General features: G+C 48.6%; 44 protein-coding genes (2 of these 44 cut by a window edge). 19 read left to right on the top strand and 25 right to left on the bottom strand.

The window, feature by feature from the left end:
* The 11 genes from PPA03S_RS07615 to PPA03S_RS07560 all read right to left on the bottom strand — a co-directional run.
* Positions 1–299, bottom strand: partial view of an ABC transporter permease gene (locus PPA03S_RS07615; RefSeq protein ID WP_062321457.1) — the beginning only. Its footprint begins 493 nt before the window's first position; the window shows 299 of its 792 coding nt (coding positions 1–299); it begins with the start codon at positions 297–299; its stop codon lies off the left edge, out of view.
* A 4-nt stretch (positions 300–303) separates the two neighbouring features.
* Positions 304–1,125: an ABC transporter permease gene (locus PPA03S_RS07610; protein WP_062321455.1), complete on the bottom strand. Its 822-nt coding sequence runs from the start codon at positions 1,123–1,125 to the stop codon at positions 304–306.
* A gap of 320 nt (positions 1,126–1,445) precedes the next feature.
* The gene (locus tag PPA03S_RS07605) at positions 1,446–2,384 is read right to left on the bottom strand and encodes a nucleoside hydrolase (protein ID WP_062321454.1); all 939 of its coding nucleotides are present in this window, start codon (positions 2,382–2,384) and stop codon (positions 1,446–1,448) included.
* A gap of 111 nt (positions 2,385–2,495) precedes the next feature.
* On the bottom strand, positions 2,496–3,566 hold the full coding sequence (locus tag PPA03S_RS07600) for an ABC transporter substrate-binding protein (RefSeq protein ID WP_062321791.1): 1,071 nt from the start codon (positions 3,564–3,566) through the stop codon (positions 2,496–2,498).
* A gap of 337 nt (positions 3,567–3,903) precedes the next feature.
* Entirely contained in the window at positions 3,904–4,248 is a 345-nt protein-coding gene (locus PPA03S_RS07590) for a Na-translocating system protein MpsC family protein (protein WP_024632855.1), read from the bottom strand.
* 202 nt (positions 4,249–4,450) lie between these two features.
* Positions 4,451–8,284: a GH32 C-terminal domain-containing protein gene (locus PPA03S_RS07585; RefSeq protein WP_062321450.1), complete on the bottom strand. Its 3,834-nt coding sequence runs from the start codon at positions 8,282–8,284 to the stop codon at positions 4,451–4,453.
* Between the two features lie 116 nt (positions 8,285–8,400).
* On the bottom strand, positions 8,401–9,291 hold the full coding sequence (locus tag PPA03S_RS07580) for an ROK family protein (protein ID WP_062321447.1): 891 nt from the start codon (positions 9,289–9,291) through the stop codon (positions 8,401–8,403).
* 19 nt (positions 9,292–9,310) lie between these two features.
* Entirely contained in the window at positions 9,311–10,792 is a 1,482-nt protein-coding gene (locus tag PPA03S_RS07575; RefSeq protein ID WP_062321445.1) for a glycoside hydrolase family 32 protein, read from the bottom strand.
* 98 nt (positions 10,793–10,890) lie between these two features.
* Positions 10,891–12,510 carry an ABC transporter substrate-binding protein gene (locus PPA03S_RS07570; protein WP_062321443.1) on the bottom strand — a complete coding sequence of 540 codons (1,620 nt, stop codon included), beginning with the start codon at positions 12,508–12,510 and terminating at the stop codon, positions 10,891–10,893.
* A 74-nt stretch (positions 12,511–12,584) separates the two neighbouring features.
* Positions 12,585–13,466 (bottom strand): carbohydrate ABC transporter permease, encoded by an 882-nt coding sequence (locus PPA03S_RS07565; protein WP_062321441.1) that lies wholly within the window; start codon positions 13,464–13,466, stop codon positions 12,585–12,587.
* Positions 13,467–13,482: 16 nt separating this feature from the next.
* Entirely contained in the window at positions 13,483–14,376 is an 894-nt protein-coding gene (locus PPA03S_RS07560) for an ABC transporter permease (RefSeq protein WP_245683551.1), read from the bottom strand.
* 503 nt (positions 14,377–14,879) lie between these two features.
* On the opposite strand from PPA03S_RS07560, the gene PPA03S_RS07555 reads away from it, so the two are divergent.
* On the top strand, positions 14,880–15,941 hold the full coding sequence (locus tag PPA03S_RS07555; RefSeq protein ID WP_062321439.1) for a LacI family DNA-binding transcriptional regulator: 1,062 nt from the start codon (positions 14,880–14,882) through the stop codon (positions 15,939–15,941).
* A 171-nt stretch (positions 15,942–16,112) separates the two neighbouring features.
* Here the strand turns inward: PPA03S_RS07555 and PPA03S_RS07550 are convergent, their stop codons facing one another.
* The 3 genes from PPA03S_RS07550 to efeO form a co-directional block, all read right to left on the bottom strand.
* Positions 16,113–17,885 carry an FTR1 family iron permease gene (locus PPA03S_RS07550; RefSeq protein WP_411835335.1) on the bottom strand — a complete coding sequence of 591 codons (1,773 nt, stop codon included), beginning with the start codon at positions 17,883–17,885 and terminating at the stop codon, positions 16,113–16,115.
* 173 nt (positions 17,886–18,058) lie between these two features.
* Entirely contained in the window at positions 18,059–19,333 is a 1,275-nt protein-coding gene (gene efeB, locus PPA03S_RS07545) for an iron uptake transporter deferrochelatase/peroxidase subunit (RefSeq protein ID WP_281189027.1), read from the bottom strand.
* A gap of 4 nt (positions 19,334–19,337) precedes the next feature.
* On the bottom strand, positions 19,338–20,231 hold the full coding sequence (gene efeO / locus PPA03S_RS07540) for an iron uptake system protein EfeO (protein ID WP_062321434.1): 894 nt from the start codon (positions 20,229–20,231) through the stop codon (positions 19,338–19,340).
* A gap of 300 nt (positions 20,232–20,531) precedes the next feature.
* On the opposite strand from efeO, the gene PPA03S_RS07535 reads away from it, so the two are divergent.
* The 3 genes from PPA03S_RS07535 to PPA03S_RS07525 all read left to right on the top strand — a co-directional run bounded on the left by PPA03S_RS07535 (position 20,532) and on the right by PPA03S_RS07525 (position 24,449).
* A complete protein-coding gene (locus PPA03S_RS07535) occupies positions 20,532–21,446 on the top strand; it encodes a zinc ribbon domain-containing protein (RefSeq protein ID WP_062321432.1) in 915 nt (304 codons plus the stop codon).
* Between the two features lie 262 nt (positions 21,447–21,708).
* A complete protein-coding gene (locus PPA03S_RS07530) occupies positions 21,709–22,446 on the top strand; it encodes a DUF3105 domain-containing protein (protein ID WP_167665997.1) in 738 nt (245 codons plus the stop codon).
* A 284-nt stretch (positions 22,447–22,730) separates the two neighbouring features.
* Positions 22,731–24,449: a methyl-accepting chemotaxis protein gene (locus PPA03S_RS07525; protein WP_062321428.1), complete on the top strand. Its 1,719-nt coding sequence runs from the start codon at positions 22,731–22,733 to the stop codon at positions 24,447–24,449.
* 160 nt (positions 24,450–24,609) lie between these two features.
* On the opposite strand, the gene PPA03S_RS07520 is transcribed toward PPA03S_RS07525, so the two are convergent.
* Both PPA03S_RS07520 and PPA03S_RS07515 read right to left on the bottom strand, forming a co-directional pair.
* The gene (locus tag PPA03S_RS07520; protein ID WP_439955828.1) at positions 24,610–25,575 is read right to left on the bottom strand and encodes a nucleoside hydrolase; all 966 of its coding nucleotides are present in this window, start codon (positions 25,573–25,575) and stop codon (positions 24,610–24,612) included.
* A 264-nt stretch (positions 25,576–25,839) separates the two neighbouring features.
* Positions 25,840–28,071 carry an MMPL family transporter gene (locus PPA03S_RS07515; protein WP_062321426.1) on the bottom strand — a complete coding sequence of 744 codons (2,232 nt, stop codon included), beginning with the start codon at positions 28,069–28,071 and terminating at the stop codon, positions 25,840–25,842.
* A 177-nt stretch (positions 28,072–28,248) separates the two neighbouring features.
* Between PPA03S_RS07515 and PPA03S_RS07510 the strand changes: the two genes are divergently transcribed.
* Complete coding sequence (locus tag PPA03S_RS07510; RefSeq protein ID WP_062321424.1) at positions 28,249–28,872, top strand: TetR/AcrR family transcriptional regulator; 624 nt, start codon at positions 28,249–28,251, stop codon at positions 28,870–28,872.
* Here the strand turns inward: PPA03S_RS07510 and pdxR are convergent.
* The gene (gene pdxR, locus PPA03S_RS07505; protein ID WP_062321423.1) at positions 28,869–30,350 is read right to left on the bottom strand and encodes a MocR-like pyridoxine biosynthesis transcription factor PdxR; all 1,482 of its coding nucleotides are present in this window, start codon (positions 30,348–30,350) and stop codon (positions 28,869–28,871) included. The two genes, PPA03S_RS07510 and pdxR, sit on opposite strands and share 4 nt — an antisense overlap.
* A gap of 110 nt (positions 30,351–30,460) precedes the next feature.
* Between pdxR and PPA03S_RS07500 the strand changes: the two genes are divergently transcribed.
* On the top strand, positions 30,461–31,060 hold the full coding sequence (locus tag PPA03S_RS07500) for a GNAT family N-acetyltransferase (RefSeq protein WP_062321421.1): 600 nt from the start codon (positions 30,461–30,463) through the stop codon (positions 31,058–31,060).
* 151 nt (positions 31,061–31,211) lie between these two features.
* Here the strand turns inward: PPA03S_RS07500 and PPA03S_RS07495 are convergent, their stop codons facing one another.
* Complete coding sequence (locus tag PPA03S_RS07495; RefSeq protein ID WP_062321420.1) at positions 31,212–32,423, bottom strand: serpin family protein; 1,212 nt, start codon at positions 32,421–32,423, stop codon at positions 31,212–31,214.
* A 289-nt stretch (positions 32,424–32,712) separates the two neighbouring features.
* Between PPA03S_RS07495 and PPA03S_RS07490 the strand changes: the two genes are divergently transcribed.
* The gene (locus PPA03S_RS07490; RefSeq protein ID WP_062321417.1) at positions 32,713–33,312 is read left to right on the top strand and encodes a hypothetical protein; all 600 of its coding nucleotides are present in this window, start codon (positions 32,713–32,715) and stop codon (positions 33,310–33,312) included.
* Between the two features lie 181 nt (positions 33,313–33,493).
* On the opposite strand, the gene PPA03S_RS07485 is transcribed toward PPA03S_RS07490, so the two are convergent.
* From PPA03S_RS07485 to uxaC, 4 genes are all read right to left on the bottom strand, one after another.
* A complete protein-coding gene (locus tag PPA03S_RS07485) occupies positions 33,494–35,374 on the bottom strand; it encodes an ABC transporter ATP-binding protein (protein WP_062321415.1) in 1,881 nt (626 codons plus the stop codon).
* Positions 35,371–37,098, bottom strand: coding sequence for an ABC transporter ATP-binding protein (locus PPA03S_RS07480; protein ID WP_062321414.1), 1,728 nt, complete (start codon positions 37,096–37,098; stop codon positions 35,371–35,373). Before PPA03S_RS07480 ends, PPA03S_RS07485 begins: the two co-directional genes overlap by 4 nt.
* A complete protein-coding gene (locus tag PPA03S_RS07475) occupies positions 37,095–37,637 on the bottom strand; it encodes a MarR family winged helix-turn-helix transcriptional regulator (protein WP_062321412.1) in 543 nt (180 codons plus the stop codon). Before PPA03S_RS07475 ends, PPA03S_RS07480 begins: the two co-directional genes overlap by 4 nt.
* A 343-nt stretch (positions 37,638–37,980) precedes the next feature.
* Positions 37,981–39,423 (bottom strand): glucuronate isomerase, encoded by a 1,443-nt coding sequence (gene uxaC / locus PPA03S_RS07470; protein ID WP_062321410.1) that lies wholly within the window; start codon positions 39,421–39,423, stop codon positions 37,981–37,983.
* A 204-nt stretch (positions 39,424–39,627) separates the two neighbouring features.
* Here uxaC and PPA03S_RS07465 point away from each other — a divergent pair, with 204 nt between their 5' ends.
* On the top strand, positions 39,628–40,374 hold the full coding sequence (locus PPA03S_RS07465; RefSeq protein ID WP_062321408.1) for an MBL fold metallo-hydrolase: 747 nt from the start codon (positions 39,628–39,630) through the stop codon (positions 40,372–40,374).
* A gap of 87 nt (positions 40,375–40,461) precedes the next feature.
* Here the strand turns inward: PPA03S_RS07465 and PPA03S_RS07460 are convergent, their stop codons facing one another.
* The 3 genes from PPA03S_RS07460 to PPA03S_RS07450 all read right to left on the bottom strand — a co-directional run bounded on the left by PPA03S_RS07460 (position 40,462) and on the right by PPA03S_RS07450 (position 45,278).
* The gene (locus tag PPA03S_RS07460) at positions 40,462–41,076 is read right to left on the bottom strand and encodes a hypothetical protein (RefSeq protein WP_157284003.1); all 615 of its coding nucleotides are present in this window, start codon (positions 41,074–41,076) and stop codon (positions 40,462–40,464) included.
* A 189-nt stretch (positions 41,077–41,265) separates the two neighbouring features.
* On the bottom strand, positions 41,266–42,747 hold the full coding sequence (locus tag PPA03S_RS07455; protein ID WP_062321404.1) for an alpha-amylase: 1,482 nt from the start codon (positions 42,745–42,747) through the stop codon (positions 41,266–41,268).
* Positions 42,748–42,947: 200 nt separating this feature from the next.
* Entirely contained in the window at positions 42,948–45,278 is a 2,331-nt protein-coding gene (locus PPA03S_RS07450; protein ID WP_062321402.1) for a helicase C-terminal domain-containing protein, read from the bottom strand.
* Positions 45,279–45,447: 169 nt separating this feature from the next.
* On the opposite strand from PPA03S_RS07450, the gene PPA03S_RS07445 reads away from it, so the two are divergent.
* The 11 genes from PPA03S_RS07445 to ebgA all read left to right on the top strand — a co-directional run.
* Positions 45,448–45,660 (top strand): helix-turn-helix transcriptional regulator, encoded by a 213-nt coding sequence (locus PPA03S_RS07445; RefSeq protein ID WP_062321400.1) that lies wholly within the window; start codon positions 45,448–45,450, stop codon positions 45,658–45,660.
* Complete coding sequence (locus PPA03S_RS07440; protein ID WP_062321398.1) at positions 45,650–45,964, top strand: hypothetical protein; 315 nt, start codon at positions 45,650–45,652, stop codon at positions 45,962–45,964. The genes PPA03S_RS07445 and PPA03S_RS07440 overlap by 11 nt, the downstream gene beginning before the upstream one ends.
* 92 nt (positions 45,965–46,056) lie before the next feature.
* Positions 46,057–46,554: an antibiotic biosynthesis monooxygenase family protein gene (locus PPA03S_RS34200; protein WP_062321395.1), complete on the top strand. Its 498-nt coding sequence runs from the start codon at positions 46,057–46,059 to the stop codon at positions 46,552–46,554.
* Between the two features lie 353 nt (positions 46,555–46,907).
* Positions 46,908–48,830 carry an LTA synthase family protein gene (locus tag PPA03S_RS07430; protein ID WP_068964018.1) on the top strand — a complete coding sequence of 641 codons (1,923 nt, stop codon included), beginning with the start codon at positions 46,908–46,910 and terminating at the stop codon, positions 48,828–48,830.
* Positions 48,831–49,104: 274 nt separating this feature from the next.
* Positions 49,105–50,811 carry an amylo-alpha-1,6-glucosidase gene (locus PPA03S_RS07425; RefSeq protein WP_062321391.1) on the top strand — a complete coding sequence of 569 codons (1,707 nt, stop codon included), beginning with the start codon at positions 49,105–49,107 and terminating at the stop codon, positions 50,809–50,811.
* A gap of 193 nt (positions 50,812–51,004) precedes the next feature.
* The gene (locus PPA03S_RS07420; protein WP_062321389.1) at positions 51,005–52,753 is read left to right on the top strand and encodes a sensor histidine kinase; all 1,749 of its coding nucleotides are present in this window, start codon (positions 51,005–51,007) and stop codon (positions 52,751–52,753) included.
* On the top strand, positions 52,731–53,915 hold the full coding sequence (locus tag PPA03S_RS07415; protein ID WP_062321387.1) for a response regulator transcription factor: 1,185 nt from the start codon (positions 52,731–52,733) through the stop codon (positions 53,913–53,915). Before PPA03S_RS07420 ends, PPA03S_RS07415 begins: the two co-directional genes overlap by 23 nt.
* A 129-nt stretch (positions 53,916–54,044) precedes the next feature.
* Positions 54,045–55,307, top strand: coding sequence for an ABC transporter substrate-binding protein (locus tag PPA03S_RS07410; RefSeq protein WP_062321385.1), 1,263 nt, complete (start codon positions 54,045–54,047; stop codon positions 55,305–55,307).
* 24 nt (positions 55,308–55,331) lie between these two features.
* Positions 55,332–56,318 (top strand): carbohydrate ABC transporter permease, encoded by a 987-nt coding sequence (locus PPA03S_RS07405; protein ID WP_062321383.1) that lies wholly within the window; start codon positions 55,332–55,334, stop codon positions 56,316–56,318.
* On the top strand, positions 56,318–57,130 hold the full coding sequence (locus tag PPA03S_RS07400) for a carbohydrate ABC transporter permease (RefSeq protein ID WP_062321381.1): 813 nt from the start codon (positions 56,318–56,320) through the stop codon (positions 57,128–57,130). The genes PPA03S_RS07405 and PPA03S_RS07400 overlap by 1 nt, the downstream gene beginning before the upstream one ends.
* Positions 57,131–57,161: 31 nt before the next feature.
* Positions 57,162–57,671, top strand: the 5' portion of a protein-coding gene (gene ebgA / locus PPA03S_RS07395; protein WP_082704051.1) for a beta-galactosidase subunit alpha. It continues 2,616 nt past the right edge of the window; the window shows 510 of its 3,126 coding nt (coding positions 1–510); it begins with the start codon at positions 57,162–57,164; its stop codon lies beyond the right edge, outside the window.

The following is a 57,671-nucleotide window of genomic DNA, read 5'->3' as shown; positions in this document are numbered from 1 at the left end:
GCATTCAGCACGGACTTACCTTTGAAATCGTAACGACTAAGTGCATACGCAGCCGGAACCCCGAGCAACAACGCCAGCAAATTCCCCAGCAGGGAAATGATGATGGACGTCTGGAACGTACGAAGGAAACCGCCTGTGTTGAAAATATTCTCGTACCAGCGGAGGGAAAAGCCCTCCGGCGGAAATTTGAGTACTGTCCCCGGTTCAAACGAAGTCACCGAGATGATCAGAAGCGGGCCCAGCAGAAAGATAAAGACCAGCAGACTGAACAGGCCCAGCCCGATATGTTTCTCCCGCATATGTCTACCCCTTCGGATTTAAAGTTTTGGCCATTTTGTTCATGAAACCGACCACGACAAACGTAATGACAATCATAATCGCGGCAACGACCGAGGCCAGATACCAGTCGTTCAGGGTCATGGCGTTCTGATAGAGGAACGTCGCAATTACGCGCTGTTTGCCTCCCAAGAGTGCAGGCGTTGTATAAGCCGTCAGGCTTCCGACAAAAACAAGTACGGCTCCGATCACAAGCCCTGGCACAGCCAGCGGGAATACCACCCGGCGGAATGCCGTGAAGCGGGATGCACCCAGGCTCTGTGCTGCCTTGAGCAGATCACCATCAATGTTCTCAAGCACGCCGACCAGAGAAATAATCATGAGCGGCAGAAACAGATGGGTCAAACCGATCATCATGGCTGCCGGTGTATACAAAATATCCAGCGGCTTGTCCACGATACCAAGCCCAACGAGGGCGTTGTTGATCAGCCCTTTGCGTCCGAGGATAATCATCCAGCTAAACGAGCGTACGACAGGGCTCGTTAGCAGCGGAAAGATTGCCAGTGCCAGCAGAATGCCTTTGCGGCGCGGCGCTTTCCGTGAAATATAATAAGCTGTCGGGAATCCGAGCACCACGCAGACGATGGTGGTGACCACGCTGACCTGCAGCGTCGTAAGCAATATTTTCAAAAAGTAAGGGTCTCTGAAAAAATGCATGTATCCTTCAAATGTGAAGGAGTTTTCCTGAAAGAACGTCGATCCGATCGTCAGGACAATCGGAATGATCATAAATGCCGCCAAAAACACAAATCCCGGCAGCAATAGCCAGTAGATTACTGATTTCTTCATCGCGATACTCCTGACTTGTAAAATGGTTTTTATTCACACGTTTCACTGGCGCACATTTCAAAATAATCACTCCACGTTAATCACACCAGCCGTTTCGGTTACGAATCGTTCTTACGATCGCTGTTATCCTTGGATTTTCTTGATCTCCTTCCTTATAGAAGGAAAATCCAAGGATAGCGTATGCTTCCGAAGCAGCTTTCTTTCAGAAAGCTTTTAGGCGAACCCTTCGCTTCTTCAGAATCGATTTCGTCCCCTACACTACCAGCGAAATACGTAAGGACTAAATTTTAGACTGAATCCCAGTGCCGTAAAGATCATAGCTACGCATTTAACGCGTTGATAAACAATTCAAGGAAGCTTTTCGCATCTACGGTTTCGCAGACAAGCGTGTTGGGCTGCTGGCCCAAACGATTTTGGAAGTCGCAGACCATCTGGCCATCGCATAAACGGCTGGCCGTCTCTACATCGACGTAATACAATTGGCGTCCAACGAGTTCCGGGGCGAGTGCAACCCCCACTGCCAGTGGGTCATGGAGGGCACAGGCGCGTATCCCGTTCATTTCTTCATACCGCTTGATGTAAATCTCTGTGCTCTGTGCCACGTAATCGCGCAATACCGGGTCCGTTAACCGTCCGATGGCTTCTTCATTCAGCAGTGTTTGACGGGTAACATCCAAGCCCACCTGCGTAAGCTTCTCGAAACCTGCATGCAGCACAATCCGTGCGGCTTCGGGATCGGCGAACGTGTTGTATTCCGCAGTAGGTGTAATATTGCCATGCCCACGAACGACGCCACCCATGAAGATGACTTCCTTCAATAATGTAGGCAGCTCAGGACACTTCATTAACGCCAGCGCCAGATTTGTTAACGGTGCGGTCATAATCAGTGTCAGTTCGCCTGGATACAGCTTCGCTTGTTCAACGATAAAGTCCGGGGCAAAACCTTCATCTGCTCGTTTGGACACCGCCGGATCAGGCAGCGCACCGCCCAATCCGTCTTGTCCATGTACCCGGTGCTCATAGTGAGACTTGCGCGTAAGTGGCCCAGCTGCTCCGGCAATGACCGGAATGGAGGGCGCTCCCGCCAGTTCGAGAATTTTGCATGTATTATCCGTTGCCTGCTGGAGTGATACGTTCCCACAGACTGTGGTGATTCCGAGAAGGTCCAGCTTCCGACTTTTGACGGCCAGCAAAATTGCCAGGGCGTCATCAATACCGGTATCCACATCCAGAATGATGCGATTTCCTGTTTCACTCATACATTCCCAACTCCTCTGCCGTTAAGTGGTTGCTTGCTGCAAAATTTGGTTTGTCGAGCACGATCAATATCTCTACTGCGATTAACCCTGTCGTTCTATCACTGATTAAGCTTATTGGGCAATCTCGCGGTTCCAGCGATCTGTCCATGCTTTGGCTTGTTGATTCACAAATTCCATATCCAGCTTGTTCAATTTGCCAACCACATCTGCACCATACGTTACGCCTTCAGCTTCTTCAGCAGTCAATTCAACCTTCGTATTTACCGGGGAATCCACTTTGGCTTTGGCAGATTTGGCCTGTACATCCTGGCTCAGCTGCCAGTTGATGAATTCTTCAGCGAGTTCTTTGTTCTTGCTGCCTTTAACGACATTGATCGTATTCATAACTGCATATGCACCTTCGCTTGGTGTAACAAACTTCGCATTCGGCACGGCTGCTTTCAGATCTTTGAAGTACATTTCCATAATCGGTCCACCAGCAATCTCTTCCTGGGAGAACATGTTCACGAATTCGGAAGTTTGAGTGTAAAATTTAACAACGTTGCCGCTTAATTTTTTCAGTTCCGCGAATGCTGCATCTTCATTAAATGTTTCGTTTCCGGCTACACGGGAAGCTGCATCCAATACCATTGGGCCTGCTGTTGCCGTTATGTTCGGAATGGTCAGGTTATTAGCAAACGCCGGGTCCCACAGATCAGCCCATGAAGTGACTTCTTTGTTAACGAGGTCCGGGTTATAAGCGATTCCGAGCTGTCCAACCGTGTAGGCCGGGCCGTAATCTTCACCAAGCGGTGCTTTGGCAATATCATAAATATCATTCACATTCGGAATTTTGGAGCGGTCGATTTTCTCAAACAAACCTTCGTCAATGCCTTGCTGTGCATAGTAATCGGACAAATAAATCACATCGACATTGGATGTACCTTGGCGGATTTTGTTCAAACGCTCAGCGTTGTTACCCACTTCAAGCACGATGTCTACATTATGTTCTTTTTCAAATGGACCAAATACTTCTTCATTAAAGAAATCCTCCGAGAATCCCCAAGTGGAGATGACCAGCTTGTTTGGCGCCGTGCTTCCGCTGCCTGATCCGCCTGTTGCGTTCTCTGTACTGCTGCCGCATCCTGCAAGTAATACCGATGTCATTGCCACTGCCGCCAAACCGCTAATCCACTTTTTCATCATGATCCTGATTCCCCCTGATATGTGTGATTTAACAACCCAAACCATTAAGTTGAACTAGCTTGATAACGCATTTCACGTAGAGGTCTTCTGATTTTCGAAGGGTACATGCGTTATTTAGGGCTAGTTCAACTTAAAAAACAAAAAGAAAAGCATTCTTGTATAAACAAGAACACTTTTCTTCGTAAACAAAGGAAAGCGACACCCGCTGCCGGTACATCATCGGTTTCTGCTTCAGAATCAATCCGAAGACAGACGCCATCATATGAAATTGTTCGGAATTAGAATCATGAATTAGAACTTTGTGCGATGCATGCATCGAACCTGTCGATTCATCCTATGCTTGTTCCAATATCACATTCGTAATGGCCCACTGCGTGGACGCATCGTAATCCCGTAATACAGCTTCGATTGGCAAACCCATGTGCTGCTCCAACTTCTCCCTGAATTTCTTCTTATACAAGACAGACATACGGAAGTCCACTTCCAGCTTCAAGCCGGGGGCCTCCCCTTCCAGGGCGTCAGAGCGCGGTGAACGGCGGTGCTTCGCGTAGAAGGTCACGATGTTCTGATCAATGGTCACTCTCAGGAGAGTGGTGCCAAAGCCGAACAGTTCCTTCGAAATTTCGTTATAATACTGGCACATCTTCTTCTTGCTCTCATTGCTGTCCAGCAGTTCCATGAACTCACCCACATCATTTACTACCGTACGTTCGACGTGTTAACACGATTGATTATACATATATCTACGATTTTAGGCAACCCAAAAGATATAGTTAACATGAAAATAACACACAAAAGCGAACGATGGGATAAACTAACGAAAACTATTCGTAAATGTTTACCGTGAGCGTGCTTGGAGATAACTGCACCCCTTTTCGCTATTATTGTTGCTTAATAACCCACTTTTGATACTCGTTTTCTTGACGAAACTCATCCATTACCAGTTCTGGCCCACTCGCAGATATACCAAGTGCGTGCCCGTTATGTGCACTTGTGATGCGCATCGTTCCATCCTCATTCTTCGAAAGGTTCCAGCGTTGATTCGCATAACCAAGATACGAATAGAGCTGAATGCGATTCTGTCCTACATCCCAATCAAGAGACATGCCGCTCAAGGTCCGAATGGAGTAAGAGCCGGAATCATCCCCTGTCGGTACAAGTACCCAGTTGAAGCCTTCACTTGCATTCTCTGCCTCGTCAGCAACCTTTATCATTTCTCCTGCTTCAGATGGAACAGCCTGCATTGCAACAGGACTTCCTGCGTTACGAATAATGATCTGGTCCAATTCTGCCTTCTTCGTATGGATTGCATTCACATTCTGGAAGGAAGCACTCCCGCCAAACACATGGATACCGAAATGTCCTTCAGCAAACGTCCCATCCTGAAGATCTATTATTCGCTCACCGTCCACACCAACCTGGATTCGAGGACCGTTCGCCTGAATTTGAATGTGATACATATGATCCTTACGAATGAATCTAGGGATTTGAGCGAGCACCTGCCGATTCTCGAATTTTCCATTTACTTTATAAAACAGTCGAATGGACTTCAGGTTAGGATCGATATTCAAGTAGTAGCCGCTTCGTCCATCCTCGCTGGCACGGAATACAATAGACCCCGCTCCCCCCTGTGCTCCCAGCGTCAGGTCAGCATCATATTGAAAATCCCCTGCCGTAGTATCCTGTGCGATATACTGTGTATCTCCACTATACCCCCCCTGTATGCCTTGTTCGGAAACAAGCCATTGGGCAGATGATTTATCTGCCTTCCAGCCAGATAAGTTGGTGTGGAATACCCCGCTGGATACCTTCATCGGTATTTGGGCAGAAGCTTTGCCGTCTGTCGTCGATACGGTTACTACAGCTTCGCCTCCACCCACGGCACGAACGGTTGCTTTCGTTTTATCAGAATGAACGATTTGCGCCACTTTAGGATTGCTTACCTTCCATTTAACCGGTTGAGCGGCACCTTTACCTGATCTGCCTTCCACCGTGGCGTACAGCGTTTGCGTCTGCCCCATATTCACTATTCTTCTTTGCATATCTGCAAAAACCTGCATCTTGGAGTCCGTGCTCTTTCTCCAGATATTGTCCAAGGCGTACACCTTCATGGAGCTGACCTTCACTTCCCCACCAAGGCTATAGAATGCCATCGCCCTGCCCGCCGGATCGGGAAAAATGACATCCGAGAAAACAACCTTGCCATCATTGCCAAAGACCTCAACAGAGGATTCATCGACAAATATGCGCAGTTTCACCTTTTGATTTTCAGGTTTTAACGAGGCTTCATGGACCTTGGTGAATAAGTCGGAGAAGCTTACGTCACCTGAGGTGGTGCGATCCACGAACATGTTCTGCGTATCCACTCTGTATGCTACAGTGGTTTTCTGCCCCTCTCTCTGACGCAGTTGAAAACCAAACTCGGTTACAGAACTGTTAGCCGGAATTTCCACTTCAGCTTCAATCTCATACGCTCCCGCCGTTAGGCCCTCCAGCGGATTTTTTGATTTTGGGCCAACCGTCATTTGTTGTGCACTGTATAGGTTATGCCGCAGTTTCTGAAGCTCAGTGATTGGTGTTTGCACCAAACGCACGCCTTCATCCGTGGTTCGAAGAGAGACTTCTCTCGGTATGGTCAGTTGTCCTTTCCATGAGGAGGTTGGGAATTCAAACGGATAATCCCAGTTCGTCATCCACGCAAGCATAACTTTCCGCTGGTTCGGCATATTCGCAAAGGACATTGATGCGTAGAACTCCTTACCGTAGTCCGTTCTCAACACCTGCCCAGCCGGATGATCGTTCAGGAATTTCCCATCAGCAGTTAGCTGACCTACAAAATATTCCGCATCAGATCCCTGAGTTTTCGGATTGGCCCCTGTACTGATCAGAAGCACCCACTTACGTTGACCCGTTCCATCTACAGGCAGTTGAATCAGATCGGGACACTCCCACACCCCGCCACGAACGTAATCGCCATATCCGAAGTTATCGGTTAAGGTCCAATCGAGCAGATTGGTGGAAGTAAAGAACCGGATGTGATCCCCGCCGGACACCACCATCACCCAGCGGTTATGGTCTTCATCGCGGACGACCTTCGGATCACGAAAATCCCAGCTTCCCGGGTCGTCACCGTTCTTGCCAGGGTTATCAATGACAATCGGACGTTCTTTAGCATACTGCCAATTCCGGCCTTGATCGGTACTATAGGCAAGGCCGATGCGCTGATTTCCACCAGGTTTATCCGGATGATAGGAAGTGTAGTACGCAATCAGACCTTTTCCGCCCGAATCCGTGAACAGACCAGAGGCATTATTCAGATCTGCAATTGCTGATCCTGACCATACATGACCCTGATCATTCCAGGGCAAAGCAATAGGTAAACGCTTCCAATTTATAAGATCCGAACTGACTGCATGAGCCCAGGTGCCTCCATCCTGATGAAACAGATGATATTCTCCTTCATAATAGACCAGCCCGTTCGGATCACTTGCCGATCCCCGAAGCGGAGAATAATGGTACTGAGGACGGTAGTTCTCTTTGTAGTACATCGACTCTTCTGTCATATAAATATCCTGAAAATAAGCCATGCCTTGTTGAACGACAAGTCCAGCATTTCCTTTAGCGTAGCTTTTATCTGTGACCTCAACAGCCGCAGGCGTGTACCCATCCACATAGACCTGAATCAAGCTGCCCGAGGCAATAACTTCGATGTGATGCCTCGCTCCCGGTTGGCTTGGAACCTTACGATTCGAGCTTGCGAGCACAGTACCGTCCGCTTTTCGAAGTTGTACCCGAACTTCTTCTCCTTCCCGGATCAGGGCTGCTTCATATCCCTTCGTCCCGTCTGTGCTCGCTCTGAACAGCAACGCCGCTGAGGTACTCGCATCGGCCAGATATAGATTCCCTTCATACACAAAATCGGAAGCCGCCTTTTCGTAAACGATCTGTCCTTTTCCCTGAGCGTTTCCTTTCCCTTTATACCCTTTCAAATCCGGCTGCCATTCACCTACGCTGCTAATCGGTTTGCCGATATTGCCATTCATGATACTGACCTGCACATTCTGGAACAAAGCCGACCCATCCCACACATGGAGCCCCAGCCTCCCTGACGAGTAGGCACTATCTTTCACATCAATCACCGGGTCGTATCGATTATCCCAATATACCTGAAGGCTCTCTCCGTCCGCTTTCACTTTCAGATGATAGATACCTCCAGATTCCAGGTTTGCTTTATGTTCTACATTTAACGTTCCCGGCTGTCCACTGGCATCTCTTAGACGTATCACACCAGCCTGGGGAACCACTTGCAGCATATATGAAGACCAGCCTGTATCATTGGATCGAAAAACAAGACTTGTATCCGCTTTCATATCCTGAATCATCAAATCAGCTTCATAGATAAAATTATCAGCTCGTGTAGCTGATAGGGCCATCACATTCTCCCTGGCTTCCGAAGCGAGATGGAGTCCTTCATCCGTATCTTCCAGACTGCCTCTACCCTGCAAAGTCCAATCCGACAAATTCGTAACTGCCTTCGACACTTTGGTTAACATTCGAACCGCCTCTCCCTGTTTTGCTGATTCCTTGGAGGTTTGCTCCATCCTTTGCGATTCATTTGTCTCCATAACAGATGCTGTGGAATAGGCTCCAGCAGCAGAAGACCCTAGGACACATGATAATAGAACACAACCGATGGATCGGAAAATGAATTTCATGAGCTTCCCCTCTTTTCGTATAGTAGATGAGACAAAAATCCCACAAAGGACGGCGCAGTCTCATAGATAAGTGAACCTGCATCCGCCCCTTCTGGGACGTCCATACATATCAAACGCTATGAAGCATAGGTTTCATGCTGCAATGCCTCTAAACCCAATGCGAGGGCACCGCGTAGTCCTGCTTGCTGGCCCAATCCGGGAGGTACAATGTATTGGTCGATATGTTGCGTTATAAGAGCCGCATTCACATAACCATTCAGATTCCGTACAACCCGCTCCCGGATCATGGGAAACAGATGACTTTGCTGCATCACCCCTCCACCCAAGATGACCTTTTGCGGGGAATGAAGCAAGATGGCCGTCGTAATGGACTCTGCAATGTAAAAGGATTCGATCTCCCAGGCCGGGTGGTCTGCCGGTAGTTCGCTGCCAGGGCTCTGCCAGCGGGCTTGAATAGCTGGCCCCGCAGCCATGCCCTCCAGACAATCGCCATGGTACGGACATAATCCGGCAAAATGATCCTCCGGGTGCCGCCTCGTCTGGATGTGTCCACCCTCTGGGTGCAACAGTCCATGCACACGTTTGCCTCCCGCCACAAGTCCAATCCCCACACCTGTACCGATCGTATAATATACACAGTTATCCAGCCCTTGCGCTGCTCCCCACGTGACTTCTCCAAGGGCCGCTGCATTCACATCCGTATCCCATCCGAAGGGAATCGGGAATTCGCGCTTCAGTCTTCCAATAACATTACAGTTTTCCCACCCTGGCTTGGGTGTTGTCGTAATGTAACCATAGGTAGGGCTATCCGGTTGCAGATCAATCGGACCAAAGGAGCCGATCCCGATAGCTTCCACTTCCTTATCCCTGAAATAGTCGATGACCTTCGCAAGTGTGGTCTCGGGATGTTCCGTTGGAAAGCTGCACCAATCCTCGATTCTCCCTTGTTCGTTACCTATGCCACACACAAACTTTGTTCCGCCCGCTTCAATGGCTCCTATGCGCATCGTCCTGCCCCCCTTTCGCTCATTTCGACTGACCTTGGGCTTGGATGGGGGATAGTTCGTAGATATGAAGCGAATTGAATATCATATCATTCTGCTCAGCTTGAACAGAAATTGCCTTCGAGGTCATATCCGGATAAATGAGATCAGTAATCACTGCCTGACCGTCGTTGGCGAATACCTCTACGGATGAATGATCTACGAAGATACGCAAACGTTGGTTGCCATCCACGGCTTTCAGTTCAGCTGCATGCCGCCCCAGGAAATGTTCATGGAAATCACCAACACCTGATCGACTGCGATCGACGTATACTTCACCCTGTGCAGCGTCCACGCCTACGAGCGTTTCATGGTCCGAGCCACTTCGTAATGCAAATTGAACGGAGGATGCAGAAGGCCATTCGGCATCAATCTCATAGTTCACAAGCTGCAGTGCATTCAACTGCTCGCTCACTTGTCTGATGGAAACATTCTGTAGAGACAATACAGGCTTGCGGGCTTGCTCCAGCTCACTTGCAGGATGCTGAACCAGCATAACTTCTCCGTCCCTTGTCTCCAATGTCAACTCCCTCGCAATCGTCATTGCGCCGCGGTAAGCTTCGGTTGGCGTCTGGTTGGCGTACATCCAGTTGCTCATCCAGCCCATAAACAGACGTCTGCCGTCTTCTGCTGGAATGTCCGACCAACTGACCCCTGCGTAGTTATCCCTGCCATAATCCAACCACCGAATCGTATGTGAGGCCTCATCAGGAACAAATGTAATGCCATTAAATTCACCAGTGAAGTACTGAGTTCTGGAGCCTTCCTTGAAGGCAGGATCTGCACCAATGCTGACAAGCATCACCCATTTTTCCTGACTCGAATCTCCGTCCACGGTCAGTGGGAACAGATCGGGACACTCCCAGACGCCGTCATGCGAACCAATCCCTTCGCCGAATTCACTGCCAAGTGTCCACGCCTTCAGATCAGGAGAATGGTACAGACATACCGTTTGACCACAGGCGATAATCATAATCCATTCTTTGGTCTGCTCATGCCAGAACACTTTGGGATCACGGAAATCTACGAACGAACTATCCTCCAGTACCGGATTGCCCTCATATTTAATCCACGTTCTCCCGCTGTCCTTGCTATATGCGAGGCTCTGTCGCTGAATGGGATGATTGTTCTCCACCTCCAGATGGTGGGTAAAAATAGCGACCAATCCTGGCTCATCATCAAAGAATCCCGAAGTATTGTTCCAATCCACTACAGCACTGCCGGAGAATATGGTGCCATGTTCATCCGGCGCCAAAGCTACAGGAAGCTCTTCCCAGTTAACCAGATCCTTGGTTACCGCGTGTCCCCAATGCATCGGTCCCCATGTTGTGCCAAACGGATGATGCTGATAGAACAAGTGATACTCTCCTTTGAAAAATACCATACCGTTCGGATCGTTCATCCACTTCTCTTTGGGTGAGAAATGATAGACGCCCCGGTAATCAGATGTTGAAATGGTAGACATTATGGTGTACTCCTTTGGATCAAACAGCTGATGGGAGACTCTGTTTCACTCGTGCAACCTGCTGCTATGTTATACCAGAGTCTCCTCATCCCGTTTGTTTATTTATTATTGCGGTCATATCCCGCTTGTTTAATTTGAAGCCATTCTTGCAGACCAAGACGATCCAGCTCTTTCAGATAAGCATCCCATTCCTGATCGATCTTTCCATTCTGATACCATTCCGTGCGCATACGCAGCACATAGGCGAACAGATCCGTTTCAATGGTAGAGAGTCGGTCCAGTTCATCAATGGAGAAAAAGACGCTTGGATAGACGTTTTCTGCTTTCATATGTGGAACCATGTATTTATCGAGCAGTTCCATACGCCATGCAGCATCTTCCGGTTTGGTTGTGTATTTGTCATAGTAACTGTCGAGAATGGCCAGCGGTCCTGCAATACTCGTTTTCTGTCTGAGCTCTACAGGTGCAGCGCCTTCCAACGGAAGATGCTTCAGCATGCCTTTGGCTTCATCCAATTCAAAAATATTCTGCTGTGTCTCATCGCCGTAAGTCCCCCAGTTGTTCTGCACAGATTGAAGCGGATCGTACAATTGGTCCACCCACTTCGCTGTGGATTCCAGGTTTTTGTTGCTGCTCGTAATCACCATGCGTCCACGGTCAAGCCCGATGCCGTTTGTACGTGTGACATTAATTTCTCCATTGGGTCCGGCAAGGGGAGGCATAATATCATAGGTATCATTCAAGCCTGTAATGTTGGCCTTATCCCAAGTGAAGTACAACCCGTACTTGTTGTCCTTGCCTTTGGCCAGATACGTATTCCAATCCTGCTGATATGCTTCCACATCCACTAGACCTTCCTGAACCAGTTCGTGGACGTATTTGATCGCTTCCTTGTAGCCTTCATCAGCTGCCGTGAAGACCACTTTTCCATCGTTGGTCACCACGGTGTGGTCCCAGTTCTCCCCGAGTCCAAATGACGCAAATAGAAATGCCAGATCTTCTCCACCCGGCTTGTTAATGAAGGACAACGGAATTTCGTCAGCCTTGCCATTGCCATTCGGGTCCTGGGTTTTGAACGCAATCAGCACTTTTTTCAGTTCTTCGGTAGTCGTTGGCATCTTCAGTCCAAGCTTGTTCAGCCACTCCACGTTGATCCAGGGCAAGTCGTCCACCGCCTGAATGCGCTGCTTGCCACTGCCGAGCTCCTCAATCCAGGGAAAGGAATAAATATGTCCGTCTGGAGCTGTAATCATGCTCTTGTATTCGGGAGCTTCCTCCAGTACCTTTTTCAGATTGGGCATATGTTGCTCAATCAGGTCCTCCAATGGAATGATGGCCCCGTCCTTCGCCAGTTTCAGGAGATCATAATCCCCATAACCTGCGTCAAAAATGGCATCCGGCAAATCACCGCTGGCTACCGCCAGGTTTCTTTTTTCCGCAAACACATCACTCGTGTAGTTCTTCCAGTTGATATGCACGTTGGTTTTCTCTTCGAGTCGCTTGTTAATCAGTTTTTCGTTCGGATCAGCGGGGGCCAGCGGAGAGCTCTGTGTTATAAAATTCAATGTCACTTTGCCATCTGGCGACTGGGCTTCGCTCGCTGCACCGCCTCCGCCTCCACCCCCTCCACAGGCCGAGAGCAGCAGCATGGCAGACAGCATGGAGATGGATGCCGTTGTAACGGATTTTCTGGACTTTTTCACTTTTTTCATGATCATGACCTCCGTGGATTGTATTGGGTCAAACTTTTCCATTTATAGTGGGTCAAACGTGCTGTATCTCAGGCTGCTCACTATTTGAGTGAACCTACCATGACACCTTTTTCGAAATATTTCTGAAAGAATGGATACATGATGATGAGTGGCAGACTCGAAATGACAATGGCTGAATATTTGATCATTTCCGAGAGCCGCTTCAGTTCCGCCATGGCAAGTTGATCACTGATCATCCCCGGAGCAGCCTGATTCTGAATCAGAATGGAACGCAGTACAAGCTGAAGCGGATGCAAGTTAGGATTATCCAGATAGATCATGGCGTCAAAATAGGAATTCCACTGCCCTACAAACGCGTACAACGCAAGTACAAAAATGATGGGTTTCGATAGCGGAATGACGATCTGGAAGAAAATCTTCATCTCGGAGGCGCCATCCACATTGGCGGCTTCTTTCAATTCTCGCGGTACCCCTTTGAAAAAGGTTCTGGAGAGAATGATGTTCCAGACGTTGACTGCGCCAGGGATGATAATAGCCCACACGGTGTCCAGCATGCCGAGATTGCGGACAAGCAGATACGTGGGGATCAATCCGCCACCGAAGAACATCGTAATGATAAATATAATCATAAAGAATCCTCGCCCTGCCAGCCTTTCATCAGACAAGGCATAACCTGCAAATATCGAGACGGTCACCGTCACAAGTGCAAAAGAAACCGAGTACAGCACCGCATTCGCAAACCCTCGAATCATGGCCGGATTGGATAAAATCATCTGATATCCATCCAGACTCCAGTCGGATACATTGAAAGACAGTCCGCGGTTCAGCAGCACCGTCGGATCCATGAATGAGGCTACAACGATGTAAATCAAGGGGACGACTACCACCAATACAGCACAGGTGAGGAAGATCGCATTCAGTGTGAGGATCAGACGATCCAGCCCCGTATGTTTGACTACCATGGATGACACTCCTTTCCTAATAGAGGCCTTCGCCTTCATTCAATTTCTTCACAATCAGATTCACAGTAACCAGCAAAATGACATTGATGACTGAGTTGAACAATCCCACTGCCGCAGAATAAGCGTAATCCCCGGACTGCAAGCCTACCTTATAGACATACGTGGCGATAATCTCGGACGAAGGCAGGTTCATGGACGTCTGCATCAGATAAGCCTTCTCAAATCCAATGGACATGATCCCGCCCGCGGCAAGAATAAATACGATAGCCATAATCGGACGAATCGTCGGAAGGTCGATGTGGCGAATACGTTGAATTAGATTCGCTCCATCCAGATTGGCTGCATTGTGCAGTTCCGGATCAACATTGGCCAAAGCAGCCACATAGATAATGGAGGCCCAACCCGCTCCGGTCCAGATATCCGACAAAATGTAGATCCAGCGGAAATATTCCGGTTCGGACATGAACATAATGGGATGCCCAGTAATTGCTGTGGCTATCTGATTGATCGGCCCTGTTGGGGATAGAAAGATAAACAGCATACCCACAACGACAACCACCGAGATAAAGTTGGGTGCATACAGAAACAATTGGATGTTTTTCTTCACTCCGGCTTTACGTACCTGATTGAGCATGAGAGCAAGCAAAATCGGTACCGGAAAGCTGAATATCAATCCAAAAAAACTGAGTTTAAGCGTATTCATAAAAATGACGTCAAAATTGGGCGAAGCCAAAAACTTCTCAAAATGCTTCAAGCCGACCCACTCACTGCCCATAATGCCTTTGATTGGACTAAAATCCTTAAATGCGATAATGGCCCCGTACATCGGGATGTATTTGAAGACAAGGGTCAGGATCAGAGCTGGTGCGAGTAACAAATACAAAAAATAATTCTTTTTGAGCTGCTGCATCTTGTAACCGGTTGATGTCCTCTCTTTCAATGCCCTTCCTGTACCCTTTTTGGTATCCATCGTGTTATCCAACACATGACCTCCGTTCATTCCTGAAGTTGACAATTGTTTGTAGTAAGGGCTTTCAATGTTTACAATTGCTCATTTGATAATTTACAATTTAGCAGGTTATGTAGGCGTTCGTCAATACATTTTGTCAAAAATAATTGTGCATTTGATAATATTTATTGTATTCTCCGAGTTCTACATGTGCAGTTCAAATGTATATATAACGTTTATTTACTTCCCCTCAGTCTGTCATCCCCTTTATCATCAGTGGGATATTTCGACTAATTATCATTTGTAACGAAACATCTGAAAACATATAAGCACGCATTACGAATTGAAATGTAAACAAATTTGTGCATATGTAAAATCGAGATTGCTATTTGCTCCGATCTATTATACATTTGACTAAGATAATACTATGGACGACCATATGATCATTAGAGGTGAATCACTAGATGGCAAAAGAAAAAGTCACGATCCAGGACATCGCGGACGCTCTCGGCATCTCCCGGAATACGGCTTCCAAAGCACTGAATGACAGTGGAAATATTCCAGAGGAAACACGTAATCGTGTTATTAAGAAAGCAATTGAACTTAAATATAAACAGTTCGCCTTTATGGAAAGTGAACATGTTCTAACCAAGACCTCACGCAATATCGCTCTGTTAACGGAAAACCTGCCTAATACGTCCCATTTTGGTTCGTTGTTGATTAGTGGCCTGGAGAAACGAATCAGTGCAGAGGGGTACAATCTCTCCATCCATATCGTGCGTGAGATTGATCAGGATTCACTTACACTTCCTAACAATTTTGATATTTCCAATGTGGACGGTATCATTTGCATTGAATTATTCGATCTGAACTACACTCAGCTCATTACGGATCTGGGCATTCCCACGATCTTTATCGATTGCGCTTCCAACGTATGTTACCCGGACTTTCATGCAGACTTGCTGCTGATGGAGAATGAGCACAGCACATACCAGTTAACCAAAAAATTGATTGAGAGCGGCTACAACCATATTGGATTTGCCGGGGATTACAATCATTGCAAAAGCTTCAATGAACGTTGGGTAGGATATCACCGGGCCATGCTGGAATCGGGGTTGCAGGTCGATCTATCCCAGTGCATTGTGGATGATGACCGCCTCTTCTTCTCGAAGCCCGGCTGGTTAAAGGAACGCGTGGCCGAGTTGGAATCTTTGCCTGATGCGTATGTATGTGCCAACGACTTTATCGCTGTTGAGCTGATCCGGGCGTTGAAAGCGAGGAATGTTACGGTACCTCAGGATATTGTCGTGTGCGGATTCGATAACGCGCCTGAATCCCGGATTATTGAGCCACCATTAACAACTGTTCATATCTATAGCAATGAAATGGGCATCAGGGCTGCGGAAATGCTGTTATCCCGGATTGATCATCCGTCACAGCCTTATCAGATCTCGCATATCGTGACCAAACCGATTATACGGGAGTCCACGCCCACGCTTATGAAGGCCAATCCACAGACCGTTTAACCTATCTCAATTCATGGATCTCCAAAAAAAGTAAATAGCCGTATCTTCCACGTCGAATGAATCGTGAAGGATACGGCTTTTTTTATAGGGACTTACAGATGCCCTTTATTGATATGGTGATAATAAGATGTGAACAGGGGGCATCCTCTAATGGGGACTGCAACCCACGCGCTACACGGATGCTTTGGATGCTCCTTTGGCCGAACGTACCTCTGTACGAATCAGATTGAAGATCATAAAGACCAGCACAACAAGTTGTGGAATAAAGGTCTCCCATGTCGGATACATGCCAAGCCAGCCAATCGTCGGCAGATTCGGTGCGACATGAGCCCCAAGCGTCGCTGAGACTTGAAGGGAGTGAATGCTCTCGCCAAGGAAACGAAATACCAGATAATAAATCAGCAGCGTAGCTGTCAGGAAAAACCATCGTACAGGCAATCGTACACTGAACTGAATAATCGCCACAGCCAAAACCACCAGAATAAGCAGCGCCGCACCCATCCCGATCAACAGTTGCGATGTCTCAATCGCAGGCGCCATGCCGATATAAAAGATCGCAGTCTCCGCACCTTCCCGCAATATGGCGAGACCTGCCACAGCGAAGAGTGACCACAGACTTCCCCGGGCCAGTGCACCGCCTACCTGTCGCTGTACATAGCTATTCCAGGAGCGGGTATTCGATTTGCTATGCATCCATTGCCCAACCGTCAACATCAGTACAACCGCGGCAAGCCCCGTATACCCCTCAATCATCTCCCTTGTGCTGCCCGAAGACGCCACAGCAAGAGTCAGCGTCAGCACGACTGCCAGAACCCCACTGAGCAGCAGACCACTGCCGGCTCCAGCCCAGATCCAGCGCCGGGCCGCAGTCTCTCCACTCTTTTTGGCGTACGCCAGCAACGCAGCCAGAACGAGAATGGCCTCCAGTCCTTCGCGGAGCAGAATCAATGCCGCATCCCATGCAGTATACGAGGTGGTAGCTGTTAATGGCTCCAGCCGGTCGATCATTCGGGATACAACCTCGGCAGCCTTCGCCGTATTTGGCGGATTGGAGACGACATATCCGGATGCTTCCGCCATTTCGTTCTCAATGGCCGTATACGAAGCCGGAGAGGATATCTGTACCTGTCCTTCGACCAAAGGCCAGGCCACGATAAATTGTTCCAATCCCGTTGCGGCAGAAGTGGTATCCCCCGCCTGAATCTGCTGCTCTATCTGCTCCAGTAATTTCAGCAGGTCGGACAATGAAGATTCCCCAGAGGATGCTGCCGCATCCTCGATTCCCCCTTCCTTGAGCGTCCCTGCACTATAGTCTGTGAGCAGCGTGACCAGCTCCTGCATGCGCTCTGCTGCCTGTTCTTCCTTGCGGGGCTCAGCCTGCATTGAAATGCGAACCAGGCTGATGTCTTTCTCCAACTGGCTGTATACGCCAAAATGATCCTGACGGATGGGAGCTTCGGTGCCTTTCCAGGCCGTAACGATCCGTTTATAAGCAAGCTCTGCCTCGGTCCAATTGCCCTGTTCCATTGCATTCAAACTTTTACGTGCATCGGGCAATAACCTTTCGGCCGCTTTATGGCCTGCATCGCTGCTCTCTTCCGCCCCCTGATACGCCTCAATATACTGATTGGTCGCACGGGCCAGATCAGCCAGTGCTGCCTTGGCTGCATCAGCATCATGGCCAGTTAGGGCCTGTTCCGCTTTGGACAAGGCATCAGCTACAACGCTGGCAGTCGTCGCAACCTGATCTGCGTTCTGCTCCGGCACCAGCTTACTGGCATCATCCCACAGTTGCCGGAATTCGGCGACGTCCTCCGTGGCTTCTGTCAGCTTGCCCTGTCCCGCTTCAACCAGAGCGCTGCCCACAGGCGGCAATAGACCGTCCAGTTGTTTTTGCACAGACTGATTATTGTTTTGGAGCCCCTCAGCAGAAGCGTGTGGCATACCCGGTAAACCAATTACCCCGGGCCCCGCCATCAGGAACACCAGCAGCATCAGCACGGACCGCATCAACCTTCCAATATACCGCGACTTCTGCGCTCTCTGTTCTGCGATCCTGCCCATCTCTGTCATCCTCCTCATTCCTCTGAAACCATTTAGTGCCATCTAACTTGCTATTAGATCAAGGTGTCCCCAATATATCCGCCATTCGTAATCCCGGGGAAACAGGCAAATACAGCACTGCCTGTATGCACGGTATATTCGTTCAACTTATCATTCTTTGCCAGTCGTTCCTGGATCGGAATAAATTGCTTCTCCAGATCCCGCTGATAGCTAATGAACAGTAAGCCTGCATCCAGCTGTCCGGTCTTGGCGTCGAGCCCACTCGAATACGAGTAGGAGCGGCGTAAAATCTGCTGACTGCCGTCCCCCTTGGCGAGACGCAGATGAGACGTTGCCGGGATGACAGGCTGTCCATCGGACGACTTGGCCTTCAGATCGACCGGATCGAACTCGCCGCGGCTGCCAAGCGGCGCTCCGCTGTCCCGGTGGCGGCCAAATGTCGCCTCCTGGTCTTTCAGTGTGGAGCGATCCCACACCTCCACTCGCATGCGAACCCGGCGGACGGCCATATAGCTTCCGCCGGCCATCCACCCCGGACCGTCCGCTGGCTGCGCCCAGACGGTCTGGTCCATCAGCACCGCATCCGTTGTATCCGGATTGCCGGTGCCATCCTTGAAGCCGAGCAAGTTGCGCGGTGTCCCACCCGCAGGGTCAGCTCGGCCCGTGCGCTGGAAACCTTCCTGCGTCCAGCGCAATACCGCATGCCCGCGTGCGATGCGCGCGAGATTGCGGATGGCATGGAAGGCGACCTGCATATCGTCTGCGCAGACTTGCACGCACAGGTCGCCGCCACACCACTGCGGGTCCAGCGCATCTCCGGCGAAGGCCGGCAGATCGCGCAGGCCCTTGGGCTTCCGGCTCTGCAGCCCGAAGCGCCCGTCAAACAAAGAGGGCCCCACACCAAACGTCAACGTGGTTCGTGACGGTGTCAGGCCTGCCGCTTCGCCCGTATCGGTAGGAGGCGTATTCAGCGTTGTATTATGTTCGCCGATCATCTCTCCGGCGGCCATGGCAGCGGATGCCGCCGTCCAGTTTTGGAACAGACGGCGGAGCTCATCCGCACTCCCCGCCGTCACATCAAAGGCGGCAAAGCAGATGAAATCCTGAGAAGGAGTAATAATGCCCGCCTGGTGCTTGCCATAGAAAGGCAGTGCTTTGTCCGGCGTGCTCTCGGCCATCGCCGCCGGACTGCTTTTACGGCCCAGTGCCATCAGACCACTGGCACCGCCTCCGCCCAAGAGCAGACCCAGTCCGGCCACGCCGGTCAGCTTCAGCATTTCACGACGTGACAACGGCTTTTTCAGCGAATCCTTTTTCTGCTCGGTCACGGTTTTATACCCCCAGTACCTGTCCCATGTTCGACAGCGGCTCGGCCAGGGCATCCAGGTTCTGGCTCAGCTTGCGCACGTCCTCATCCTTCAGCTTCTCATAAGAAACGTACCCGTCACCATCCTTGAATGGAGCAAGCTCTTTCTCCAGTGCATCGAATCGGTCTGCAATCTGCTGATTCAGATCCTTGTCTTTGGCAGCCAGGTCATCCTTAAGCAGGTTATAGATCTCGCGTGCCCCCTCTACATTCGCCGCAAAATCATACAGATCCGTATGAGAATAACGCTCCTCTTCCCCGGTTACCTTGCTGGAGGAAACCTCATTCAGCAGTTCTACTGCACCCGTTACCATCAGGCTCGCATCAATATCCATCGTCTCGACTTTGGCCCGCAGCAGCTTGGCATCACTTAACAAGGTATCCGCAAATTCAGTCATGCCTTCGGTCGTCTTGTCTTCCCAAAGTGCCTTCTCAATCCGGTGGAATCCACGCCAGTCGGCAGCCTCCACATCTCCGTCACGTGCATCGATATTCGGGTCCAGATCCCCAAGTGCCTCGGCCACCGGTTCAATGCGTTCATAATACATACGAGCTGGTGCATATAATGATTGGGCAGTCTCCAAATCACCGGCTTTTACGGCATCCGTGAACTTCTCCGTTTGCTTCACGAATTCATCAATCTGCTCGATTGCAAATTCGCGATAGCCGTCCACCGCTGTTGTATAATCGTTCGCCGTTTCCTGACCTGCTGCATCTGGAGTTTCAGTGGAAGTTTGAGTTTCGGTTTGCGCAGCAGGGGTCCCTGCCTGCTTGTCCGAAACAGTCTCATTATTGCCGCAAGCGGCGAGTAAAACCGAAGTTGCCAGCACAACGGCCGGTAATGCCAATACTTTTTTCAACACGATACACTCCCTAATTGTATAAGCTAACTTGCCTGTAAGCCTGCACATCTTATGTTGAAGATTACAAGCCCCTGAAATAACGTCCATTTAATGATAATGATTATCAATTTCGATATTGACATCATAATTCCGCCACATACTTATGTCAATATGAAAATAAGAGGACCACTCACCCCTAACTCGTTAGGAGATACCGGGTTTTCGTTCCCTTGAAATCATGGACAAACTTCGCCATCAACCGTTAAAATGAGACAAAATGTCTATATCATTAATTTTTTGTAATTGGAGGCTCATGTCATGAAATGCCCAGTATGTAATCATGAAAATGGAAATGCCAGTTTTTGCGAGAGGTGTGGCTCTAAACTTGCCCCTTCCTCCCCTACTTCAGATGCTGTCCAGAATCAACAATCTGCGGCTGCCGAGCCTGAATATACCCGTTGGTCCAGCACACAGGCGACACCTTCCCATGTTCCCGGTTCATCCAACACGCATTCCGCTGCCAGACCTGTAGAGCACGTATCCGACTCATCAAGCACAGATAGCCATTCATCTGCAGGAGACAATAACGCTAATCAGTGGAATAATATCGTACAAAATGAGAAAGTTCAGCAAGCCAAAGAAGTAAGCAAACAGTATCTGTCCTATTTCCTTAGCGTACTCACCCGTCCTTATCAAACCATGAAAACCGTTGGCGAACAGCATTCACTTAACGGCTGGATCACGATGGCTCTGATTGCGGTTCTAACCTCTACATACTTTTTGATTACATTTAGCCGGATGGATGTGGACGGACTGTTTATCGGCGGGTTTATCCGACCGCTGTTGTTCACCGCCATTTCCTTGATCGCTGCGATCGCATTAATGTATGCCCTATTGAAGATTGAAAAAATAACGTTCCGTCCCAAAACGCTGGTTGCCCAGTTCGGTACATTGCTTGTGCCCGCTGTAACGTCACTCGTACTGGCGAATCTGTTTATTGTTATCTCGTATTCCATCGCTATCTTCTTCCTCGTTGTCTCGTATTTGATTATCTTTGTATCTCTTAACACGGTGCTGTTCCAGTATCCGCTGAATCGTACGAAGGCAGCTATCGATAGCATGTATAGTGTGCTGATTGCCAATGTTGTATTGTTTTATATTCTGTATCGCTTGCTGGGCGCTACGATCATTGGATTGATTGGCCTGATGTTCTCTCCATATGGGCGTCTGTAAATCATATCAACTGCTCTTACGAAGTCTCTCCCTGCTTATGCAAGGAGGGTCTTCTTTGGTTTTCACCGTCAGAGATTGCACTCGTTGCGTTCCATACACTATAATGTGTAGTGTAAAAGGTATGTTCTTTTTTACGTAAGATTTTGAGGAAAAAAACATACCCTGCATACAGAGTACTTTTACCCTTGTTATTAACACTACATTGCGTAGTGTAATAGTCATCCATTTTATATGAAGAAAGGCTGAGGAGATCAATATGGACATGAATATGAATCATATGCAAATGGAGCATGACGCAGGAACATCTTACCTTTGTCTTATCGTTGGTGCAGTGGTTCTGTTACTCTCCATCGCAGCTTATATCTGGTCTTCACGCACCCGGAGGTCTGTACTGGCGCATATGAAGAAGAATGAACGGGCCGCGATCAAAAAGAAAACCCGATCCATCGCTTGGGCTGCGCATACACTGCTGGGGGTGTCGATCATTGCGTTTGTTCTTTTCTTCATGCAGGGCGCACTTGCCAAGTATGATGTTGCGGATCTGAATGCTGGTGCTGCGATCGACGTGACCGACGACAAATACTACGGAGCCGATCATACGGAAGAACCGATCCAATATGAGATGACCATCCCGACGTCGGGGCCTCATAACCCGCATGATATCAAGTTTGGATTTTACACCGATTTCCCCGGCTATCCATACCTAGTACATAATCTGGAGCATGGGGATATCATCATTTATTATCGCGAGAACGCAAGTGATGAGCTGAAAGAGCATTTAAAGTATCTTGCCAAATTCCGCCAAGCTGGAGCAGGTATTCTTGCTGTACCGAACAAGGACATCCCCGAGGGCAGTGAGGTCGTTGTGACGGCGTGGACCAAAACCATGAAGCTGGACCAATTTGATGATGCCAAAGTAGGCACTTTTATTAATAAATATATTAACCAAGGGCCTGAAAAGATCCCTGCCTCCATTCGTCAGGGTGGCGGAACGATGTAAATCCCTCTCTGTAGCCATAACCACAAATGACTTCTCCAATCATATGATAGTACATGGGGTTTCTTCCATTTATATATTTAAAAAACAATAAGCTCCTGGATTAAATTGATCCAGGGGCTTATTCTTTATCCTCCAGATGCCGATATCTCAAGTAGAAATAGAACTACATAAATGGAATACATATATGTACATAACCAAGGAAGAAAACGCAGTTCCAATACGACGATTCATCCCGACTAACAAGTATTTACAGTCTTACATATCAAGGAGGAGCATTTCTACTAATGAACAGTTTGTTTATGCGTATCTTTTTATTTTTTTCCTGTCTGATGCTGGCAGCAGGAGCCGTTCTTGGCGTGACCATGTACCGCTCATCTGCACAGCTGGTTGAACAATCGATGGGCATGCAGGCACAGGCCGTAGCTGAACGGGCAGCAGAGTCCATCGACACCACCCTGTATGCGCCACTAAGTACAGGACAGGATCAAACCGAGTATTATGACACATTGCGCGAACAACTCAGCCAGCTTCGTCAGGCCAATGGGTTGAAGTATCTCTACACACTTGGTAAGCGTGATGAGAACGGGACTGCATCGTATTATTACGTGGTGGATGGCGCTGCTCAAGATGTGGCAGAGGATGATTTCTCTCCCTACGGATCCCCTGAAGAGAACCACTATGCAGGAATGCTGCAAGCCTTTGATCAAAATGAACCTTTTCGGGGTGATCTGACCCAGGACGAATACGGCGCAACGATTACAGCGTATGTACCGATTCACGGAGCCAATGGGGAACTGCTTGGTCTGGTTGGCGCCGACCTGGACTCCACCGCCGTCTACGAGCTGATGACACGCAATCGGATGACCATGATCTGGACTGCCCTTGCCATCGTATTGCTCAGCGTGCTGCTGGTCTATGGATTTGCTCATTATTTGACCCGTCCTCTGGTGAAACTGAAGAAGATCATTGCTGAGGTGGGCAAAGGTGATCTGACCGTCGATGTCGATCTTGGACGGAAGGATGAGGTTGGGCAGCTGGCGTCGGAGTTCAAACATCTGGTCACGGATACACGGGATGTCATGACAGGCATCCGCAAGAGCTCCGATTCCCTGCTGCAAGCAGCCGAAGGAGTATCCAGACACTCACAGGCAACAGTAAAAGCCAGTCAGCGGATTGCCGAGCATACAGATCATACGGCCAAAGGCGCTGCAGAGCAGGTTGCACGCGCAGGAGAAGTCACTATAGCTATGGAGGAAATTACACGCAGCATGCAGCATATTGCCAATTCATCTTCCTTGGTTGCTGATGTATCCGAGGAGACAACCCATAACGCGATACAGGGTCAGGCCAACATCAACACAGCGATCGACCGCATGGACAAAATTCATCAGGCCAATGCCCAGATGGAAGCATCCACCTCCCAGCTTGCGCAATACTCCAGCAAAATTGAATCGGTAGCCCACATGATGAAGGGCATCGCTTCCCAGACCAGTCTGCTGGCATTGAATGCAAGCATTGAAGCTGCTCGTGCCGGGGAACATGGCAGCGGCTTCGCTGTTGTGGCTTCCGAGGTTCGAAAGCTTGCAGGGGAATCGGAGCAATCGTCCCAGCATGTGACTGAACTGATCGCCGAGATTACACGCCAGACTGCCGTTTTATCTTCGCATATGTCGGCCAGTACCTCAGAAGTTCAGGCCGGACTTGCGGTTGTTCAGGAAGCAGGGCGTTCGTTTACGTCCATTCATACAGGTATTGAGACGATGAATGAACGTCTGCATGAAGTGTCCGCCGCTTCCGAGCAGCTCTCCGCCAGCGCAGAAGAAGTATCCGCTTCCGTTGAGGATATGGAACATATCTCGCGCAAGTCTTCTTCCAGCATTCAGGAGGTTTCCGCTGCAACTGACGGGCAGCTGCAATCAATGGATGAGATGAGCACGTCCGCGGAATCCCTTCGTGTGTTGTCCAGTGAATTGAACGGATTGATCAGCCGATTCAAAATATAAATCGGGTTGCAGGGCGGGCAGTCAATGAGCCCACTAGATGAATACAAAAATGCCGCACGGCAAGGAACGGATACATGGGGATTCCCCCATTCCTGTTCACTCTGCCTGCGGCTTTTTATAATTGTACCTTTAATGGAGGCTGGCCGTGCGGCTGCCTGAATTAATAGCGCTGCGGAGCAGCTTTTTTGCCCAAATCCGTCATATATGTGAAGAATGCTTCTGGATCCGTATCATACACGAGTTGCACTGGGCGTCCGTCTGCTTGCTCCACCGTGCGGCCCTGGCTTGGACCGTCCGGGATAACAATACAGTTCACCGTTTTCTTCTTCACGATATCCTCGCGTCCAACGGAAGCCGTTGTCAGCACATCCCACAGATAGTATGTGGAATTCGTCTCACTGTACACCAGTGGCGGACATCCTGCATAACAATTTCCAAGGAAGTCCACGCCTTCAAAGCGACGCTCCGCAGCCCAACGGTTACGTACAGCAGGTGTAAGAGGTACTTTGTTCGTGCTTTCCAGGGCAACCAGATCAATCTGGATCCCGCTCTGCCATACACGGTAAGCCGCTTCCGGGTCCCAGAATACGTTCCATTCTGCTGTGCCATCATGCTCAGGCTCTTCTACGTTACCGCGCTCGAATGTGCCACCCATCCATACCAACTTGTCGATTTTCTCTTCAATATCAGGCGCTTCGTCCAGTGCACGTGCAAGGTCAGTCAGTGGGCCTGTGAATAGAAGCAACGTTTTGCCTTCGGTATTGCGTACTTTCTCGATCAGATGCTGGTGAGCCGGAATGGCAGCGAGTGGAGCTTCCATTTTGCCGGACTCGTTCAGTACTGGAAGTGCATCTACATAGAAGGAGTGCAATCTCCACGCCGCAGGAAACGGATTTTTACCTCTGGAGTTGGATTTTGCTACCTCTACGGAATATGTGCCGAAGCGATCGATAATTTTACGGCTGGCATCTGTAGCTGGCTCCAGATATCCGTCTGCCGGAATAACCGATACACCGGTTACATGTACATTGTCCATTTGCAGAAGCATGAACAGCGATACGAGGTCATCCACGCCGCCGTCATGGTTAAAATACACATTAAGTTGGTTCGTCATGCTTGTTTTCATCCTTCCCCCTGGTTGTCCCATTGATGTTCATCCCATCCGTCTGCCCAAGGCCGACGTTCTCTCTATTATGTCCCATAACCCCGGCCTACGTAAACCTTCCGTCTCCAAACCAAGCAGGAAACACCCCTCACCCCCTGCGGATATTTTACAGTCCCGCCATTCCATCGCAGACCTTGTCCGGTCAGCTTCTAATAATGAAAGGGTAAAAGGAAAAGGACAGCCAGGCATAAGACCCTGCTGTCCTTGTCTGAATCCATCCATCGATTACATGGATTGATTTTGTTTCTCTTTGGATTTCTCTGCAACAGGCATATACTTGCCTGGCCAGAAAGCCCATTTGCCCAGCAGCGCTGTAATGGCAGGCACCATGAACGGACGAACGAGGAACGTATCGAGCAAAACCCCCGCAGCCGTGATAATACCGAACTGCACCAGCACCTGTATAGGCAGTGTTGCCAGTACGGCAAACGTTCCTGCGAGAATCAGGCCTGCGGAAGTAATAACCGATCCAGTTTCGCCCACGCCTTCCTTGATCGCTTGGCGAAGTGGCATCGTTTTGCGTTTTTGCCAGATGCTTGAGATCATGAAGATGTTATAGTCTTCACCCAAGGCCACGAGGAATACGAAGGAATACAATGGAATCGCTCCCTGAATCGCATCTGCGCCAAGCCCATAGTGAATGATGATCCAACCGAGACCCAGTGCAGAGAAATAGGACAGAACTACAGTTGCGATCAAATACGCTGTCGCTACAACAGAACGCAGGTATAACAAGAGAAGCAATGTGATCATCCCGATCACCACCGGAATAATGATGCTGGCATCCCGCTCTCCAGTAACTTCGATGTCATACTGCTCAGCCGTCTGACCATCGATCCAGACTTGGCTGTCCACATCGGTGAGCCCGGCATCTTTCAGTGCCTGTTCAGCCGTTGCCCTCAGGTCCGGAATATGCTGCATCGCCTCCATCGAGTATGGATTCAAATTGAATTCCACATCGTAGGCGGTAATGTTCGCATTCTCGGCACCCTGCTGGGCATCGCCTACTTTGCTAATGTAATCCAGCGATTCGAGACGCTGCTTCAGATCGATTTCTTTGCCACCTGCATCAACGATCACTTTCACTGGAGCGAGTTCACCCTCCGAGAACTGTTCTCCAATGACTTTGAACCCTTCACGAGATGCAACATTCTCCGGGAAGGACGATAGCAAGTCATACGTGAATTTAACCTGAGTAGAGAATGCAGCCAGTCCACCCAACAGTACCAGCGTAATCGCCAGAACGGTCCAAGGTCTGGTTACCACGGTACGTCCAATCCAGCTTTCTTTGATTTTACGTGGAGCAGGCGCCGGTTTGCCCTTTTTCTTCGCACGCTCCACTTCCATGTCATGCGTACGCGGGACAAACGGGTAGAATGAACCCCGACCGAAGATCGCAAGCAAAGCCGGAACCAGCGTCAGGCTCGCAATAAACATGATGAAGATGGATAAACTGAATGGTACGGCAAAACGGTGATAGGCCCCATACTCTGCAAACAGCAGTACAAGCAGTGCGGCAACGACCGTAAATCCACTCATGGCAATCGCACCGGATGATCCGGTAATCGCCTGGAAGAGTGCTTTCTTTTTATCCGGCTCATGATAGAGAATTTGACGGAATCTGGAGATCATGAACAGGCAGTAGTCCGTTCCTGCACCGAACAACAGCACCGTCATTATAGAGATCGACTGCGCGTCCACTGTAATCCAACCCTGATCCGCCATGAATCCGAGAATCGGACTAGTGACCATATAAGCGAACCCAACTGCAATAATTGGGATAATCGCCAGTACTGGCGAACGGTAGATTAACAGCAACAGCACAAGTACCAGCACGACTGTTGCGATCAGAAGGGATACATCCGCAGATGAGAATAATCCGCTCGCATCAATCGATATCCCAACCGGACCTGTGACCCGTGCACTTAGTGCACTGGAATCATCGATGGCAACGTCAAATGGATCAGAACCGAAAATGACTTTTGTTTTCTGCTCCAGCGCTTCAATGCCTTCCTTCAACTGTGACGAATCCGCTTCCTGATTGAAAAAGAGCGGCATAACCAGGGTGCTCCCGTCTTCTGAAAGCTGACCTTTCAAAGCCTGTGGCGGCAACTGATAGAGCGGCACTACGGATTGCTGCTGCTCTACCGGATCTTGATCCAGTCGCTCCGTTAACGCCTGAATGTTCTCAATCTGTTCATCCGTCAGCCCGCCAGCTTGATGCCATACGATGAGAGCGGGAAGTCCTTCGCCGCCAGGAAATTCTTTCTGAGCTAATGCAGCTGCCTGCACCGATGGCTTGGAATCGCTCAGATCCTGCGCATTATTCGTTTCACGGTCACCCACCGCAGGCCATACTACACCAAGAACAACCGCAATGATGATCCATACCAACAGTGTTATCCATTTGCTTCGCTTGCCGGCAACCCAACGCCCGTAACCCGATCCTTCTTGCATGATCTTTCATCTCCCTATTTTGGTTCTATGAAGCCGTATTTATGTGATAGTGTAGAAATGAACCACGGGTCATAGTATAATTGAGTTAATTATATATACCGGAAGGTTAATTATGCAATCCCTAATTTTGTGAACACTTTTTCACAACCAACATGACAAGTAAAGAGGTAGACAACCATGAGCAAAAAGACAAATCCGCCCCGCTCCCCGGGCAGACCTAAAGCCGGTGCTGATCAGGCATCAGCCCAGTCCAAAATACTAATGACCGCCTCACGGCTTTTTATGGAATATGGATACGAGCCCGTCTCCCTCCAGCAAATTGCCTCGCTATGCGGGGTGACCAAAGCGTCGGTCTATTATCATTTTTCCAGCAAACCCGAGCTGTTCACCGTTGCCATCACCCACATGATGGCGATGGGCATGCAGCAGACTGCCCTTCGCCTGGATGAACCAGGTACGCTGCAAGAGCGGCTGATCAAGGTTGCGGAAGCGAAGATGCAACATTCACATATCGAAACCGAGACGATGATGCGTGAAGCGGAGAAGCATCTTAATCCTGACCAGCTCTCCCAGATCCGGGAAGCCGAGATCCGCATCTATGAAGTCCTTGCCACTCACTTCCAGCGGGAGATGGATAACGGTTATTTGCGACCCGCCAGTCCCATGCTGCTTGCCCATGCGTTTACGTCTCTGCTGATGCTCGCGAACCGTGAAGATGTACGCAACATGCATGCAACGATTGCCGACCTGGCACGGGAGCTGGTGGCGCTGTTTCTGGATGGGGCAGTTCACAAGGCTTAAAGATCTCTCCAGGCCTTTGCCAATGCAGCGATACCCGGCCCAATACGTTCCGACTCCATACCAGCAAACCCTATAATGAATTCCCTTTTACCGTCTGCTGGTCCACTCCCGTCCGTCCATAAATATTCTGCTGAGCTAATCTGTATACCAGCGCTTAACGCCGCAGCCACCAGCTCTGCGGCTGTTTGTGTTGAAACCATTCTGAGCACCAGGTGAAATCCGGCGTTCTGACCAATTATCTCAACCTTTTCTCCGAAATACTGTCGAATCGCCTGAATGATCAAGTCATGTTTGCGCTTATAAACGTTCCGCACTTTCCGGATGTGTTTACCCAATTCTCCCTCGTGCATAAACATTTCCAATGTACGCTGATGAAGACGGGAGGCGGACTGTTCAAAGAGGATCGTCTTATACATCTCCCTAAAGGAACCCATCAGCTCCTTGGGAAGTACCATATAATGAATACACAGCGCAGGCGCGAGAACTTGGGAGAATCCACCCATATAAATTACCCTGCTGCCCTCACGCAAACCCTGCATGGAAGGAATAGGCCGTCCATGATATCGAAATTCGCCGTCATAATCATCCTCTATGATGTAGGCCCCCATTCGTTCCGCCCAGTCCAGCAAAGCCATTCTTCTCGCAATGGGCATCGTCGTGCCCAGCGGAAATTGGTGCGAGGGTGAGACCCCTACTAGTTTTACTCCCATTCGATTCAGCTCTAATATATCTAATCCTTCATCATCTAGAGGGATGGGCACAATCGGATAACCATAATTCCGGAATGTGCCCGGCAGCAGCCGATAGCCAGGATTCTCTACTGCGATGGATTGCAGTCCATCTATGTGAAGCAGCGTCTGCACAAGCAAAGACATCAACAAGTGCTGCTCTGCACCTACGACAACCTGCTCTGGAGAACAGTTCACACCCCTGAACTGTCCAAGATAATGAGCAATCTCACATCGGAGCCCCCACTCGCCCTGCGGATCTCCGTAGAACAATAATCCCTCTGCCTCTTCGCGCCAGATACGATTCGCATATTGCTGCCACTTGCCGAGCGGAAACAGGCTGAAGTCATTGCGTGACATGTGAAAATCAAATTCGACCACCCTTGTTGGACGAATCGCATTTCGCTCTATTTTCGATTGATTATGGGGGTGTTGTTCATGAATGACCATATTCTCATGCCCAGTTCTCATTGGAATTGGAATTTGAATTTTACTATAACGATCCATCATGGGACGTACCCGATAGCCTCTACGAGGCTGACTATATACATAACCTTCGGCAATCAATTGTTGGTATGCCCATTCTACGGGAGTTGTACTTATGCCCAGCATCTCGGCTAGCTTGCGTACAGAAGGCAATTTGCTGTGCTCCGCCAGCTCCCTCTGAATGATTTCCTTTTTGATGTGATCCGATAGCTGAACATAGATGGGGATATGATCGTTTTCCTCCAGTTTCGGCAATTGATTCATGCCTTACACCTCATCTGTCCTGTTGAATTTGACCAAACTGTATATTTGGAAGTATACAGTATTCAGATATACTCAGGACATCACGATTTGAACCTACAGGAGGAATAATCATGTACCAATCCACACCAACCCCACGAATCCCCCGTCTGTTGGAGACGAAACGCATCTATTTGCGTCCATTTGAATCGACTGACGTGAATACCTATTTCCCCGGATTGTTTGACGCCGAGATGCGCAGACTCACCGGAACACAGAACAGCTTCACCCGTACACAGGTAGAACGCTATATTGAAAATGCTGCCCAAGATGACTCACGCTTGATGCTGCTGATTGCCTTGCAGGAGAACGACCAGATCATCGGAGATATCGCCCTAATGGACATGCATACCAAGAATCGCAGTGCGCACATTCGGATCGCCATTGATCAAGCCGAGCATCAAGGCAAAGGCTATGGCAGTGAGGCATTGCTGCTTATGCTGGACTACGGCTTCGGCATCTGTAACCTGCACCGAATTGAACTAGAAGTGTATGCCTTCAACGAGCGAGCCATTCGTACGTATGAGAAGCTCGGATTTCTCCGCGAAGGTGTACGACGAGATGCCTTGTATTACAATCATCAATATCACGATGCCATCCAGATGAGCATGCTGGAGAATGAATTTCGAGAGCTGCACGTCAGCAATGCTAGCAATCAATCCGTAGAGAGCTAACGAATAGTCCATTACCTGTTCAAAAAAACCGCGGATCAACATCCATCCACGGTTAGAAATGTCATTTGACCCGCCAGTACCAACAGCTGGGCGGGTGTTTTCTTTTAATTCCCCATGATTGTCAGCAAACTTGGATAACGAAGACCACGTGCTACCGGGAAGCAATCTCTTCGGGTTGATTTATGTTCCCGGCAAATAACCATGCTCCAGTGGATTTATCCACCACAGCGACCATAAATGGACGGTTCACATCCATCATCACCGGATCCGTTGGCGGAGCACTTCCGGCCTCCATTCCCACCATTGTTGAAGCTGCGGCTACAGTCCCTTGCTCGCTCACTTCCATCACCGCACGATGAAGTATCTGACCAATATATGCTTGCAAGTTCGGGCCCCGAGAAATCATTCCCGTGAAATTGGCGGCATAAGGGTCAAAAGCCATTTCCATACCCAGCCGTTGTAATACCTCTTTCAGGTTCATGCCATACTCCGCACGAAAACGCGGCAAGGACAGCTCCACCAACCTGTATTCAGAACCGGTATCCAGCCGTTCAGGGTCATCCAGCAGCTGCTGCTGAATCTCATCCAGCGTACGCCCCTCTCGCGGCAAAACGACAAGCAGATGCATCTGGCCCTCTCCATAAGGCAGCCTAACCGCCTGCCAGTCCTCATTCCCCGAGTATTGGAACTGCTTCGTCTGATGCATCATCCGCACAGAGAGGTCCTTTCCATTTACCAGCTTGAACTCTTCGTCCGTCGTGTACTCCGGATCAAACTCATCCATCCAGTTTCCATCAAATGCAATAGCATTCACCAGAATCATTAGGGCCTCCTTTTCAGGCGGTTCCTGCATCAAGTTTGGAATCATGCCTTCGGTGTGCTGCTTCACCCATTGATTGATCTCTTCCTTGGCTTGTGCTGGTTGTCCATTGAGTGTCCTGATCTCAGCTTCATAAGTTTGCTGTATGGTTGTTTGGTAATTTTCCTCTACCGGAATTCCTTCCTTCGTCCACATGGAGTTCGCTATACCGATCTCAATGCCTTTTCCCGGATGGGTCAACAACTGCTGCAAAGCCGCTTGAGAAGCATTCACTTGGTCCATTTCTAGCCCCGACCAGCCCATGACTTCTGCCATCTCCCGCCTGGTCTCACCCACGCTGCCGTTATATGCCATGCCAATCGCCGCTGCAATGCTGTAAGGTGAGATCAACAGATTACTCCCGTCAGCCTTCTCTTTTGCACCCATCTGTTGAAGGATATGCAGCCCCATAGCGTTCATCGCTTGGATTCTTTTGGGTTCGATCTCGTTCAGAGCCGTATTTCGTTCTTCCTTGGATAGCTCCTGATTCGAATTGGAATTCATCTTGTTTGGGTCCCCCTTTGCAGAACAGCTCGTCATGATAATCCCACTTATACAGCATAATAACAGTAATACTCCTAACCGTGCATGCATCGTAATCCCCCCTCATCCGTAATATTCAGATAACCGTTATAGCAATTCACTGATTTCCTTTTTTTACTAGACGTACGGTTGAGAAAAAAGGTTACTTTACACTTATATACCAAGGTCACTAATTTCTACTGTAGAAAACACCATTCAAATTGAGTCAAAACGGTTATATCTATACCATATACGAATGGAGGGATTCCCTATGATTCCATCAACGTTGGAGCAATTGGAGCAAGTTCGCAAGGAATGCCGTACCATGGTCAAAAAGAGAGCCACCGCTTCCGCCGGTTCAACCCTCGTTCCTCTTCCAGGTACTGATGTACTGGCCGATGTGGGGATGCTCATGCAGCTATTGCCTGCCATTAATAATAAATTCGGATTATCACAAAAGCAGCTCGATGGTATGGACCCTGAGACCAAATCCATGATTTATGGTTTCGTTATGTCGATCGGAAGTAAAGTGATCGGACGTATGGTGACCAAAGAGCTGGTGGTACAGGTGCTGAAAAGGGTCGGAGTACGCGTAGCTACCAAATCAGTCGCCAAATTTGTCCCTTTTGCAGGTCAGGGGCTGGCTGCCGCACTCAGCTTCACAGCCATGCGTTATGTCGGCAACAAACATGTCGAGGATTGTTATGAGGTCGTGAAACGCATGATCGAGCAGCGTGAGTTAATACCGGGTGAGCCAGCACCTTCTGCGCTTGAGGAGGCAAATGAACATGAAGATGGGAAGCTGGAAGTGAAGACGCCATCCAGCGACACCTCAGATGCAGCTGCGAAGGAATCTGACGATCGATCATAATCAGAATGTCGTTCTTCCGAGGCTTGTCTCCAGTTCGTTAAGTATGGCAATCCACTCGATTCCCGATATAAAGTGTCCTCGATTCGCTAGCAATGGAAGACACCTTACCTTGCACCAACATAAACAGCCGGGCACTCCCTCAGGAGTCCCGGCTGTTTTATAATTTTATCATCAGCTTTATTTAAATCGCCTGCGGCTGTTGCTCCGTGAACTGACTGTTGTACAGATCAGCATAGAAGCCTTGTTTCGCCATCAGTTCCTCATGATTACCCTGCTCAATCACGTTACCATGATCCATGACAAGAATCAGGTCGGCTCCGCGAATGGTGGACAATCTGTGGGCAATGACAAAGCTGGTACGATCCTTCATCAGATCATTCATCGCTTTCTGGATGAACACTTCGGTCCGTGTATCAACACTGCTCGTTGCCTCATCGAGAATCAGAATAGCCGGATTCGCCAGAATCGCTCTTGCGATGGTCAGCAATTGCTTCTGACCCTGGGAAATGTTCGATGCTTCTTCATTCAGCACCGTGTCATATCCATCAGGCAAGGTACGAATGAAGTGATCGGCATGGGCCGCATCGGCCGCCTTGATGACTTCCGCTTCCGTCGCCCCTTCCCGGCCATAGGCAATGTTGTCACGGATCGTTCCGTTGAACAGCCATGTGTCCTGAAGCACCATCCCAAACAGGCTGCGCAGCTTGCCGCGTTCCATGTCCACGATATTAACGCCGTCAATCGTAATTTTGCCGTCCTGAATTTCGTAGAAACGCATCAGGAGGTTGATCAACGTTGTTTTCCCCGCTCCAGTCGGCCCGACAATGGCTACCGTCTGTCCCGGTTTTACATCAATATTCATATTTTGAATGAGTAACTCATCCGCTTTATATCCAAAATTCACACCACGGAATGCAACCGCACCCTGCGGCTGCTGCAATTGTACCGGTTTCGAAGATTCCGGAACTTCTTCCTCTTCATCCAGCAATTCGAATACCCGCTCCGCCGAAGCGATGGTGGACTGAATAATATTCGAAATGTTGGCAATCTGGTTGATCGGCTGAGTGAACTGACGGGAGTACTGTGTGAATGCAAGGATATCCCCGATGGAGATGGCACCACGCGTAACAAAGATCCCGCCGACCACACAGATCAGCACATAACCGAGGTTACCTACAAACGTCATCAGCGGCATGATAATACCCGAGATAAACTGGGCTTTCCAGCCGGATTCATACAGTTCTTCGTTGACTTTTTCGAACTGCTCTACCGAATGCTCTTCCCGTCCGAAGGCTTTGACCACCTTGTGTCCAGTGTACATTTCCTCGACATGCCCGTTCAATTCACCAAGAGATTTCTGCTGGCCTGCAAAGTGTTTCTGAGAACGGGATGCCACCAGCATCACCACAATTACACTTAATGGCAGCGTCAAAATGGTGATGAGCGTCATCCATGGACTAATGGTCAGCATCATGATGATTACTCCGACAATGGTGACCACAGACGTAATAAACTGCGCCAAACTTTGCTGGAGGGTATTACTGATGTTGTCCACATCGTTTGTCGCCCGGCTTAGTGTTTCCCCGTGAGTACGGGAATCAAAATATTTCAGTGGCAGACGACCCACCTTGGCGCTGATCTGCTCACGCATGTCATACACCACTCGCTGAGCTACACCAGCCATCAGATATTGCTGAATGTACATGAAAGCTGCACTGAACAGATAGAGTCCCACAAGCAGATACAATACTTTCATCAAGGCAGGAAAATCAATCCCGGCACCCTGTACTCCCTGAAGGATGGCAATAGCGCCTTTACTGAGAATATCTGTACCTTCCGCCATAACCTTCGGACTGATGATGCTGAATACGGTACTTAGAATTGCAGCCACCAGCACACCCAGCAAACGATAGCTGTGAGGCTGAAGATAACGCATCAAGCGCCGCAATGTACCTTTGAAATCTTTTGCTTTCTCCACGGGAGGCCGCATGCCCATTCCGCCTCCGGGATGACCCGGCCCGCCAGGGGGACGAGATGACTTGCGTTCTGTACGTTCACTCATGCGATCTCCTCCTCTGTCAGCTGGGAGGATACAATCTCGCGATACACTTCATTGTGCTCCAGCAGCTCTCTATGTGTTCCTGAACCGACAATCCGTCCCTCATCCATCACCAGAATGCGATCTGCATCCATCACCGTACTTACACGCTGAGCCACAATGAGCACTGCTGCTTCAGTCGTTTCAGACTTCAGGGCAGCACGAAGCTTCGCATCGGTTTTGAAATCGAGAGCCGAGAAGCTGTCGTCAAAAATATATACTTCCGGACGGCGAACAAGTGCGCGTGCAATGGACAACCGCTGCTTCTGTCCACCAGATACGTTGTTGCCTCCCTGCGCAATGACGCTGTCGTAACCGTCTTTCATCTCCGTAATGAAGTTCTCTGCCTGAGCCGTTTGAGCAGCTCGCACAATTTCCTCCATCGTGGCGTCATCCTTCCCGTGGCGGATATTCTCCGCAATTGTTCCGGTGAAAAGAACGGCCTTCTGAGGTACAAATCCGATTTTGGCCCGTAAATCTTCCTGCCGAAGCTCACGCACATCCGTACCATTCACCCGTACCGTGCCTTCGGTCACATCATAGAAACGTGGAATAAGACTTAGTAATGTGGATTTCCCAGAGCCTGTACCGCCAATAATGGCTGTAGTTTCACCCGGGCGTGCCGTAAATGAAATGCCTGACAAAGCAGCATTCTCTGCACCCGGATAACGGAAGGTCACGTTATCAAATTCAATCGTGCCTTGCAGTGATTTCATATTCCGAGGCTGCTCTGGGTTGCTGAGATCCGGATGCATATCCAATACTTCGTTGATCCGCTCTGCTGATGCCGATGCTCTTGGAATCATGACAAAGATAATGGAGACCATAATAAGGGAGAACATGATCTGCATCGCATATTGAATAAAGGCTATCAGTGAACCAATATCCATATTGCCGCTGTCAATCCGCTGTCCACCAAAATAAAGGATGGCAATCATCGAAAAGTTCATCACCAGCATCATAACAGGCATTAATGTTGCCATGAGCACATTCACTTTAATGGAAACGTCTCTCAAATCTGTATTAGCTCCATTAAAACGAACACGCTCATGTTCTCCACGATTAAAGGAACGAACCACGCGAATCCCTGTTAGTTGCTCACGCAAAACCAAATTGAGTCGGTCGAGCTTTTTCTGAATTTGCTTGAACAATGGCAGACCCTTCGCCCCAATCAGTGCAATGGCCCCAGCCAGTACAGGCAGGACAACCAGGAAGATCGTCGATAATTTGGCATCCTGGGATACGGCCATAAAGATACCACCAATACACATCATTGGAGCCATAACCATCATTCGCAGCATCATCGTTAATACGTTCTGAACCTGCGTAATATCATTGGTTGTACGGGTAATCAGCGAAGCTGTACCCAATTTATCGAATTCCTGCAACGAAAAATTCTCTACATGGCGGAACACTCTGCTGCGCAGTTTTTTGGCAAATCCACCCGCTGTACGGGAAGACAGATAACTGGCTGTTACGGAACAGGCTGTGCCTCCAATGGCGATCACCAGCATCCAGCCGCCAATCTGCCAGATGTAAGGAACATCCCCTTTTACGATACCGTCATTGACGATATCCGCCATCAGGGTTGGCAAGTACAGTTCGGCCAGTGACTGCAGCAGCACCAGACCCAAAATGAAGAAAATGGGGATTCGGTACGGCTTCAGCATGCGAAACAATTTCATCATGGCTTATCATCTCCTTGTGTGGACGTATCCGTCTGTTGGGAAACCAATGTATCAAAAAAGGTATACACCTTGGTCAACAACTCCGCTAATTGAAGACTGTCGTCCTCTCCCAAATGCTCGACGAGCTGGTTGAATGTCTGCATTCGCTCCTCATGTGCAGCCCGAATAATCTCTCGGCCTGCGTCGGTAATGGTGATGCGAACCGCCCGTCGATCCTCGGGGTCCATGGTTCGCTTGACTAGTCCCTCATCCTCAAGACCTCGAATGACAGGAGTGATGGTCGGGGATTTCACGCGCAACAAAGCACTGATTTCCGACACTTTCAGTCCTGGATGATTCGAGTGGATGGTGTCATTGAAATCAGGCGGATTATCTTTCCAGTTCAACCGTTCTCCAGGATGCATGCCGTGGAGTAAACTCCCCAATACCATAATTTCATTATGATTGCGCCCATGAGGTTTGTGCTGCCTCCATTTGCCTTTGTTAAACTGCATGATGGAATACAAAAGTTTCTGGGCGACCGGATCTATGCCAGTCATGATTGTCCCTCCCTTATCTTCGTGATAATTCCTTAGAAATCCAACACCATAGGATATCTATTAAATAGCTTTCCAATTAAATAGCCAATCAATTAATTAGGTATACTAATTATATTGCCGCAAGAGATGAATGTCAAATGGGCATTAATATAAAAATAAGCCCTGTAGCATAACTCCATTCCCATGATCTCAACACCAACCAAAAGAAAATTATCCACAAATTTGTACACATCTTATCCACAATCATAATATTATTATTCCTTATAAAGAAAAAAACCGCAGCATCACGCCACGGTTTTGGTATCATCATCAGGCTAATCAGAACTACGAAACAGAAATCGAATCAGGCCTGCGAAGCAGAAACAGTTTTGAGCGCAGAAGCAAACGGGAAATATTCCTTCGCATTGTTGTAGGCGATACCTTGGACGATCTGTCCAAGCAGTTCCATATCATGCGGTACTTCGCCTTGTTCGGCCCATTCACCGATGAGATTGCAGACCAGACGTCTGAAATACTCATGCCTTGTATAGGAGAGGAAACTGCGGGAATCGGTTAGCATACCGACAAAACGGCTGATTAGACCTACATTCGCTAGCGCTTTCATTTGAGCGAGCATGCCGTCCTTCGTATCGTTGAACCACCAGGCTGCACCCAGCTGAATTTTGCCTGGAATACCGCCCCCCTGGAAACTGCCAATAATCGCTGCGAGCACTTCATTGTCCCGAGGATTTAAGGAATACAAGATCGTTTTGGGCAATGCCTGCTCCTGCTCCAATGCATCCAGCAATCCAATCACCGCGGAAGAAAGAGGCGTATCATTTACGGAATCATAACCGGTATCCGGTCCAAGCTGGGCGAACATCCGGCTATTATTGTTGCGGGCCGCATTAATATGGAACTGCATTACCCAGCCCCGATCGGCATACAGCTTGCCGAGGAAAGTTAGGGTAACCGTCTTGTACTTGTCCTCTTCCTCACGACTGACCTTCTCACCCGCAATGGCTTTGGCAAAAATCGCTGCCGCTTCCTCACGTGTGGCCATGCCGTAAGGTACATAATCGAGTGCATGGTCAGACACCCGACCTCCTACGGAATGAAAGAACTCTACCCGTGATTCCAGAGCGGAGAGGAATGAGTCATAATCAGAAATCGCCGTTCCGGCTGCCTGCGACAGCTTGCCTACCCATTCCGAGAACGTATCACGGTTCAATTCCAGCCCTTTATCCGGGCGGAATGAAGGCAGTACAGCGGTGTCGAATCCTTCAATCTCCTGAATCTTCAGGTGATATTCCAGGGAATCACATGGATCATCGGTTGTGCATACCACGGTAACATTGGATTTGGTAATGAGATCACGTGCACCGAAACCGTCACTGTTCAGCTTTGCATTTACCTTTTCCCAGATGGCCGGGGCGCTCTTCTCATTCAACACTTCATAGACACCGAAATATCGCTGTAATTCCAGGTGGGACCATGCGTACAGCGGGTTACCAATCATCATCGGTACAGTTCGAGCATACGCCAGGAAACGATCGTAATCGGTTACGCCCTCTCCACCCGTAATGTACTGCTCCTCAATTCCGTTTGCGCGCATCAGCCGCCACTTGTAGTGATCACCATATAACCAGGCCTCCGTAATATTGCCAAAGGCTTTATTCTCGTAGATCTCCTGTGGACTGAGGTGGCAGTGATAGTCCATAATCGGCATGTCCTTTGCATAGTCCTCATATAACTTGATCGCCGTTTCATTGTGCAGCAAAAATTGTTCATCCAGAAAAGACTTCATTCGCCTCGCACGCTCCCTTTAGGTGAGTTTACGTTCATATGGGTACACTTCCCAATCTTTACGCTACACTGTTTGCCCACAAAGTTCAATATAAAATGATAGCGTTATCACAAAAGGTTGATTTAGGCATATTTCCTGGAACGAGGTATACTGGTTTTAATCTAATTGATGCTGATCTGAAGATGATATAAGGAGATGAAATAGATGAAAATAACATTTCTCGGTACAGGAGACATGTTCAGTGTGGAGCAGCACCACAACAGTATGCTGGCCGAATTCGGCGACACACATCTGGTGATTGATTTTCCGGAATCCAATGCAAAAGCATTAAAGGAATACGGCTTTCCAATGACGGATATTCACAATGTGTTTATTACCCATCTGCATGAAGATCATATTAACGGAGTACAGATGCTCGGATATTATTCACAGATTGTGGGCAATCGCAAGCCACGTCTGTTTATCCACGAAGAACTGGTTGATCCGTTATGGAATATTTTATCCCCAGGGATGCGTTATACCACGGACGGGGAGCGCACGATGAGCGACTATTACGATATCGTACCTTTACCGGATGGAGGCACATTTGAGTTGGGAGGCGTGACGTTTGAGACTTTTCGAACACAGCATGTGCCGGGCATGGTCAGCAATGGTCTTCTTGCAAAGCCCTACTTCTACTATAGTGCGGACAGCACACTGGATCAGGAACGGGTGGAACGGAATGCCGCGGACGTCCAGCTGATTTTCCATGAATGTCATATGCATGATCTGGTTATTAAATCCCATACTTCATTGAAGGATCTGCAACAACTGTCTGCCGAAGTGAGACAGAAAACCGTGCTCATGCATTATCATGATGAATACGCCTATGCGGACAAACGGGCACAGTTCAACCAAGAACATGATTTACGAATGGTGGGCACGCTGGAGTCATTTGAACTGGAAGTGTAGTAAGCAACTCGAACTATATGTATCACCAAAATTAAGAGGCAGCATCCTTTCAGGTCCCTTTTAAGGAGCTTTTCGGGTGCTGCCTTTCTACTGATCTGCATTCCATGTTTTCATATATTCAATCGTTTCAGGAGTTGGTTCAGCTTTAACATGAACGTAATCTTCCGTACGCTGATCATATGGTCCGTAAGAGATTTTGATATACATATCCTGATAAGTATTAATGATATTACTATGGATCTCCGCTTTTGGCTTCAAAACATAATCTCTGAATAAACTCAATCCCAACGGTTCTTTTCCAGGCCCCAGCGTAATCTCATGGGTATTTCCCACATTGGAGTTCAGGAGCTCTGTGGCGTTAATGCCATTTATCAAGGATGGATCAAGTGTAAAAGACTGTATCACATTGACCATCGGTACCCGGGCCTCTTTAACAGAAATCTCATATATAATTCGGTCCGTATCAGATTCATGATGAACTCTAACCGTAGCAGTCAAGCTATAATCATCTGGCAAACGTTCCTGAAAGGAAGCCGAATTTTTCAGCAAACGCTGGGTCAAATCTCTTCGCTCGGTATTCAGCGTATAATCATCCGTTCGTCTAGGTTCTCCCTTTGGCCCTGGATTGGGCAGCACATTACAAGCCCCCAACAAAATCGCTAGTACAATAAAGTGCATCCCGTTCCTTAGTAACTTACTCACCTGATTCCCCCCAGTATTCCTCGATGATACTCACAATACCCTTTCGAAAGCCATCACCCTGCTTTGGTCTATTATTGAATAAAAGGATACCACGCCCATACATTTTCGCCCAGCACAAGTAACCACCTGCACGGCAATTGCTCGCCAGTACAGGTGGTTACTTGTATATATATATCGATATTCAAATCATTACTCGGCATCGGCACAGTCTTCACCCTGATCCGGGAGTGCCCATACGGACACGCCTCCGCCGCACACATGGAAGGTGGCCCACCCATCTTCCTCAATGGTGATATCATCCTCACAGCTGTGCGTCAGATCGGTCCAGACTTCTCCAGCACGGTGCTCGCCAACAAACATTCGTTTCTCGCCATCTTCTCCGTTCGAGATCACAACCGCACATCCGGAGCCTTCGATTTCCTCCAAGCCGCGGCGTACCCAGCCAATGGTATTCGGATGATCGAAGTAATCCTCCTGCTCCCCATAGGCTATATGACGGCGAGCTGACAACAGAATGTCCAGAATTTCTTTTTTTCCATCCACAGGTTCGGGTCCACCTATACCGTAATAATCTCCATAAAAGATAACAGGATAACCATCACGACGCAGCAGCGTCAATGCATACGCACTTGGCTTGAACCAGTCCGCAACCCAGGATTCCAGCGCTTCATGCGGCTGGGAGTCATGGTTGTCGACGAATGTTACGGCATGGGTAGGATGGGTCTGCACCAGCGTATCATCGAAAATCTTCGAAAGATCAAAATCTCTGCCCGCCAGCGAAGCTTCATGCAGCTTGTAATGCAAAGACACATCGAACAGATCAATCTGATAGTCTACGGTGTCCAGAAATTCACGGCATGCCTCGAGATTGGAGTTCCAGAACTCGCCCACAATGTAGAAATCCTGACCGCGTTTGCGGATCATCTCAGCCGCGAATTCTTTGATGAATTCGTGGTTAATATGCTTGATTGCATCCAGTCGAAAACCGCTGCATTGCAGCGTATCGATGAGCCATTTTCCCCATTGAAGCATTTCCTTCCGGACATCCGGGTGATTGTAATCAATATTGGCGAACATGAGATAATCATAGTTGCCGAACTCATCGTCGACATTCTGATTCCAGTTCTTGTTCTCCCCTGCAATGCGGAACACACCGCTCCGTTCTTCTTTGGCATCAAAGTCGGTGCCGTTGAAATGTTCGGCGTTCCATTTGAATGAGGAGTATTGATCCCCACGCCCCGGAAATGTGAATTTGGTCCAACCCTCAATCTCGAACGGTTTGGAGATTTCCTTCAACCGATCATTGGGATCAACCTCAATCACCTTGAAGACTTCGGTCTCATCCGCACCAGCCTTATGATTCATCACCAGATCCACATAGACGGCAACGCCATTCTTCTGGCACTCGGCAATTGCATCGACCAGTTCCTGTTTGGTACCGTATTTGGTGCGCACACTGCCCTTCTGGTCAAATTCGCCCAGATCGTACAGGTCATATACGCCGTAACCGGTATCCTCGGCAGAGATGGCTTTGGTCACCGGTGGCACCCACACCGAGTCGATACCTTTGGCTTTCAGTTCTGGTGCCATTTTGGCCAATCTCTTCCAGTGGTTTCCGTCTGCGGCCAGGTGCCATTCAAAAAACTGCATCATCGTATGATTTCTTTTCATTCCCAACCGACCTCCTTGATTGCTTTCGAAGCGGACCACGGTACGGATTTGTATCGTCCTTGTTCGTTCGTATGCTATCCAAGTAATACCCTTTTCGGCCTATCCTTCAATCATACAGAGAAAAGAAAGCTCAAAAAAGCTGAATATCTTGTGGTGGAAAGCCGTCTATGGATATTTATGGATACATGGAAGGCGCTCGTCTATATATCACTATTGGGAAGTATTCTTGTGTAGTCCTGCCATTCCTCAGGCAGCAATGAACGATAAGGTTCCTGGGTGAATCGATCGTCAACAAGCACCAGCACGCCCTTATCCTCTTCTGTACGGATCAGCCTGCCACCTGCCTGCAACACCTTGTTCATGCCGGGGAAAACATAGGCATAATTGAATCCGTTGCGCCCTGTCCGACTATAATAATCACGGAGTACGTTGTTCTCCAAACCAATCTGGGGAAGTCCGGCCCCGACCACTACTACGCCGTTCAGACGATCACCTGGCAGATCCACACCTTCCGAGAATACACCGCCCATAACGGCAAATACCAACCGTGTTCGCTCCGGTTGTGGCTGGAACGCATTCAGAAATGCCTCCCGCTCCTCTTCACTCATGCCCTGTTCCTGCATCACGACCTCTGCCTCACCCGGCTGTTCCATATAGGTCTGGTGTACTTCCCGCATATACGGATAGGAAGGGAAAAAGACGAGCAGGTTGCTATGGGGCCACTCTACAACCAACTGGCGCAGCATACTGGCAATAGGCTGTCTGGAACGTTCACGATCCCGATAGCGAATCGATAGTGGCAGCAACCTCACATCCAACTGCTCCCGCTGGAAAGGCGAAGGAATACGCAGGGTATAATCTTCCTCCTCCGCACCTAGCATATCCCGGTAATAACCAAGAGGTGACAACGTCGCTGAGAAATGAATCGTGGAGCGGAACCCTTTGGCCGTCTGACGCAGCAGCACAGATGGATCCAGACAGAACAGCTTCACTCGCACTTCACTTCGTACACATTCCGCATAGGTAATAAAGCGTTCATCGTATAGCTTGGCAATGCGCAGGAAATTCTGTGCGGTAAAATAAGCCTCCAGCAGCAATTCATCCGTCTCGGCAGTTCCCGATCCACCTTCAACAAGGCATTGCTCAGCTACCATCACAAATGGCTCCAGCAGTTCAATCAGTTCCTCGGGTGCTTCCTGCTGCAATATTTTCCCTTCATCTCCACCGTTCTTGCGAAGCGTGATCAGGTATTTGTCGATGGCACCCGTACGATCAGCGATGGCTTTGGCGGTAGGCACACGGTTGTCCAGCGTCTGGAACTCCCTTTTGACATCCAGAAAGACCGCCTTCTCCAGCTCAGCCGAGAACATCATTCGGCCCCGATCAACCAGATTATGTGCCTCATCAACCAGTAAAACCGTCTTGCGCTTCTGCTCCTCCAGCATGCGTTTGAGAGAGATACGCGGATCGAAAATATAGTTATAATCGCATATCACTGCATCCGCTGCATACGCAGCATCCAGTGAAAATTCAAATGGGCATACCCGATGCTTGCGTGCGTACTGTTCAATAACCGGGCGTGTCATTAACGTCTCATGTTCCAGCATATCCAGCACGGCCCCGTTAATACGGTCATAATATCCTTCGCACATGCCACACTGTCCCGTATCACAAGCTTCTTCTTCCTTGAAACAGATCTTGTCCTTCGCGGTCAGACTGATTACATGCATCTTCAATCCTTCCGCCTGCATCCGAGCAAAAGCTTCTTCTGCGGCAACTCGCGTCGTCGTTCTCGCGGTCAGATAGAATAACCTTTTGGCTTCCCCTTCACCAATGGCCTTGACCGTGGGAAAAAGTACGGACATGGTTTTGCCAATACCCGTTGGTGCCTTCGCCATCAGTCCCTGCCCTTCGCGGATCGTCTTGTATACCGCACCTGCCAGCTTGCGCTGTCCCTCCCTGTATTTGCGAAAAGGAAACGGCAGTTCTCGCACGCTTATATCACGCTTCTCTTCATAAGCTACGATCATCTCTGCGTATGGCGCGTAGCCAGCGACCAGCTCTGCTGCAAACTGTTCAAGCTCCTGCCGTTCCAGCATCCGCCGAAACCGCCTTTCTTCATTGCTCACGGTATGCACATACGTCAGCTGCACCTGCATCCGGGGTTCATCATGCTGAACCGCGTACATATAGGCATACATCATGGCCTGCGCCCAGTGTACAGGGGCCCCATCGCCCAGATCGTCCAAGTTTCCCGCAGTTGATTTGATCTCATCCACCGTCAGCTGGCCATCCAGACGAATCAGACCGTCACATCGCCCCTCCACCACGTAAGTCAAGTCTCCATGCTGCAGTTCCACTTCGAGAACCACTTCTTTCAGATCCTCTTCTGTGTAATCCTTCTGTACGCGCTGGTGTATCCGGGTTCCCTCCTGCATCGATGCATTGGTGCGAAATCCTGGACGTATGCTGCCACTGCGGTACACATATTCCACCAAGGGCCTGACTGATATTCGAATTGCGGTTGTCATGCGATCACCCGTTCTGTTTGTAGTGACTATACTTTATCATGAAATATGCTTTTGGACACAGCATCACCTCAAAGAAGTGGAAAATATTATGAAGAAAGATTGACATCCCATCCTCCCATAAGTAAAGTTAACTTTACGTAAAGCGAACTTTACTTATGGGAGGATATACTTGCAAAATCTAATCAAAGACAAACGAATACATATGCACATCACACAGGAAGAACTGTCTCAACGGCTAAAGGTCTCCAGGCAGACCATCATATCGCTGGAATCCGGAAAGTACAAACCTTCTCTTGTGCTTGCTCACAAGCTTGCCCAATTATTTGGCTGTCAGATCGAGGAATTATTTATTTTTGAAGGAGATGAGAATATTGAGTTCTGAATTACTGAACCGGATGATCGGGATCGGTGGAATTGTAGCTGGTTTGTTATTTGCAATACTCATTATTTTTTTCACAAGGTTGATTGCAAAAAAGCACAACGGACTGGATGAGCGGTACCTTTATTGTATCACGAGAGCAAAGGCCTTCTCCTGGAATGCAACAACCATCAGTCTTGCTCTGGCATGGATCCTCGTAGTTATGCTAGACGGGATATCGCTTTCCTTTTTCATTATTACTGCAGTGTTTGTCATTCATTGTTTATCTTCTATTGTAGCAAACCTATACTACTCAGCTCGGAATTAGCCCACCTGTCCGATACATGTGAACCGATTGGACTCGCACAATCCCATATGCTATGTTGAAGTGGAATGTACTTAAATGAGGAGGCATCTTCTATGTATATCTATTTGGTTCCTTCACCGATTCCGGATGCACTTGCAGCATATCCGCATCTGACTTTGCGCAGCGAGGAACAGGTTCGTTTGGCCATTGAATCGACAGAGCGTCTGATGAACATCGAGTCCGATGACAACGTAGCGGCGTATGAAGCCTTCGATGCCGCAGGCTCCTGGACAGGCGGCGGTTATGCCGTTCTGAACAATATACCCGTAACAGAAGATGGACGGAATGACTTCGAGGAACGTTTCAAGAACCGTGCACGCAAAGTGGAAGACGAACCCGGCTTTGTCGGCATTCGTGTGCTGCGTCCGCTAAAAGACGATACGTATGTCGTACTTACCCTCTGGCAGTCCGAGGGTCATTTCCAAAACTGGCAGCAGTCACAAGCCTATAATCATGCTCATCGCAACCGCAGTACGAGTGAAGGGCTGACCGCACAGAAGCCTGCCATGTTCCCAAGACCTTCGTTCGTCACGACATTCACTATAGAATAATCAAAGGGAAACGTGAACTTTGCTTTTAATTGGGTATAAAATTAACAGATACATCATGCCGCACATTGAGCAGTTTCATTAAACTTCAATTAACAGTCCCTTCTGCTTTTCTTCAACAGGAAGGGGCTGTTTGTATGTTCGAGCACATGAATAGCCCCATACTCTGCCCTCTGTTCTTCATATTCCTGAACAGGCGTGCAGAATATGAAGTGGGGTACATTTTGACACGACATGCGATGAGATAGCATAATACTTGTTAAATGAAACTTCGGAAAGGAAGGAGGGCTGGTAACTTGTCACGCAATTCACTCACCCGGTTTCTAAGCGGACCGTTTATAGCGTTCACCGTTATTATGATGATCAAAAGCTCTCTGGCCTGGATTGTAATCTTCGATGACATCCCCGTCTGGAAACCACTGCTGACAGAGCTGCCGCTGATCTGGATCTGCTTCTGTCTGATCGAATGGTTCGCAGCGAAACGCCGGATGTGGCTTTACCTCGGACTAGATCTGATCCTTTCGGGAATCTTCTTCGCAGCCATTATGTACTACAAATATTATGGTGTCATTGTCAACTATCATGCGCTCGCACAGGTGAATCAGGTAACCTCGGTCAAGAGCAGCATGTTCTCTTTGCTTGATCCGTATTATTTGTTTATTTTTGCAGATATTCTGATTATTGCTGGGATACTCATTCGTCGCCGGATCAAGCTCGGCTTGACCGAACGTCCGGGCAGAATGCCGCTTGAACGGAGCGCCAGAAGACGGATTGCCTCGGTCATCCTCATTCTGTCCCTGGTGCTCTGTATGCTCAACATTTACCCCAATCGGGCGAGCATGAGCGAGATTACACAAGCGGAGCAGATGGGGATTCTCGGGTATGAAGCGTATACCATTCTGGCTGACCGCCCTGATAAGCCCGTGCCCATGGATACCATCGATCAGAATCATATTGACGAGATTAAACAAACGACAGCATTGCCTGCTGTTGTAGAGCAGGGCGCAGCCAAAGGACGTAATGTGATTGTGCTCCAGCTCGAATCATTTCAGTCCTTCCTGATTGGGTTGAAAGTCAACGGACAGGAAGTTACCCCCCATCTGAATGAGTTGGCTGGACAAAGTCTGTATTTCCCCAACTTTTATCAGCAAGTAGGCCAGGGAAATACGTCCGATGCCGAGTTTGTGGTGAATACATCGTTCTACACACCGCCCAACGGGGCAGCAGCTACCGTCTATGCGAATAAGAAGCTGCCAAGTCTGCCCAGGCTGATGTCTGCGAACGGTTACCAGACAGCCACATTCCACACGAATGATGTGCACTTCTGGAATCGCGATCAGTTATACAAGGCGCTTGGATTTGACCGGTATTATGACATCAATTATTTCGGAACAGAGGACTCCATCGCCTTCTCGGCATCAGATGAGGTGTTGTACAGCAAGACCCTGGATCAACTGGAAGCCATGCAGGCCTCCGGATCGCCTTTCTATGCACAAATCATATCCATGTCTGCACACCATCCATACCATTTGCCCGAAGATAAGATCAGTCTGACGCTGCCGAAACGGTTCGATAATACATTGCCTGGAGATTATCTTGTATCCCAGCATTATGCCGATCAGGCGGTGGGGCAATTTATTGAGGGACTCAAGGAACGCGGATTATGGGAAAATAGCCTGCTGGTCGTATACGGAGACCATCTGGGTCTGCCCATCTACTCGCTGGATCGGGATGATGAGAAGCTGATGCAGGAAATCTACGGTCGCGAGTATACGTCAGCGGACATGATCAATATTCCACTGATCGTCACGGCTCCTGGCATCACGCCGGCTGCTCAGTTGGAACAGATCGGAGGGCAGGTGGATATATTGCCTACGATCGCCGGATTAACAGGGGCTTCTCTCCAGAACCAGCTTCATTTTGGTCAGGATTTGCTGCGTGAGGGGAATAATCTGCTGCCTGAGCGCTATTATCTGCCTTCCGGATCGGTGTTGAATGACGCTTCCCTGTTCATTCCTGCCACGGGATACGGGGATGGCACTCATTACTCCCTTGCCGATGCTGGGAGGCAGGATGTAAGTTCAGCTGAGCTTGATGAAAAGACGAATCCGAACCGCCTGAAGAATGAACCAGCAGCACCTGCATCGCTCAATCCAACAGAAGAGAAATCCAATTCATCCGGCTATATTACGAAAGAAGAGTACGAACGGGCTTTGGAACTTCTGCACTTGTCCAACAGTTACCTGATTCAATTACAGAATCGAAATACAGTGAAATAATCCAGCATGCGAAACGAACCTATTACCACTTTTAATTCATGATAAAAGACAAGAGCCCATGAAAGGTCCACTATCGACCGAATTCAGGGGCTCTTTCCATTCCCTCTATATCTAACACTTTCTCCCCAATTCTCTAACAAAAAGACACCTCTAACCACCCGATTCATCCATTGCCAACAAATTCCCCTCTTTAGCGAAGACACCTGGACGTTCCTGTTCCTTGAGCAGCAGTTTACAATGAAAGCGTATTATTCCTTGTTGAAGGAGGACGATCATGAAATTTGACCTGAACATTGTACCCTTCAGCCGTAGAGAGTCGTTCCTTGCAGTCTCTCTTCTGCCTGAAGGCAAGAATAGACAGCAGGGCCTCTACCTTCGAACTGTACGGGGTGGAGATGATAAATTTGGCGAAGCGTTTCGTATTGAACTGCTGGATCAGCAGAATCAGACGATTCCATTTACGCCGGAGGCTTCTCCTGAAGCCGTGCGGCTGATTTCGTCGGCGTTGACAATCTTTGCCGAAATCTGTATTTCGGATAGTCGTACCGTCCGATTCCGTTCAAAAGGCTGCGGTATCCGGTTGACCTTTATCCCGGCAGCCTATGATTATGCATATGAAGTGAACAAGCACAGTTGGGAAGTGAACAGCTTTACCCATGAATGCCGCTTCATGCTGACTGGACTTGTGGGCAATCAAAAGATGGAAGTACCGTGGGATAAGACCAAGAGCTCACGCGTGATTGCAGAGTTCAGCGTGGATATGGACACGAATACGGCGGAGTTTGCCGTTGAGGAATTCCGCACAGTGTGGGAGCCTCGCCCACAATGGGACTCCTTTGATGATGACGTAGCAGCAGTTCGGACTGAATTCAACCAGTGGCTGGACAGTAGTCTTGCGATCCCTGATCGCTGGCAGGATGCGCGGGAGCTCGCGGCTTACATTACTTGGTCCTGCCTCGTTCCGGCGGAGGGTTGTCTGACCCGTCCTGCCATGTACATGTCAAAGAACTGGATGACAAATATATGGAGCTGGGACCACTGTTTCAATGCGATGGCGCTTGTTCGTCATGATCCAAAACTTGCATGGGACCAGTTCATGATCTTTTTTGATCGACAAGATGAGAGTGGCTTGATTCCTGATTTTGTGAACGATAAATATGAGCTGTGGAACTGTAACAAACCTCCTATTCATGGATGGACACTGGCCTGGATGATGCAACGTACGGATGATATCCGCGAGGCGCAGCTCCGTGAAGTGTATGGTCCATTGTCCAAGTGGACGAAATGGTGGTTCCGGTATCGTGATGATGATGGTGATGGGATCCCCCAATATAACCACGGTAATGATTCCGGCTGGGATAACAGCACAGCATTTAATCATGGAATACCTGTAGAAAGCCCGGATTTAGCTGCCTTTCTGATTATCCAGACCGAGCTTCTTGCTGAAATTGCAGGGTTGCTTGGGCTTACCGAGGAATCTTCTGAATGGAGAAAACTGGCGGATGATACATTGGAGAAGATGATCAGCCACTTCTGGAAAGATGGAAGATTTATCTCCTTACGCTCAGGTACACATGAGCCCTCGGCGGGAGACAGTCTGCTGTTATTCGTTCCAATTCTACTTGGTAAACGCCTGCCTGAATCAATCAGAGATGTTCTTCTGGAAGGGCTGCGGGAGGAGAATCGATTCCTTACGGAAAACGGTTGGGCGACCGAGAGCATAAGCAGCCCTTACTATATACCAGACGGGTATTGGCGCGGACCGATCTGGGCACCATCGACCATGCTTCTCGTGGAAGGCGCAGCCGCAGCTGGTGACCTGGAGCTGGCTCAGGAAGTATCACGCCGCTTCTGCAATATGCTTAGCCGGAGTGGTATGGCAGAGAATTTCGACGCGCTGACTGGTGAAGGCCTACGTGACAGGGCATTCACATGGACATCAAGTGTGTTCCTGGTTCTGGGGCACGAGTACACAATCTAAAACCAATATTGCACGTCCCTGGCTGCTGTTTTAAACAGCTTTCCGGGGAGGTGCTTTTCCCGTTTCTTCGAAAAATTTTATTTGCACACAACAAATTGAAAGCGTTACCATGAAATGATTGGATTCTTCTATAGGCTATCTGTCCATGCTAGAATGCAGGTAGATGTAGTTATAGCGAGAGGGGAAATCGTTTATGAACGTCCAATGGATCAGGCAGCTTAATAAACGCATTTTCTCTGGTTCCTATCGCAGTATACGGACCAAGCTGCTCTTCTGTTTTCTCATTGTCACTCTGATTCCTCTGCTATCGCTAGGTGCGTTGTCATATTACCAGTCCGCCAAAATTATTAATTCCCAGTTTGGCAAATATGGTGAAAATGCCGTAGCACAGTTGGAGCAACAAACAAGTTCATCTTTAAGCCGAATGAAACAAATGAGTGAAACGATCTACTCGTATTTACTTGATCCCGCCCATGCAGATCTAAGAAATCAGGCACCTGTAAGTTATAGTGAAATCATTGAAAAGAATGACTTTGAAGCCCTACTCAAATCGCTCCGGACGGATCTAACCGCAGGAATCTATATCATTACTCCCTCTGGTTATTATTATGGAGAGAACAATTTGAATGTTGATAAGCTGAAAAATATTCCAGAATGGAAGACAAAACCCGCTTCTTATAAAGGAATATACTGGCTTGGCTTTTATATGCAAAATCACGCAATGAGCAGCTCAGGCGATTCGAATCTTCCCGTCCTTGGGCTCGCTGTGCCGATTCATAATTCCAACGGAACGCAAAACGGCAGCACCATACTCATAGAGGAGAATGCGCAGGAACTGCTCCATATGTTCAAGCTGTTTGAGACAGATACGAAGTCGCATCTGACCATTAAAGCTTCGGACGGAAGAATTGTATATGAAAGCGCATCCACTTTTACGAAGAAGGATAGTGATATTACATGGATTCGGACGCTTGCCGTGAACCAGTGGACCATAGAAGCGAGATTACCTGCCAAAGCCTTCTACCTGTCCTCGGGCATTATTCGGTCGAATACCATTGTCGTGGCCATTATTTCATGTGTGCTTGCCTTTGGACTCGCCTATCTGTTCTCATCGAGGTTTACAGCACGTATTCGTACGCTAAAGGATTCGATGCAGAAGGTCAGCTTCGGTAAGCTGGATACACGGATGCCAATCGAAGGTAGAGATGAGCTAGGTAGCCTTGATATGAGTTTTAACCGGATGGTAAGTGGCGTCCAATCGCTTGTACAAGAAGTGGAACAGAGCGAAAGACTCAAGAAGGAAGCGGAACTGAAGGCTTTCCATTATCAGATTAACCCCCACCTGCTGTTCAATACGTTGAACTCCATTCAGTGGAAGGCCCGTCTGGAAGGGGCTGATGATATCCGTCAGATGTTATATCATTTAACGATGGTGCTGGAAGGAAATCTGGATATATCGCAGGAACTGATCACGGTGGGCAGAGAACTACGCATGATTGAGCATTTCCTGAAAATTCAGGAGATCAGGTATGGAAATGTGTTCAGCTATGAGCTGAATTGTGAGGACTCACTGAAGCAGTATCTGATCCCACGTATGACTCTGCAGCCACTGTTTGAAAATATATTTTTCCACGGTTTCACGGATGGAATAGGTGTAATTAAGCTGGATGTCACCGTAATAGAAAGGAATGAGCTTCTGCTGATTCTCAGGGATAATGGAGCAGGTATGACGGAAGAAAAACGGGAGCGTTTGCTTGTTCCAGATCCGAAACGTCGTGGTCGCGGAGGATTAGGCGTCCAGAACGCAGACCAGAAATTCAAACTGCATTTCGGCTCGCAGTACGGACTTACAGTACATTCGACTAAGGGTGAAGGTACAGCGATTGTCATTCATTGGCCCAAAGAGGAGGAGCGTCCGGATGGATACAGCAAAGAGAATTAAGGTGCTGATTGCAGATGATGAGAGCATTGTACGGAAAGGCCTACGTTCGACCGTAGCTTGGGAGAACTTTGGAATGGAAGTTATAGCTGACGCGCCCAATGGACAAAAAGCCTGGGAAGCCTTTCTGGAGCATCGGCCTGAAATTGTAATAACAGATATTGTAATGCCAGAGATGGATGGCATCGAGCTGTCTCGCAAGATAAAGGAGATGGCGGCGAAGACCAAAATAATTCTGCTCAGTTGCCACCGAGATTTTGAATACGCACAGCAGGGAATTCAACTTGGGGCATCCGGATATCTTTTGAAAACCGCTTTTGAGGACGAAGAACTTGAAGAGATGTTAAAGAAGTTCCAGCAGGAACTGTCTGTCTCCGCTCCCCCCTCTCCAAAAGATGAAGAACGTATGGAAACACTGCTCTTTGCATGGCTGAACGGACATAGCTGTAAATTTCCAGAGGAGCTGGAGAAGCTGCATGGCGGTCAATCGCATGTTAATGGACAGCCGCTGTTAATATATCTGATTCGAACGGCAGAATGCGGAGCATCTTGGACCGAGCTGCGACAAGAAGCTGAGAAGAATGACCGCAGCATGCGCGAGGGTACGATCATTCCTTATGGAGAAGAATACTACTATTGGATCGTTCCTGATACGCTGCGAGGGTCTGCAGACAGCCTTCTGGTAGAGAGTAAGAGCAAATGCAGTCAGTTGAAGTGGACTCGTAAAGAATCCTTGCTCCACAGCGATGATCTGAAGCAGGTGTTCCAAAACCTTCATAAAGAAGCTGAGCTAGAGAAACTGTATGGGATATCCGTAAATCATTGGCCAGATTCGATCTGGAAAGCCGTGAATCTACTATATGCTAATCCCGCAGCTGACTGGTCAGCCAGCGAACTGGCGGAAGAGGTTGGGCTCAGCCGCAGTCATTTCTCCATTCTCTTTAAGAAGGCTGTCGGTGATAGTTTCATTGCCTTCAAATATAAACGGAAACTGCGCCTTGCTTATGGCTTACTGCGGGATACAAATCTAACCATGCAGGAAATTGCGGAGCGGACAGGACTTGGCGATAGCAAATATTTTAGCAAATGGTTCAAACGCTGTACGGGCCAGACACCGAGCCATTACCGTGCCCAACAAAAAGACGACAGGTCCCGAACAGATTGACACCTGTTTCAATAATTCGAACAAAATCACAACAACATTCGAATAGATACACGTTTTGAACCGCTTTCATTCGAGTTACGATGAAAGCGGTTCAATTATTATAAACCTCACTGACAGGGAGCTGACAATATGAAAAAGAGAACTTCACTCATTGTCCTTGCAACGACGCTGATGGTATCTATACTGTCTGCATGCAGCGGTAACGCTGGAACAGCCAATCCGGAGAACGGCAGTTCGGATCAGACGAAGACGCTTCGTTTTGCAACCTGGGACACGGGGGACGCGCTCAAAATTGAGCAGGATATCGCCAAAAAGTTTGAAGCAGAACATCCCGGTACAAAGGTGCAGGTTGAGGCCTATGCGGACGGATTTGACCAGAAGCTTGCCGCAGGGTTCGGAGCGGGTAACCCGCCAGACGTCATGTACATGTGGGACTTCCCTACCTACCATCAATCTCTTGAACCACTGGATAGCTTCGCAGAAAAAGATCAAGACCTGAAGATAGATGATTTTTACAAAGGATTGTTCAACTATGGGAAAATCGACGATAAGCTATATGGCATTCCGGCTGGGTTCACGACTCGTGTCGTCTATTATAACAAGAAGCTCTTTGATGCTTCCGGTGTACCTTATCCTAAAGACGGATGGGAATGGAGTGAATTCCAGGATATCGCTAAGAAGCTGACGGACAATTCCAAGAAGCAGTACGGCTTCGGTGCTCGTGCCGAGAATGACACGTATGACTTACAGGGCTTTGTCTGGAGTAATGGCGGCTCCTTTATTTCCCCGGATGGTAAAACCATCGAAGGCTACATGAACAGTAAAGAAACCGCTGAAGCTATCCAAATGTTTGGTGATATGGTGAAGAACGGTACCGCCGTACTTACAGGTGGTAAGGGCCAGCAAAGCGGTGATGATATTTTTAAAGGCGGTAAGATCGCCATGTGGGAAAGCGGAATCTGGCCGCTCGAATCATTCAAACAAGCGGGAGTTGATGTAGGTACGGTCGAAATTCCAGCTTTCCCAGGCAAACCGGTTAAAGGTGTACTGGCAGAATCCGCCCTGTCTATTGCTAAAGACTCCAAGCACAAAGACCTGGCATGGGAATTCGTTAAATTTTATGTCTCTAATGAATCGATCAAAATGCGTGTTGCTGACCTGCCAGTACGACAAAGTGTTGTAAACGAACTCAAGAAGGATCAGGACCCACTCTACAAGCCTTATTACACCATGCTTGAGCGTTCGGACAATACACCTGCATTTCTACTCAATCCGAAGTGGAATGAAGTGAACCGACAGCTGTCGGCTGCGGTGGAAGCAGTCATGCACGGCAGCAATGCCCAAGAAGCACTGAATCAGGCGGTTAAGGACAGCGAGCGATATTTGAAATAACACTTGTAGAAAGAAGGTTAGGAGATGGCTCAGACCTACCTGCAGAATACATCGGAACCGACAGCTACCCTTAAGGCCTTGAAAAAACGCAAATGGGGTGGGCTTGCGCCCTACCTCTTTATCTTCCCATGGATATTTGGATTTGTTGTTTTCACTTTAGGTCCCCTGCTGTTCTCACTGGTCATTTCATTTTTTGATTGGCCAATCGTCGGTAAGGTAACTTTTATCGGGCTAGACAACTACGTGGAGATGTTTTCGAATGATCCGCTTTTTTGGAAATCTTTATTTGTAACACTGAAATTTGCAGCCCTCTTCGTTCCCCTTAATATTATAGTCGCACTCGGACTTGCGATGCTGCTAAACCAAAGGGTTAGAGGAAGCGCCATTTTCCGTACGGCATTTTATCTCCCCTCTGTCATCTCAGGTGTGGCGCTTGCTATGATCTGGTCCTGGGTATACAGCGGAGACTATGGAATTCTGAACTATTTCTTGTCTGTCCTTGGCATCCAGGGGCCCGATTGGCTGAATGATACGAACTGGTCGCTTGTTGCGATGGTCGTTGCCAGCCTCTGGGGACAGGGGTCCATGATGCTTATTTTCCTGGCTGGACTTAAAGGAATTCCCAAGGACCTGTACGAATCCGCTTCAATCGACGGAGCAGGTAGAATCCGAAAGTTCTTGAGTGTAACCATTCCGATGATTACACCAACCATTCTGTTCAACCTCATCACATCGATTATTGCAGCATTCCAGCAGTTAACTCTTGCCCTGCTACTTACGGGAGGCGGGCCAATGAAATCAACCTATTTCTATGCGATGTATATGTATGAGAACGCTTTCAAATATTTAAAAATGGGTTACTCTGCCGCCAACGCCTGGTTTATGTTTCTGATCGTGCTTACCTTGACGTTTCTGGTATTCAAATCTTCGGAAGCCTGGGTGTTCTATGAAGGTGAGATGAAAAAGAATCCGCAGAAGAAGCTTAAAACCAGTAAAAGGGGGCGGGCCTGATGAAAAAAGTATTTGCTTACGTGTTGCTGATCGTTTTCTCACTGCTGTTCATCGCCCCACTCTTCTGGGCGGTGACCACGGCACTGAAATCACCGCAGGAGCTTTATCTGTTTCCTCCCAAATGGATTCCGTCCGACTGGAAATTCAGTAACTTCGCAGAGGCATGGAACATCCAGCCCTTTAATTTATTTTTAAAAAACACACTGCTCGTTACGGTTTTATCTACCATAGGCCAGCTGATATCCTGTACGCTCGTCGCTTACGGCTTCGCCAGATTTCAGTTTAAAGGGCGTGATTTCCTATTTCTTGTCGTTCTGGCGACCATGATGATCCCGTGGGAAGTAACCATGATTCCGCAGTATATGGAATTCAACTATCTGGGATGGATCAACACTCTTAAACCTCTGATTATTCCGTCGTGGTTTGGCTCTGCCTATTATATCTTTTTGTTACGGCAGTTCATTATGACCCTGCCCCGTGAGCTGGATGAAGCAGCGACGATTGACGGCGCTAGTAAAATGACGGTTCTGCTTCGAATCATTGTGCCGCTAATGGGACCTTCGCTGATTCTGGTTTCCGTATTCCAGTTCATGAGTTGTTGGAATGATTATCTGGGACCGCTCATTTTCCTGAATGATCAGACAAAATATACGTTGACGCTTGGCCTATCTCAATTTAAGGGCATGTACGGTGTTGATATGCAATCCATCATGGCCATCACCTGCTTAATTTCGATTCCGCCGCTTGCGATTTTTTTCTTCGCCCAGCGGTACATTGTCGGCGGAATTGCCACGACAGGTATTAAAGGATAGGACACACAGATAGAGGAAGGGAATGACGATCATGACTGTTATGAACATTGGGCGCGACTGGGATAATCTCAGCGTGCTGGAGAGAAACCGCGCGAAGAGTCGCTCCTATTTTATTCCTCACTCCAATAAAGAAGATTCTCTGAGCTATGACAGAGGAAGCTCTCCGTGGTTCAAATCGTTGAACGGCATTTGGAAATTTCAATTCGCTGATGGGCCTGAGCTGGCCCCCCCGGATTTTCATCAAAATGAATACGACACCTCGGGTTGGGATGATATCCCTGTCCCTGGCCATTGGCAGTTGCAAGGCTACGGAAATCCGCATTACACGGACCTGTACTACCCATTCCCTGTCGATCCTCCTCATGTACCTAATGATAATCCAACGGGTAGCTACGTAAGGGAATTCACGCTGCCAGACCATTGGGACGGAAGAGTTGTTTCACTTAAGTTTGACGGTGTGGATAGTGCCTTTCATGTATGGCTGAATGGTTCGTTTGTCGGGTACAGCCAAGGCAGCCGCCTGACATCGGAATTTGATCTG

This window comes from Paenibacillus pabuli NBRC 13638, assembly GCF_001514495.1.
Classification (GTDB): Bacteria; Bacillota; Bacilli; order Paenibacillales; family Paenibacillaceae; genus Paenibacillus; species Paenibacillus pabuli.
The sequence above is the reverse complement of the archived record's forward strand: the minus strand, read 5'-3'. Positions and strand labels throughout refer to the sequence as shown.

Bases quoted from the DNA above. Each gene is read 5' to 3' on its own strand.
- PPA03S_RS07610 (WP_062321455.1), bottom strand. From the start codon at position 1,125: ATGAAGAAATCAGTAATCTACTGGCTATTGCTGCCGGGATTTGTGTTT.
- PPA03S_RS07605 (WP_062321454.1), bottom strand. From the start codon at position 2,384: ATGAGTGAAACAGGAAATCGCATCATTCTGGATGTGGATACCGGTATT.
- PPA03S_RS07600 (WP_062321791.1), bottom strand. From the start codon at position 3,566: ATGAAAAAGTGGATTAGCGGTTTGGCGGCAGTGGCAATGACATCGGTA.
- PPA03S_RS07590 (WP_024632855.1), bottom strand. From the start codon at position 4,248: ATGGAACTGCTGGACAGCAATGAGAGCAAGAAGAAGATGTGCCAGTAT.
- PPA03S_RS07585 (WP_062321450.1), bottom strand. From the start codon at position 8,284: ATGAAATTCATTTTCCGATCCATCGGTTGTGTTCTATTATCATGTGTC.
- PPA03S_RS07580 (WP_062321447.1), bottom strand. From the start codon at position 9,291: ATGCGCATAGGAGCCATTGAAGCGGGCGGAACAAAGTTTGTGTGTGGC.
- PPA03S_RS07575 (WP_062321445.1), bottom strand. From the start codon at position 10,792: ATGTCTACCATTTCAACATCTGATTACCGGGGCGTCTATCATTTCTCA.
- PPA03S_RS07570 (WP_062321443.1), bottom strand. From the start codon at position 12,510: ATGATCATGAAAAAAGTGAAAAAGTCCAGAAAATCCGTTACAACGGCA.
- PPA03S_RS07565 (WP_062321441.1), bottom strand. From the start codon at position 13,466: ATGGTAGTCAAACATACGGGGCTGGATCGTCTGATCCTCACACTGAAT.
- PPA03S_RS07560 (WP_245683551.1), bottom strand. From the start codon at position 14,376: ATGCAGCAGCTCAAAAAGAATTATTTTTTGTATTTGTTACTCGCACCA.
- PPA03S_RS07555 (WP_062321439.1), top strand. From the start codon at position 14,880: ATGGCAAAAGAAAAAGTCACGATCCAGGACATCGCGGACGCTCTCGGC.
- PPA03S_RS07550 (WP_411835335.1), bottom strand. From the start codon at position 17,885: ATGCCACACGCTTCTGCTGAGGGGCTCCAAAACAATAATCAGTCTGTG.
- PPA03S_RS07535 (WP_062321432.1), top strand. From the start codon at position 20,532: ATGAAATGCCCAGTATGTAATCATGAAAATGGAAATGCCAGTTTTTGC.
- PPA03S_RS07530 (WP_167665997.1), top strand. From the start codon at position 21,709: ATGAATATGAATCATATGCAAATGGAGCATGACGCAGGAACATCTTAC.
- PPA03S_RS07525 (WP_062321428.1), top strand. From the start codon at position 22,731: ATGAACAGTTTGTTTATGCGTATCTTTTTATTTTTTTCCTGTCTGATG.
- PPA03S_RS07520 (WP_439955828.1), bottom strand. From the start codon at position 25,575: ATGAAAACAAGCATGACGAACCAACTTAATGTGTATTTTAACCATGAC.
- PPA03S_RS07515 (WP_062321426.1), bottom strand. From the start codon at position 28,071: ATGCAAGAAGGATCGGGTTACGGGCGTTGGGTTGCCGGCAAGCGAAGC.
- PPA03S_RS07510 (WP_062321424.1), top strand. From the start codon at position 28,249: ATGAGCAAAAAGACAAATCCGCCCCGCTCCCCGGGCAGACCTAAAGCC.
- pdxR (WP_062321423.1), bottom strand. From the start codon at position 30,350: ATGAATCAATTGCCGAAACTGGAGGAAAACGATCATATCCCCATCTAT.
- PPA03S_RS07500 (WP_062321421.1), top strand. From the start codon at position 30,461: ATGTACCAATCCACACCAACCCCACGAATCCCCCGTCTGTTGGAGACG.
- PPA03S_RS07495 (WP_062321420.1), bottom strand. From the start codon at position 32,423: ATGAATTCCAATTCGAATCAGGAGCTATCCAAGGAAGAACGAAATACG.
- PPA03S_RS07490 (WP_062321417.1), top strand. From the start codon at position 32,713: ATGATTCCATCAACGTTGGAGCAATTGGAGCAAGTTCGCAAGGAATGC.
- PPA03S_RS07485 (WP_062321415.1), bottom strand. From the start codon at position 35,374: ATGAGTGAACGTACAGAACGCAAGTCATCTCGTCCCCCTGGCGGGCCG.
- PPA03S_RS07480 (WP_062321414.1), bottom strand. From the start codon at position 37,098: ATGATGAAATTGTTTCGCATGCTGAAGCCGTACCGAATCCCCATTTTC.
- PPA03S_RS07475 (WP_062321412.1), bottom strand. From the start codon at position 37,637: ATGACTGGCATAGATCCGGTCGCCCAGAAACTTTTGTATTCCATCATG.
- uxaC (WP_062321410.1), bottom strand. From the start codon at position 39,423: ATGAAGTCTTTTCTGGATGAACAATTTTTGCTGCACAATGAAACGGCG.
- PPA03S_RS07465 (WP_062321408.1), top strand. From the start codon at position 39,628: ATGAAAATAACATTTCTCGGTACAGGAGACATGTTCAGTGTGGAGCAG.
- PPA03S_RS07455 (WP_062321404.1), bottom strand. From the start codon at position 42,747: ATGAAAAGAAATCATACGATGATGCAGTTTTTTGAATGGCACCTGGCC.
- PPA03S_RS07450 (WP_062321402.1), bottom strand. From the start codon at position 45,278: ATGACAACCGCAATTCGAATATCAGTCAGGCCCTTGGTGGAATATGTG.
- PPA03S_RS34200 (WP_062321395.1), top strand. From the start codon at position 46,057: ATGTATATCTATTTGGTTCCTTCACCGATTCCGGATGCACTTGCAGCA.
- PPA03S_RS07430 (WP_068964018.1), top strand. From the start codon at position 46,908: ATGATGATCAAAAGCTCTCTGGCCTGGATTGTAATCTTCGATGACATC.
- PPA03S_RS07425 (WP_062321391.1), top strand. From the start codon at position 49,105: ATGAAATTTGACCTGAACATTGTACCCTTCAGCCGTAGAGAGTCGTTC.
- PPA03S_RS07420 (WP_062321389.1), top strand. From the start codon at position 51,005: ATGAACGTCCAATGGATCAGGCAGCTTAATAAACGCATTTTCTCTGGT.
- PPA03S_RS07415 (WP_062321387.1), top strand. From the start codon at position 52,731: ATGGATACAGCAAAGAGAATTAAGGTGCTGATTGCAGATGATGAGAGC.
- PPA03S_RS07410 (WP_062321385.1), top strand. From the start codon at position 54,045: ATGAAAAAGAGAACTTCACTCATTGTCCTTGCAACGACGCTGATGGTA.
- PPA03S_RS07405 (WP_062321383.1), top strand. From the start codon at position 55,332: ATGGCTCAGACCTACCTGCAGAATACATCGGAACCGACAGCTACCCTT.
- PPA03S_RS07400 (WP_062321381.1), top strand. From the start codon at position 56,318: ATGAAAAAAGTATTTGCTTACGTGTTGCTGATCGTTTTCTCACTGCTG.